The sequence below is a fragment of the Streptococcus sp. 27098_8_69 genome (assembly GCF_041432445.1).
Taxonomy (GTDB): Bacteria; Bacillota; Bacilli; order Lactobacillales; family Streptococcaceae; genus Streptococcus.
This window is the reverse complement of record NZ_JAPVZO010000015.1, coordinates 1-52,001: the sequence shown is the minus strand read 5'-3', so window position 1 is coordinate 52,001 and position 52,001 is coordinate 1. Positions and strand designations below refer to the sequence as shown.

General features: G+C 41.4%; 45 protein-coding genes. 6 read left to right on the top strand and 39 right to left on the bottom strand.

Going from position 1 to position 52,001, the window contains the following annotated elements:
- Positions 1–274 precede the first annotated feature (274 nt).
- From O3658_RS06615 to O3658_RS06590, 6 genes are all read right to left on the bottom strand, one after another.
- Positions 275–1,534: a TRZ/ATZ family protein gene (locus O3658_RS06615; protein ID WP_371560217.1), complete on the bottom strand. Its 1,260-nt coding sequence runs from the start codon at positions 1,532–1,534 to the stop codon at positions 275–277.
- A 240-nt stretch (positions 1,535–1,774) separates the two neighbouring features.
- A complete protein-coding gene (locus O3658_RS06610) occupies positions 1,775–3,523 on the bottom strand; it encodes an ABC transporter ATP-binding protein (protein WP_371560215.1) in 1,749 nt (582 codons plus the stop codon).
- Position 3,524: 1 nt separating this feature from the next.
- On the bottom strand, positions 3,525–5,249 hold the full coding sequence (locus O3658_RS06605; protein ID WP_371560213.1) for an ABC transporter ATP-binding protein: 1,725 nt from the start codon (positions 5,247–5,249) through the stop codon (positions 3,525–3,527).
- A gap of 49 nt (positions 5,250–5,298) precedes the next feature.
- Complete coding sequence (msrB, locus tag O3658_RS06600) at positions 5,299–6,237, bottom strand: peptide-methionine (R)-S-oxide reductase MsrB (RefSeq protein ID WP_371560211.1); 939 nt, start codon at positions 6,235–6,237, stop codon at positions 5,299–5,301.
- Positions 6,238–6,361: 124 nt separating this feature from the next.
- Positions 6,362–7,231, bottom strand: coding sequence for a homoserine kinase (gene thrB, locus O3658_RS06595; RefSeq protein ID WP_371560209.1), 870 nt, complete (start codon positions 7,229–7,231; stop codon positions 6,362–6,364).
- Position 7,232: 1 nt separating this feature from the next.
- Positions 7,233–8,519, bottom strand: a complete 1,287-nt coding sequence (locus O3658_RS06590) for a homoserine dehydrogenase (RefSeq protein ID WP_371560207.1) — start codon at positions 8,517–8,519, stop codon at positions 7,233–7,235.
- A 364-nt stretch (positions 8,520–8,883) separates the two neighbouring features.
- Between O3658_RS06590 and O3658_RS06585 the strand changes: the two genes are divergently transcribed.
- Complete coding sequence (locus tag O3658_RS06585; protein WP_371560204.1) at positions 8,884–9,837, top strand: IS30 family transposase; 954 nt, start codon at positions 8,884–8,886, stop codon at positions 9,835–9,837.
- Between the two features lie 67 nt (positions 9,838–9,904).
- Here the strand turns inward: O3658_RS06585 and yaaA are convergent, their stop codons facing one another.
- The 4 genes from yaaA to O3658_RS06565 all read right to left on the bottom strand — a co-directional run bounded on the left by yaaA (position 9,905) and on the right by O3658_RS06565 (position 14,234).
- Positions 9,905–10,627: a peroxide stress protein YaaA gene (yaaA, locus tag O3658_RS06580; RefSeq protein WP_371560202.1), complete on the bottom strand. Its 723-nt coding sequence runs from the start codon at positions 10,625–10,627 to the stop codon at positions 9,905–9,907.
- Positions 10,628–10,706: 79 nt separating this feature from the next.
- Positions 10,707–10,871: a DUF3953 domain-containing protein gene (locus O3658_RS06575; RefSeq protein WP_371560221.1), complete on the bottom strand. Its 165-nt coding sequence runs from the start codon at positions 10,869–10,871 to the stop codon at positions 10,707–10,709.
- Positions 10,872–11,029: 158 nt separating this feature from the next.
- Positions 11,030–11,440 (bottom strand): peptide deformylase, encoded by a 411-nt coding sequence (locus O3658_RS06570; RefSeq protein ID WP_371560219.1) that lies wholly within the window; start codon positions 11,438–11,440, stop codon positions 11,030–11,032.
- Between the two features lie 109 nt (positions 11,441–11,549).
- Positions 11,550–14,234, bottom strand: coding sequence for a cation-translocating P-type ATPase (locus O3658_RS06565; protein ID WP_371560200.1), 2,685 nt, complete (start codon positions 14,232–14,234; stop codon positions 11,550–11,552).
- 266 nt (positions 14,235–14,500) lie between these two features.
- Here O3658_RS06565 and O3658_RS06560 point away from each other — a divergent pair, with 266 nt between their 5' ends.
- Positions 14,501–15,691, top strand: coding sequence for a cation diffusion facilitator family transporter (locus O3658_RS06560; protein ID WP_371560198.1), 1,191 nt, complete (start codon positions 14,501–14,503; stop codon positions 15,689–15,691).
- Positions 15,692–15,731: 40 nt separating this feature from the next.
- On the opposite strand, the gene scrK is transcribed toward O3658_RS06560, so the two are convergent.
- Positions 15,732–16,619, bottom strand: a complete 888-nt coding sequence (scrK, locus tag O3658_RS06555; protein WP_371560196.1) for a fructokinase ScrK — start codon at positions 16,617–16,619, stop codon at positions 15,732–15,734.
- A 140-nt stretch (positions 16,620–16,759) separates the two neighbouring features.
- Positions 16,760–18,643 carry a sucrose-specific PTS transporter subunit IIBC gene (locus O3658_RS06550; RefSeq protein ID WP_371560194.1) on the bottom strand — a complete coding sequence of 628 codons (1,884 nt, stop codon included), beginning with the start codon at positions 18,641–18,643 and terminating at the stop codon, positions 16,760–16,762.
- Between the two features lie 364 nt (positions 18,644–19,007).
- Here O3658_RS06550 and O3658_RS06545 point away from each other — a divergent pair, with 364 nt between their 5' ends.
- Together O3658_RS06545 and O3658_RS06540 are read left to right on the top strand one after the other, a co-directional pair.
- Complete coding sequence (locus O3658_RS06545; protein ID WP_371560192.1) at positions 19,008–20,462, top strand: sucrose-6-phosphate hydrolase; 1,455 nt, start codon at positions 19,008–19,010, stop codon at positions 20,460–20,462.
- Complete coding sequence (locus O3658_RS06540; protein WP_371560190.1) at positions 20,443–21,408, top strand: LacI family DNA-binding transcriptional regulator; 966 nt, start codon at positions 20,443–20,445, stop codon at positions 21,406–21,408. The genes O3658_RS06545 and O3658_RS06540 overlap by 20 nt, the downstream gene beginning before the upstream one ends.
- A gap of 244 nt (positions 21,409–21,652) precedes the next feature.
- On the opposite strand, the gene O3658_RS06535 is transcribed toward O3658_RS06540, so the two are convergent.
- The 26 genes from O3658_RS06535 to O3658_RS06410 form a co-directional block, all read right to left on the bottom strand.
- Complete coding sequence (locus tag O3658_RS06535; protein ID WP_075231433.1) at positions 21,653–22,186, bottom strand: hypothetical protein; 534 nt, start codon at positions 22,184–22,186, stop codon at positions 21,653–21,655.
- A 237-nt stretch (positions 22,187–22,423) separates the two neighbouring features.
- Entirely contained in the window at positions 22,424–23,698 is a 1,275-nt protein-coding gene (locus O3658_RS06530; protein WP_371560187.1) for a hydroxymethylglutaryl-CoA reductase, degradative, read from the bottom strand.
- On the bottom strand, positions 23,698–24,870 hold the full coding sequence (locus O3658_RS06525) for a hydroxymethylglutaryl-CoA synthase (RefSeq protein WP_371560185.1): 1,173 nt from the start codon (positions 24,868–24,870) through the stop codon (positions 23,698–23,700). The genes O3658_RS06530 and O3658_RS06525 overlap by 1 nt, the downstream gene beginning before the upstream one ends.
- A gap of 176 nt (positions 24,871–25,046) precedes the next feature.
- A complete protein-coding gene (locus tag O3658_RS06520; RefSeq protein ID WP_049503410.1) occupies positions 25,047–25,496 on the bottom strand; it encodes a threonine/serine exporter family protein in 450 nt (149 codons plus the stop codon).
- Between the two features lies 1 nt (position 25,497).
- Positions 25,498–26,256, bottom strand: coding sequence for a threonine/serine exporter family protein (locus O3658_RS06515; protein WP_371560183.1), 759 nt, complete (start codon positions 26,254–26,256; stop codon positions 25,498–25,500).
- A gap of 87 nt (positions 26,257–26,343) precedes the next feature.
- Positions 26,344–28,227, bottom strand: a complete 1,884-nt coding sequence (gene pknB / locus O3658_RS06510) for a Stk1 family PASTA domain-containing Ser/Thr kinase (RefSeq protein ID WP_371560181.1) — start codon at positions 28,225–28,227, stop codon at positions 26,344–26,346.
- Positions 28,224–28,964: a Stp1/IreP family PP2C-type Ser/Thr phosphatase gene (locus tag O3658_RS06505; protein WP_371560179.1), complete on the bottom strand. Its 741-nt coding sequence runs from the start codon at positions 28,962–28,964 to the stop codon at positions 28,224–28,226. Before O3658_RS06505 ends, pknB begins: the two co-directional genes overlap by 4 nt.
- Positions 28,965–28,979: 15 nt before the next feature.
- Positions 28,980–30,293, bottom strand: a complete 1,314-nt coding sequence (gene rsmB, locus O3658_RS06500; protein ID WP_371560177.1) for a 16S rRNA (cytosine(967)-C(5))-methyltransferase RsmB — start codon at positions 30,291–30,293, stop codon at positions 28,980–28,982.
- On the bottom strand, positions 30,286–31,221 hold the full coding sequence (fmt, locus tag O3658_RS06495) for a methionyl-tRNA formyltransferase (RefSeq protein ID WP_371560175.1): 936 nt from the start codon (positions 31,219–31,221) through the stop codon (positions 30,286–30,288). The genes rsmB and fmt overlap by 8 nt, the downstream gene beginning before the upstream one ends.
- A gap of 12 nt (positions 31,222–31,233) precedes the next feature.
- Positions 31,234–33,630: a primosomal protein N' gene (locus tag O3658_RS06490; RefSeq protein WP_371560174.1), complete on the bottom strand. Its 2,397-nt coding sequence runs from the start codon at positions 33,628–33,630 to the stop codon at positions 31,234–31,236.
- 84 nt (positions 33,631–33,714) lie between these two features.
- Positions 33,715–34,029, bottom strand: a complete 315-nt coding sequence (gene rpoZ / locus O3658_RS06485; protein WP_045763172.1) for a DNA-directed RNA polymerase subunit omega — start codon at positions 34,027–34,029, stop codon at positions 33,715–33,717.
- A gap of 24 nt (positions 34,030–34,053) precedes the next feature.
- On the bottom strand, positions 34,054–34,680 hold the full coding sequence (gmk, locus tag O3658_RS06480; protein ID WP_000775049.1) for a guanylate kinase: 627 nt from the start codon (positions 34,678–34,680) through the stop codon (positions 34,054–34,056).
- 136 nt (positions 34,681–34,816) lie between these two features.
- Entirely contained in the window at positions 34,817–36,430 is a 1,614-nt protein-coding gene (locus O3658_RS06475; protein WP_223140069.1) for a ribonuclease Y, read from the bottom strand.
- Positions 36,431–36,647: 217 nt separating this feature from the next.
- Positions 36,648–36,902 (bottom strand): Txe/YoeB family addiction module toxin, encoded by a 255-nt coding sequence (locus tag O3658_RS06470; protein WP_153225038.1) that lies wholly within the window; start codon positions 36,900–36,902, stop codon positions 36,648–36,650.
- A gap of 3 nt (positions 36,903–36,905) precedes the next feature.
- Positions 36,906–37,160 carry a type II toxin-antitoxin system Phd/YefM family antitoxin gene (locus O3658_RS06465; RefSeq protein WP_186822552.1) on the bottom strand — a complete coding sequence of 85 codons (255 nt, stop codon included), beginning with the start codon at positions 37,158–37,160 and terminating at the stop codon, positions 36,906–36,908.
- A 130-nt stretch (positions 37,161–37,290) separates the two neighbouring features.
- Complete coding sequence (locus O3658_RS06460; protein WP_153225039.1) at positions 37,291–38,388, bottom strand: nucleotidyltransferase; 1,098 nt, start codon at positions 38,386–38,388, stop codon at positions 37,291–37,293.
- Between the two features lie 9 nt (positions 38,389–38,397).
- A complete protein-coding gene (locus O3658_RS06455) occupies positions 38,398–39,138 on the bottom strand; it encodes a class I SAM-dependent methyltransferase (protein WP_322741478.1) in 741 nt (246 codons plus the stop codon).
- A 110-nt stretch (positions 39,139–39,248) separates the two neighbouring features.
- Positions 39,249–39,602 (bottom strand): ribosome silencing factor, encoded by a 354-nt coding sequence (rsfS, locus tag O3658_RS06450; protein WP_371560169.1) that lies wholly within the window; start codon positions 39,600–39,602, stop codon positions 39,249–39,251.
- Between the two features lie 12 nt (positions 39,603–39,614).
- On the bottom strand, positions 39,615–40,115 hold the full coding sequence (locus O3658_RS06445; RefSeq protein ID WP_371560168.1) for a cysteine hydrolase family protein: 501 nt from the start codon (positions 40,113–40,115) through the stop codon (positions 39,615–39,617).
- Positions 40,116–40,709, bottom strand: coding sequence for a bis(5'-nucleosyl)-tetraphosphatase (symmetrical) YqeK (yqeK, locus tag O3658_RS06440; protein ID WP_371560166.1), 594 nt, complete (start codon positions 40,707–40,709; stop codon positions 40,116–40,118).
- Positions 40,709–41,338 (bottom strand): nicotinate-nucleotide adenylyltransferase, encoded by a 630-nt coding sequence (locus tag O3658_RS06435; protein WP_004251404.1) that lies wholly within the window; start codon positions 41,336–41,338, stop codon positions 40,709–40,711. The genes yqeK and O3658_RS06435 overlap by 1 nt, the downstream gene beginning before the upstream one ends.
- 49 nt (positions 41,339–41,387) lie before the next feature.
- Positions 41,388–41,699: a ribosome assembly RNA-binding protein YhbY gene (gene yhbY / locus O3658_RS06430; RefSeq protein ID WP_000060171.1), complete on the bottom strand. Its 312-nt coding sequence runs from the start codon at positions 41,697–41,699 to the stop codon at positions 41,388–41,390.
- Positions 41,700–41,909: 210 nt separating this feature from the next.
- A complete protein-coding gene (gene yqeH / locus O3658_RS06425; protein WP_371560162.1) occupies positions 41,910–43,016 on the bottom strand; it encodes a ribosome biogenesis GTPase YqeH in 1,107 nt (368 codons plus the stop codon).
- A 2-nt stretch (positions 43,017–43,018) separates the two neighbouring features.
- Entirely contained in the window at positions 43,019–43,546 is a 528-nt protein-coding gene (locus O3658_RS06420; protein WP_049503426.1) for a YqeG family HAD IIIA-type phosphatase, read from the bottom strand.
- A gap of 24 nt (positions 43,547–43,570) precedes the next feature.
- Positions 43,571–44,476 (bottom strand): magnesium transporter CorA family protein, encoded by a 906-nt coding sequence (locus O3658_RS06415; protein ID WP_371560160.1) that lies wholly within the window; start codon positions 44,474–44,476, stop codon positions 43,571–43,573.
- Positions 44,477–44,527: 51 nt separating this feature from the next.
- Positions 44,528–45,094 carry a mechanosensitive ion channel family protein gene (locus tag O3658_RS06410; RefSeq protein ID WP_371560158.1) on the bottom strand — a complete coding sequence of 189 codons (567 nt, stop codon included), beginning with the start codon at positions 45,092–45,094 and terminating at the stop codon, positions 44,528–44,530.
- A gap of 150 nt (positions 45,095–45,244) precedes the next feature.
- Between O3658_RS06410 and sstT the strand changes: the two genes are divergently transcribed.
- Positions 45,245–46,450 carry a serine/threonine transporter SstT gene (sstT, locus tag O3658_RS06405; RefSeq protein ID WP_371560156.1) on the top strand — a complete coding sequence of 402 codons (1,206 nt, stop codon included), beginning with the start codon at positions 45,245–45,247 and terminating at the stop codon, positions 46,448–46,450.
- Between the two features lie 213 nt (positions 46,451–46,663).
- Positions 46,664–47,638 (top strand): aromatic acid exporter family protein, encoded by a 975-nt coding sequence (locus O3658_RS06400; RefSeq protein WP_371560154.1) that lies wholly within the window; start codon positions 46,664–46,666, stop codon positions 47,636–47,638.
- A gap of 145 nt (positions 47,639–47,783) precedes the next feature.
- On the opposite strand, the gene O3658_RS06395 is transcribed toward O3658_RS06400, so the two are convergent.
- On the bottom strand, positions 47,784–52,001 hold a 4,218-nt coding region (locus O3658_RS06395; protein ID WP_371560152.1), incomplete at its 5' end, for a ZmpA/ZmpB/ZmpC family metallo-endopeptidase.

The window sequence follows — 52,001 nt, the reverse complement described above, 5'->3', positions numbered from 1 at the left end:
TAGAATACTTATCACTCTATCACCCCCCTGTATCATCATGGACAAAAAACTATCTGATATACTTGACCTAGTTCGTGCAAGGATTAAAAGAGGATAAAGGTCTGTATCCCTCTCAAAAATGTTCAAATTAAATATTATGCAACAAAAAGAAGACTCGCAAAGTCTTCTTTTTTCTATACGGCCTACACAATAAATACTCACTCAATAAACTTGTTAGAGCTAATGAGGTCAAGACAACACCGACCTGGCTTTAAAAAATTAGAAAGAGTATCACTTACAAATCTACTGTTAGTACCTTCCCAGCTCTCACGACTTGCTCACCTGCAATGTAGACGTCATCAACATCACTCGATTTGACAGCATAAACTAAATGAGAAAGCATGTTTTCTTGAGGTTGGAGATGGATTTTTCCTTTGGGCTGGATGACGAGAAAATCGGCTTGCTTGCCAACTTCTAGACTACCAATCTCATCTTCCATTCCCAATACCTTAGCTCCTTCAATCGTCAGTGCCTTTAGGGCAGTTTCAATTGGAAATTGGCTAGCATCTCCACTCTTCATTTTCTGTAAAAGGGCTGCAGTGCGTCCTTCCTCAAACATATCAAGGTTGTTATTAGAAGCAACCGAGTCCGTCGCGATACCAACTGGCACTCCAGCCTTTTGAAGTTGGATAATCGGTGCAATCCCTGAAGCTAGTTTGAGGTTGCTGATAGGATTGTGGGCGATAGCGACTTGCGAATCTGCCAAGCGGGTAATTTCTGCTTCATTTAACTCCACACCGTGAGCAAATACAGCCTGATGATCTAAATACCCAAGTTCATCTAGAAAGGCTATTGGACGTTTGCCATAACGTTTCAGGATAATCCCTGACTCTTCTTTTGTTTCTGCCACATGAATATGAAGTGGAATATCTTCTTTTTTTGCTAGGTTCAAACTAGCCTCTAACAATTCTCGACTACAACTGTAGGGCGAATGAGGAGCCACCATAACCTTGAAATTGGGATCCTGATAGCCTTTGATTGTCCCGATGACAGCACGAGTTTTTGCTATAGTCTCATCTGTGGTCTCCATGTCTGAAGAAAAGAGAGTTGGAGAAAAATAGCAACGCATCTTGGATGCCTTGACTGCTTCATAAATCTTCTCTATCTCTACTCCATTCGGATTGTACATATCATTGAATGTTGTCGTTCCTGACTGGAGCATCTCTGTCAGCGCCTCTTTGACGGCTTTTGTAGTCATCTCTGGTGTGAATTCTGCTTCTGCTGGCCAGATATAGTCCTCCAGCCATTCGTGTAGATTGCTATCATCACGAATCCCCCTCAAGCCTGTCATGGCAGAGTGGGTATGGCAGTTAACCAAACCAGGCATAATCCAAGCACCCTGATAGTCTATGATTTGATCTGCTTGCTTGAAAATTTCTTGATTTTCCTGACCGACATAGACGATTTGAGAATTTTCAAGAGCTAAGATACCATCCACGTAAACATGGAAATCTTGGTCACAAGTCACGATATTTACATGCTGAAAGACTTTCATCAATAGGCTCCTTTTCTAAATTATACTCTTCGAAAATCAAATTCAAACCACGTCAGCTTTATCTGCAACCTCAAAGCCGTGCTTTGAGCAACCTGCGGCTAGCTTCCTAGTTTGCTCTTTAATTTTCATTGAGTATTAGCTTTCATACTAGATAATTTTTCTAGCTATTGTAACAAAAAAGTCACCCGAAGGCAACTTTTATTCTGTATTTGCTTATTTGCTTTATAAACGATTAAAAGTCTATTCTGGACTAAAAGCAGCTGCTTCTTGCATTTGATAGTATTTGCCTTTTCTAGCCATGAGTTCCTGATGATTGCCATACTCGACAATATCTCCATCCACCAAGACAAGAATCAAATCAGCATCCTGAATGGTTGACAAACGGTGGGCGATGATGAAACTTGTCCGCCCCTTCATGAGTTTGGCAAAGGCATCCTGAACCAAAACCTCTGTCCGGGTATCGATGGATGAAGTCGCCTCATCTAAGATAAGAATCTTAGGAATGGCTAGAAAGACACGGGCAATAGTTAAAAGCTGAGCCTGACCAACAGACAAGGATTCCCCTGCATTTTCAAGCTTGGTATCATATCCCTGTGGCAACTGTTGGATAAAGAAATCTGCGTTGGCTGCCTTAGCTGCTGCAATAACCTGCTCTCGGCTAGCATCAGGATTGCCAAAGGCAATATTGTCATGAATGCTTCCTTGCTTGAGCCAAGTTTCTTGAAGCACCATTCCAAACTGCTGTCGAAGAGAAGCTCGAGTATAGTCATAAATGGAATGACCATCTAGCAAAATATCTCCAGAGTTAATCGGGTAAAAACGCATGAGGAGATTAATGATGGTAGACTTCCCAGCACCCGTTGGTCCTACGATAGCAACCTTACTACCAGCTGGAATATCAATAGACAAGTCCTTAATCAAGATTTTTTCTGGAGTATAGCCAAAAGAAACATGCTTAAAGGAAATAGCTCCTTTGACTTGGTCGCTGTTCAAGACTTCAAGACCTGTTTCTCTAATCTCAGGGCTTTCTAAAACAGTATAAACACGTTCTGCACAAGCCAAGGCACTTTGCAACTCAGCTAAGACCGATGAAATATCATTAAAAGGCTTAGTGTACTGCTGCACATAGTTCAAAAAGGTCACTAAACGTCCAACTGTCAAAGTAGAGCCCATCATGATACGGAAAGCACCAACTCCAGCAAGAAGGGCATAAATAAGGGCATTTACAAAACGGGTTGAAGGATTGACTGTCGAAGAATAAAAGATAGCCGACTGAGAATATCCTGCATAAGTATCGTTTGCCTCATGGAGTTTTTGGATAAATTCTTCCTGGGCATTGAAGGATTGGATGATAGTCTGCTGGGTAAGCGACTCCTCAATCAACTGGGTTTGAATCCCTCTAGTCTCCGTCTTTTTTTGAAAGAGATGGTAGGATCTCTTGGCAATAAAGCGTGAAATGACCATAGACAGAGGTGTTAAGAGCAGAACTAATAAAGTCATCAAAAGATGAATTTGAAGCATAGCAAGGATACTGACCAAAATCATCAGAACTCCGATGAAAAATTGGTTGAAAATCATATTCAATCCTGCTGCCAACTGTTCAATATCTGTCGTTACACGGCTGACCATTTCTCCGCTCCCCTGTCTGTCTACAAGGGCAATCGGGAGACGATGGAGTTTTTGAATGATTTTTTCACGTAAATCTCTGGTATAGGAGAAAATAAGACGGTTATAGAGGAGAGGATTGGCCCATTGTACCAGTGTATTTCCTATGACCACCAATATCATCTGGAGGAAAATCTGCCAAAACACCTGAGATGATCCCGTCACTAGGACTTGGTCAATTACCTGTCCAATCAAGATTGGAAGATAGATTGATAGGGCCACTTGAGCAATGGTTCCTAAGAAAGCCAGGAAAAGAAGGACGGGATGACTTGCTAAATCTTTTGCTAATCGTTTAAGGGTTTGACTTGCATGTTTGCCTTTCATTCTAGTCCTCCTTTCCATGTTGGGATGCATTGATTTCACGATAGACTTGACTAGATTTCATCAATTCCTCATGATTTCCGAGTGCTAATTGCTGACCTTTCTCTAAAAGAAGAATCTGCTCTGCAATCTTCAAGGTTGAAGTCCGTTGGGAAATCAAGAGTAAGCTCGTATTTGGCAAGTTCTCCTGAATGGCCTTTAGAAGATTGGACTCGGTGATGGTATCAAGGGCTGAAGTCGCATCATCCAGGATGAGAAATGGTGCTCGATGCAAGACTGCTCGGGCAATAGACAAGCGTTGCTTTTGTCCACCTGAAAAATTACGACCGCCTGCTTGGACTTCTGCGTCCAACTGACCTTCCTTTTCACTGACAAAGTCCTTGGCCTGAGCAATTTCCAAAGCCTTCCAGAGTTCTTGGTCCGAGACAGGCTCTTCCATACCCAGAGTCAAATTAGAACGAATAGTCCCTTTAAAGAGTTCAACCTTTTGAGGGACATAGGCTATCCAAGACCGCCATTGGGCCAGATCCCGAGGACTATGTCTAGCCTGATAGAGTGCCACTGTACCATTATCTGGTTTGTACAAACCAAGTAAAACCTGTACCAAGGTTGACTTACCAGAACCAGTTCCCCCAATGATCCCAAGAATTTCTCCTTGCTGCATATCAAAAGAAATATCCCTTAGCGAAGGTTGAGCTGCATCTGGGTAGGTAAAGGTCAAGTGACTAACTTGTAAAACTCGATGTCCAGATACTTTTCCTACATGAATCTCAGAATGAATATCTTCAGGTTTTTCAGCGAAGACTTCCTCAATGCGCTTAGCTGATATATAAGACTGGTTGAGTGAATTAATCAGCATGGCTAGTTTAATTAACTCTACCAAGATCTGTAAGAGATAGTTGATTAGGGCAATCAAGGCACCCTGACTGAGCCAGCCTCCTTGGATAGAAATATAGCCATTCCAGATAATCACCAGCAGAGTTCCGTTGACGATCAAATAGGTCAAGGGTGTCAAGAGACTAGACCAGTAGCCTGTTTTCATTTGGATAGCCATATAGACTTGGTTTAGTACTTGAAAATGTTCAATTTCTCGTTTTTCTTGGCCAAAAGCATGAATCACACGCATGCCTTGTATCTGTTGGCGTGTCTCCTGAACCAGCTGGTCTGTTTTCTTTCTCAAACTACTGTAGAGAGGATTGACCAAACGTGATAAAACGACAATGACAAAGGTCAAAATGGCAACCATGACCAAAAACCAAAAGGTCAATTCAGGCGAGAGACGATATGCCATGAAAATGGCACCGAAAACAATAATAGGAGCCCTTAAAAATAAGCGCAAGAATTGATTGATTCCCGTTTGAATCTGGTAGGTATCTGAAGTCAAACGCGTCACCAAACTCGAAGTCGTCAAACGGTCTCGACTATCCTTTGGCAAGGAGAGAATATGACGATAGAGGTCATTGGTCAACTCCTTGGTAAATCCGACTGCTGCCTTGGCTGAGTAAAACTGGGCTACTAAAGCAACCAAAACACCAATAACTGCAAACACAAAGAGGAGGCCCATTTGCATCCACAGATGACCCTGATCTTTTTGAGGGATGGATTGGTCAACAATCCCAGCTATCACCATGGGGACCAAGAGTTCAAAAACAGCTTCTAGCAACTTAAACAGGGGCGCTAGTAAAGACTCCTTAATGTAGGGTTTAAAGTAAGAAAGTAAGTGTTTCATAAGTCCCTTCTATTTTCAAAATGAAGAAGGTGGAAAAACCACCATCTTTTTATTTGTTCAAATATGGAAGTAGGTAGCCATAACCAGCCTCTTCCATTTCATCCTTAGCAATGAATCGTAGAGAGGCAGAATTAATACAATAGCGTAAACCACCTAGTTCCTGAGGCCCGTCTGTAAAGACATGACCCAAGTGGGCATTACCCGAACGTGACCGAACTTCGATTCGCTCCATTCCATGACTCAAGTCTTTGTAGTAATGAATGAGTTCCTTGGAAATTGGTCGGCTAAAGCTTGGCCAACCACAGCCTGAGGCAAACTTATCCTTAGCAAAGAAAAGAGGCTCACCAGTCGTGATATCAACATAAATTCCTTCCTCAAAAGTTTGGTCGTAGGCATTTCTAAAGGGAGCTTCCGTCGCAGCTTCTTGAGTAACTCTATAAGACTCTTCTGACAAATTCTCTCGTAAAACTGCCTGACTAGGTTTTTCATAGTTGGCGGCATCTATCAGTGGTTTCTCAGCATCCCTCACATCAATGTGGCAATAGCCACCAGGATTTTTCTTGAGGTAGTCTTGGTGATAGTCCTCAGCCAGGATATAGTGACGGAGTTTCTCCACTTCTACCGCTATCTTGCGACCGAGCATGCGCTCCTGCTCTTGGACAAGAGCATAGATAGTCGGCAAATCCTCTTCATCTAGGTAATAAATCCCTGTGCGGTACTGACGACCACGGTCATTTCCTTGTTGATTGACAGACAGTGGATCAATGACTCGGAAATGATAGAGTAGAATCTCACGGAGGGACACCACCTTTTCATCATAGATAACTTGCACAGTCTCTGCATGATCTGTTTCTTTGATTAATTGATAATTAGTAGTTTCTACTTGACCATTAGCATAACCAACACTGGTTTGCAACACTCCAGAAATTCTGGAAAAATATTCTTCCAAACCCCAAAAACAACCGCCTGCTAGATATATTTCTGCCATTTCAAATCCTCCTTGACCATCTATCGGTCAGCAAAAGTGGGAAACATTTCATATCCCATCTTTCATTTTCAAAAAAAGGATAGGAAGCCCTCTAATAGAGAGTTTCCCCATCCTATCGCAATATTTATTTTTCTTCGACGCGCACGCCTTGTGTGTCTACTTGCAAATCATGAAGCTTGCCTTTGAACGGTTGTTTTTCAAGCTCTGCCTTAATCTTCGGCATCTTATCAGGATCAGCTAGAACCATGACAGTAGGCCCAGCGCCAGACAAGTAGGTCGCATAAGCACCGTTTCTCTTGGCAACTTTTTTAATTGTCGCAAATTCTCGAACCAAATCTTGACGATAACGCTCGTGGAAAAGGTCACTCTCGATAGCTTGACCAGCTTTGACCATATCTCCTGTCAATAGAGCTGCGATAGCCACATTGGCTATTGAACTTGCTGCAACAGCTTCCTTGTATGATAATTTCTTAGGCAAGACACCACGACTATCGCGAGTTCGCAATTCATAGTTTGGAATATAAGCTAGGAAAGCACACTCTGGGAAAGACGCCACAACAGCTGAAATCTGACCTTCGACTGAGCTTGCAATGACCAGATTTCCGTAGATGGCTGGGGCAACATTATCAGGATGCCCTTCAATCTTAGTCGCCAATTGCAATTTGTCATGATCGCTTAATTTAAGATTTCCTAATTGATTTGCCAGTTCAATCCCTGCAACGATGACAGAGCTCGATGAACCAAGTCCACGTGCAAGAGGAATATCACTAATCATTTTCAAACGTCGTGGTTGTAGGTCTGGAACAATTTGTAGAGCAATTTTCAGCAAAAGATTACGTTCATCACGCGGAATCCATTTGCCTAGTTGGTGCTCAATCATCCATTCTTCGCGTTCCTCACAAACCTGAATTTCTAGATACTTCGTTACAGCTACACCAACCGAGTCAAAACCTGGACCCACATTGGCACTTGTAGCAGGTACAATAATCTTCATCTTAGTCTCCTAAAACCTTGAAGGTATTGAGAAGTTCAAACTCAGCTACCGCCTTCAAAGCGTCTGTAATATTTTCAAGTTGCGCCTTGTTGATCTTATGGCTGATGATAACAACACGAGCCTTGCCTTCTTGCTTGCCATCTTGTAGGATTTGCTTGAAAGAAATATCTTCTGCATTAAAGAGTTCAGCCAATTTCAAGACTTGACCTTTTGAGTCTGGAGCCAAGATTGAGAAATAGTAGTTGGCTTTGACATCTTCTGGCTGAGCCAAAACAAGGTCACGATGGTATTCGTTGAAGGCTTTTCCAATGGTACCGTCATTCAAACGACGAACGATACGAACGATATCAGCTACGACACTCGTTGCAGTTGGTTTTTGTCCAGCACCTGGTCCATAGTACATCGATTCACCAATCCCTATAGACTCTACAAAGACTGCATTCATAACACCATTGACACTTGCAAGTGGGTGAGCCTTAGGAAGGAAGGTTGGAGTAACCTCAGCAGCGATTCCAGAAGCTGTTTCTTCGATAGAACCTACCAACTTAACCACATACCCAAGATCTTGGGCAACTGCCACATCCTCTGGAGTGATATTGCGGATTCCTTGATGGGCCACATCTTCAAATTTGACATTCATTCCAAATGCAAACTGGCTAAGGATGACCATCTTGTAGGCTGCATCAATCCCATCAACGTCATTTGTAGGATCACTTTCAGCAAAGCCAAGTCGTTGAGCTTCAGCAAGGGCGTCAGCGTAAGACCAGCCTTCTTCTACCATTTTGGTCATCATGAAGTTTGATGTGCCATTGACAACACCAAGAACACGTGTGATTTTGTCTGATGCTAGTGAGTTAACCAAGGTACGAAGGATTGGAATTCCTCCCGCAACAGCTGCTTCATAGTAAAGAGCAACATTATGAGCTTTGGCAATCTCAAGCAATTCTGCACCATGAACAGCCAAAAGGTCCTTGTTGGCTGTCACAACGTGCTTCCCTGCTTCTAAAGCACGAGTGATAAATGTTTTAGCAGGTTCGATACGTCCCATCAACTCAACAACGATCGTAATGTCTTTGTCTGACAAGATTTCATCGATATTTGTTACAAAATTAAAATCATTTCCTGCTTCAAGCAAGCGTGCTTTTTCTTGATCGTCTTTGACCAAAACTTTAGCTACTTCAATTTCTGACTGAGCCGCTTGAACGATTTTTTCTCTATTTTCCTTTAGCAAGAATGGCACACCACTGGCTACTGTACCAAATCCAAGTAAAGCAATCTTAACTGACATGTTTGTCTCCTCGAAATTTTCTAATAGTCCTATTATACCAAAATTGTGAGAAAATTCCTACCATTCTGAACTAAAAATAGAAGCGTCAAATCATAAAAAAGCCTGCTAAAAGTTCTATAATGAAGTTAGCCACCCAGCCTTCCTAAAAATTAGATACTTCAACTAGCTTATAGCTAGTCCTCGATTTCATTTGATAAGAGGCTTGATGCTGTTAGGCTGGCGAGCCAAGGCTAAGACTAGCCTTGGTTTAGCTGACGAAACAGCTTCAAGGGCCCCTATTGTCAAATGAAAGCTAATTATAGGCATAAGAAAACACCTCTGTGTTATACTTGTTGTTCACCACAAACACAAGAAAGGCACAGAGATGCAAGACAATTATACTACAAAAGGTAAACATTTGACAATCGATAGCCGTCGCTTAATCGAACGATGGAAAAAAGAAGGAAAATCAAATAGAGAAATTGCCTCTCTACTTGGAAAATCTCCTCAAACTATCCACACTGAAATCAAGCGTGGGACAGTCCTACAATGTCTTGAAAAAGGGCGCTTCAAAAAGGTTTATTCTGCCGACTATGCTCAACGATCTTATGAAAGCAATCGCAAGCGATCGGTCAAGAAATTAAGCTTAACCAAGGAACTAAAGGAAAAGATTCTCCACTATCATAAGCAAAAGTTTTCTCCTGAAATGATGGTCAAGGCTAAGGAGGTTAACGTGGGCATTTCTACCATCTACTACTGGATTCATCATGGAAAATTGGGGTTAACCAAACAGAATCTGCTTTATCCTAGAAAAGGAAAATCTGTTAAGAAACAAGCTAGCACCAATTTTAAACCCGCTGGTCAATCTATCGAACAGAGGCCTGAAGCTATTAATCTGCGATTGGAAAATGGGCATTATGAGATTGATACGGTTCTGCTTACAAGAGCGAAAAACTATTGTTTACTGGTCTTAACTGATCGAAAGACTAGGCATCAAATCATCCGATTAATTCCAAATAAAAGCGCTGAGTCGGTCAATCAGGCTCTAAAACTCATCTTAAAACAGCATCAAATTCTTTCCATCACGGCAGATAATGGAACGGAATTCAATCGCTTATCCGATGTGTTTTCTAAGGAACATATCTATTATGCACACCCCTATGCCTCTTGGGAAAGGGGAACTAATGAGAATCACAACAGGCTCATTCGTAGATGGTTACCTAAAGGAACTAAGAAAACGACTCCCAAAGAAGTCGCATTCATCGAAAAGTGGATTAATAACTATCCTAAAAAATGCTTGAACTACAAGTCCCCTAGAGAATTGCTTCTTGCTGGCTAACTTGAACTTGAAATTTAGCATAAAAAAGCCTGCCCTGATACAACCTAGGACAGACTCTATTTTCAATCTATTTCACAAAAGCCAATTCCTTGCCAGTAGACAGGTCTTCTCGATAGTGGAAACCTGCAAAGCTGAGCTTTTTGATTTCTTCTACCGAAGTCACCTGATTTTCCATCAAGGCTGTTAAGAAAGCACCCCTAGCTTTCTTTGAAATGGTTGAGTGGACTTTAAGTTTTCCATCTCTGTCTTCCATAAACTTGAAAGTCACCATTTGCTCGCGAACCTCTTTAGGGAAAACAGTTTCAAATTCCGAAGACAAGAGTGAAAAGATTAGTTCTTCACCCTTCACCGACTCTTCATAAGCTGACTGCCAGTGACTTTTCAGGCTTTTCCCAGCGATTTTAAGCTTCATCAAAAAGTCCAGTCTGTGAGGTGCAATCGGTGCATAGGCTGGAATCACACCGTAAAGAGCTGACGTTATCATGAGGTGTTTCTCCAGATAGGCTTGTTCAGCCTTGCTTAGATTGTCCCTTTTGATGTTGCGATACATAAGTCCATCAAAGAGGTACAAGGCTGGATAGTTTCTAGCCGTTCCATTTTTCAAGGCTTGGATATGGCCATACTCCTCTTGCGCTTTATCGGCAGAGATTTTGTAAAAACTCTCTAGTTCTTGGGCAGAATATCTAACTAATTCATCCAGAACAGCCTGACTCTCAGGACTCAAGGGATTTGCATCTAAACTAGGGATTTCAGTGTTCATTTCTTTTGCGGTTGGGATTAGAATTTTCATAGTTTTAGTGTAGCATATTTTTTTAGGACTACCAAGGATTTGAGCCTAAAAACCTCGGTTAATACCGAGGCTTCTTTGCTTATTTTGGCAATCCTAACCAGATTGCAAAGAGAACTAGTGCTTTCCCAAGGCAGCTTGTCAAGATAGATGACAGATTAAACTTTTTCTCCTTTAGATGAGAAAATCCTATCTTCAAAGCTAAAAGACCAAGCAACATCGAACCAATCATCAGATAAAATCCCATTTGACTGTCCTCCATTTATTATTCTTTCATCCATTATCACAAATTTTAAACAAGATTACAAGAAAAACGAGGTTGTTTCCTTAAACTTGAAGGTTTTGAGATAGTTAACCTTACCAACTTAACCTTCAAAGGATTGACACTTCTCTTGGAAAACAAGTCTATATGATAATCCCTTCCAAATGATCCAATTCATGTTGACAGATCTGAGCTGGAAAACCCGTCAGGGTAATGGTCTGTTCTTTCCAATGAACATCTCTATAGGATACGGTAATTTTTTCATACCTGGTTGTTGGTCTCACGCCTGTCAAAGACAAACAACCTTCCTCGGTCTCGTAAGGCCCTTCAAAAGACTTGAGAACCGGATTAAACATAACCATAGGAATCATGCCAATATTAAAAATAATCACGCGCTTTTGCACCCCAATCATATTGGCTGCTAGTCCTACACAGCTTTCACGATTAGCTAGCAGGGTGTCCTGCAAATCCTTTGCCAGGGGTAAATCTTCCTGACTAGCAGGCTGGGATACCTGAGACAAAAACATCATATCTTTTACAATTTTCTTTTCCAAGATTCTTTCCTCCATACCATATCAGTCTACTTGATTATATCACAAAATCTTTGTCAGTTTATCTTATATAAAAGCAAAAAAGCCATCCGAAGATGACTTTTCATAGTGCTTAAATAGCGTTTTTATCTTTTCCGAGTGCTCGTTGGATTGCCTTAACAATCTCAACAAGGACCACAATCATAAGTGCTCCTACAGCAACCACTATCCATTGAGTCAAGCTCAAATGTGAAACGTGGAAGAGGCTGTTAAATCCTGGAACCACAATCGTAGCCATCAAGAGGATGAAGGCAACTGGGATTGACCAGTTAAAGGTCTTATTCTTGAAGAGTCCAACCGTAAAGATTGATTGGTAAACAGACTTGACGTTAAAGGCATGGAGCAATTGGATCAAACCAAGAGTTGCAAAGGCCATTGTAAGGGCATCTGCGTGGATTTCACTTTGAACTTGATGCTCTGGGAAGAGAATTGCCCAACCATAAACACCAAGAACCAGCATGGTTTGGAAGATACCTTGATACATGATAGCTCCGAAGACACCACCATCAAAGAAGTTAGACTTACGTCCACGAGGTTTGTGGGTCATCACGCCTGGCTCAGCTGGTTCCACACCAAGAGCGATGGCTGGAAGAGTATCTGTTACCAAGTTAATCCAAAGAAGATGTACCGGTTGCAACACATCCCAACCAAAGAGGGTTGCAAAGAAGATGGTGAAGACTTCAGCCATATTGGCAGACAAGAGGTATTGGATAGATTTTTGGATATTTGAGAAGACCTTACGTCCTTCTTCAACCGCTACGATAATGGTTGCGAAGTTGTCATCTGCAAGGACCATATCAGAAGCTCCCTTAGAAACCTCTGTACCTGTAATCCCCATACCGATACCGATATCAGCTGTCTTAAGTGATGGTGCATCGTTAACCCCATCACCAGTCATAGCAACAACCTTGCCTTCTTTTTGCCATGCTTTCACGATACGAACTTTGTGTTCAGGAGACACACGAGCATAAACAGAGTATTGCTTGAAGACTTTTTGGAATTCTTCATCAGTGAGTTCATTCAACTCAGCACCCGTGAAAACATGGTCTTCTGTATCATTTGGATCGATGATTCCAAGACGTTTGGCAATGGCTTCTGCTGTATCTTGGTGGTCACCCGTGATCATGATTGGACGGATACCTGCTTCCTTAGCGACACGGACAGCTTCTGCTGCTTCTGGACGCTCAGGGTCAATCATGCCGACTAAACCAGAGAAGATAAGGTCAGACTCAACAATTTCAGATTCCAAGGTTGGAATTTCCTTGCTTGTCTTATAAGCCATCATCAAGACACGAAGGGCTTGTTTAGCCAAGTCTTTGTTGGTAGCAAGGATAGCTTGTTTGTCTTCTTCTGTGATTGGACGAACTTCACCATTGACTTCAATACGTGTCACACGTTTGAGCAATTGGTCAGGGGCACCCTTGACAGCGATAAAGTATGAACCATCTGCTTCTTTATGGATGGTAGACATAAGCTTACGGTCTGAGTCAAATGGCAATTCTGCCACACGTGGCTCATCCTTCAAGATTTCACGGACGTCAAAGTTGTGGTCTAAACCAAACTGTACAAGAGCTGTCTCCGTTGGGTCACCAATCAATTTACCAGATAGGTCCACCTTTGTATCATTGGCAAAGTTCATGATACGGAGGGTATTGTTGCTAGCAGCAATCTCAGCTGCTGAGCTTTGCAATTGACCGTTAGTATAGACTTTTTCAACAGTCATTTGGTTCATAGTCAAGGTACCTGTTTTATCAGATGCGATGATTTCTGTTGAACCAAGTGTTTCAACCGCTGGTAATTTACGAACAATTGAATTACGTTTAGCAAGGGTTGTTGTTCCCAAAGATAGAACGATGGTTACAATGGCAGGGAGTCCTTCTGGAATCGCAGCAACCGCAAGAGCAACCGCAACCATCAAGCCTTCTAACGGATGTTCACCACGAACGAATACACCAACTAAGAAAGTGATAATCGCAATCACAACGATTAAGTAAGTCAAGGCTTTAGATAATTGTTCCAAGCTTTGCTTCAATGGTGTTTCTGTCTCATCGGCATTGGCCAACATATCCGCAATCTTACCAACTTCAGTATACATACCAGTGTTAGTCACGACACCAAGACCACGACCGTAAGTTACGTTTGAGTTTTGATAACCCATGTTAACACGGTCCCCGATACCAGCATCCGCTTCAACAAGTCCTGTCACATCTTTTTCAACTGGGACAGACTCCCCTGTAAGAGCTGCTTCTTCGATTTTAAGAGACGCCGCTTCAAGCAAACGCATATCAGCAGGAACTACATCTCCAGATTCTAGCAAGACGATGTCCCCAGGCACCAATTCTTTTGAGTCGATCTCAATGACATGACCATCACGACGAACACGGGCCATTGGGCTAGACATATTTTTCAGAGCCTCAATCGCTGCTTCTGCTTGACCTTCTTGGTAAACACCAAAGGCTGCATTCAGGACAACTACGGCCAAGATGATAATGGCATCTGTTAAACCGTCCATTCCTTCTGTAATGACAGAAAGTGCCGCTGCCGCTAGCAAGATGATGATCATCAAATCCTTAAATTGATCAAGGAATTTAGCTAGTAGGCTACGTTTTTCGCCCTCTTCTAACTCATTTCGACCATAAGTCGCTAAGCGTTCTTGAGCCTGGGCAGTTGACAAACCTTCAACAGATGAGTCCAAATTCTTTAGGACTTCCTCAGAAGATTGTGTGTAAAACAAATCTTTATTTTGTTCTTTTGACAAAACAGTCTCCTCCTTTTTGGTCTCTTTTTACAAAAAAAGAGACCTGTTTTTTAAAAAAACAAGTCTCGCTGTTTAATATAGTGCCGGAAATAATTCGTAATGACGACACTATCGCGGTTAACCGCCAGCTACTCCCTTGAGTAGTTCTATTATAACAGATTTTCAAAAGTTTTCAAGTACTGGAGTGGAGTGAGTCACCTCCATTTGAATTTTCCTTACAAAACCAGTATAATGATAGAATACAAAAATTCTAGGAAGAGAGTCAGATGAATCAATCAGTTTCAAACTTGAAATTAGCTGAGCGAGGTGCTATTATTAGCATCTTGACCTACCTTTTCTTGTCAGCAGCTAAGTTAGCAGCGGGCCACCTCCTTCACTCGTCCAGTTTGGTGGCGGATGGTTTCAACAACGTTTCTGATATCATCGGAAATGTTGCCCTCCTCATAGGGATTCGATTGGCCCGACAGCCAGCAGATAGAGACCATCGTTTCGGTCACTGGAAAATCGAGGACTTGGCAAGTCTTATCACCTCTATCATCATGTTCTATGTTGGTTTTGATGTCTTGCGAGATACCATTCAAAAGATTATCAGTCGCGAAGAAACTGTGATTGACCCACTTGGAGCGATTTTGGGAGTGATTTCTGCAGTGATTATGTTTGGAGTCTATCTCTACAACACTCACCTCAGCAAGCAATCCAAGTCTAAGGCACTGAAAGCAGCTGCCAAGGACAATCTATCAGATGCCGTCACCTCACTTGGAACCACCATCGCCATCCTAGCCAGCAGTTTTAACTTCCCTCTCGTGGATAAATTGGTTGCCATCGTTATCACCTTCTTTATCCTCAAGACTGCTTATGATATCTTTATTGAGTCATCCTTCAGTCTTTCAGATGGTTTTGATGAACATTTGTTGGAAGATTACCAAAAGGCTATCATGGAAATTCCTAAGATTAGCAAGGTCAAATCACAACGGGGTCGTACTTATGGAAGTAATATTTATCTAGACATTACTCTCGAGATGAATCCAGACCTCTCCGTTTTCGAAAGTCACGAAATTGCAGATCAGGTTGAATCCATGTTATCAGAACGCTTTGGCGTCTTTGATACCGATATTCATATCGAACCAGCACCGATTCCTGAGGATGAAATTCTTGATAATGTCTATAAAAAATTGCTCATGAGAGAGCAACTAATTGACCAAGGAAATCAATTGGAAGAATTACTGGCTGAAGATTTCATTTATATTCGCCAAGACGGACTAGAACTAGACAAGGAAGCCTATAAGGAGGAAAAAGAATTAACCACTGCTATCAAGGAGCTTCACTTAACGTCCATTAGTCAGAAGACAAAACTCATCCGCTATCAGATAGGTGATACTATTCATACAAGTATCTGGCGCAGACATGAAACTTGGCAAAATATATTCCATCAGGAAACGAAAATTGAAAAAGACTAAAGAAAGAGGCCGGGACAAATCTCGACCTCATTTTTTATACTTATTTTGCTACGCTCTTAGCAAGAACGAAGTTTCCAAGTGTAGCTGAACCATTACCTGCAACAGCTGGTGTTACGATATAGTCACGCACATCCGGAACTGGTAGGTAACCATTGAGCAAGGATGTGAATTTTTCACGTACACGGTCAAGCATGTGTTGTTGGGCCATAACACCACCACCAAAGACGATGACATCTGGACGGAAGGTTACAGTTGCATTTACAGCTGCTTGAGCGATATAGTAGGCTTGAACATCCCAAACAGAACTGTTGAGTTCGATGTTTTCACCACGAATTCCTGTACGAGCTTCTAAGCTTGGACCAGCCGCAAAACCTTCCAAACATCCTTTGTGGAAAGGACAAACACCGTTGAATTCTTTTTCAATATCCATTGGGTGTTTAGCCACATAATAGTGACCCATTTCAGGGTGACCCACACCACCGATAAACTCACCACGTTGGATAACACCTGCACCGATACCTGTACCGATTGTGTAGTAAACCAAGTTTTCGATACGACCACCAGCATTGTTACGGGCAACCACTTCACCGTAAGCCGAGCTGTTTACGTCTGTTGTGAAGTACATTGGCACGTTAAGGGCGCGACGAAGGGCACCAAGCAAGTCTACATTTGCCCAGTGAGGTTTTGGAGTTGTTGTGATAAAGCCATAAGTTTTTGAGTTTTTGTCAATATCAATGGGACCAAATGAACCAACTGCAAGACCAGCAAGGTTGTCGAATTTTGAAAAGAACTCAATAGTTTTATCGATTGTCTCGATAGGAGTTGTTGTTGGAAATTGTGTTTTTTCTACAATGTTAAAGTTTTCATCACCGACAGCACAGACAAATTTTGTACCGCCCGCTTCCAAGCTTCCATATAATTTTGTCATGATAAACCTCTAGTTTTTATTTTCTCTATTATAGCATAATTCCAGAAGGAAAGTTGCTCTATATTTTAGTTTTTCCTCTGTAAATTTTACGATTCAATCAAAAACGAACAAACATGACATTTGTTCGTTTTTTTGATTTATTAAGCTTTAACTTCGATGATTGCATCACCTTTAGCAACTGATCCAGAAGCAACTGGATTTACTGAAGCAAAGTCTGCAGTGTTTGTCACGATAACCATTGTTGTATTATCAAGGCCTGCAGCAGCAATCTTAGCTGAGTCAAATGTTCCAAGAACATCTCCAGCTTTAACCTTGTCACCTTGAGCAACTTTTTGGTCAAATCCTTCACCGTTCATTGAAACAGTATCGATACCAACGTGGATCAAGATTTCAGCTCCGTTTGCAGTTTTCAAACCATAAGCATGTCCTGTTGGGAAGACGATTGTCACTTCAGCATCAGCTGGGGCGTAAACAACATCTTGACTAGGTTTTACAGCGATACCTTGTCCCATAGCTCCACTTGAGAAGACTGGGTCATTAACATCTGAAAGGGCAACTACGTCACCAACGATTGGTGTTTGGATGACACCTTCGCTAGGTGCAACAACAGTACCAGTTACTGCTTCGTCAGCCAAACGTTCAGTTGTAGCTTCTGAAGCCACTTCTGCTTCATCTTCATAACCAAACATGTAAGTAAGAGCAAAACCAAGAGCGAATGATACAGCTACCATAAGAAGGTATTGTGGAAGTTGTCCGTTACCAATGTAAAGCATTGTACCTGGGATGATTGTGATACCATTACCAGTACCAGCAAGACCAAGGATAGATGCCAATCCACCACCGATTGCACCAGCGATCAATGAAAGGAAGAATGGTTTACGGAAACGCAAGTTAACCCCGAAGATAGCAGGCTCAGTAATACCTAGGAAGGCAGAAAGAGCAGCTGGGAAAGCAAGTGTTTTAAGTTTAGGATTTTTAGTTTTCACACCAACGGCTACAGTTGCAGCACCTTGAGCAGTCATGGCAGCTGTGATAATAGCGTTGAATGGGTTGACATGGTCAGCAGCAAGCAATTGAACTTCAAGCAAGTTGAAGATGTGGTGAACACCTGATACGACGATAACTTGGTGAACTCCACCAATCAAGAAACCACCAAGACCAAATGGCAAGTTAAGGATAGCTTTTGTTCCAAGAAGAATGTAGTTTTCAACAACGTGGAAGACTGGTCCGATGATAAACAAACCAAGAATTGACATTACGAGAAGTGTTACGAATGGTGTTACCAAGAGATCAAGTACATCTGGAACCACTTTACGAACAGCTTTTTCAAATTTAGCTCCGACAACCCCGATGATGAAGGCTGGAAGAACTGAACCTTGCAAACCAACAACTGGGATAAATCCAAAGAAATTCATAGCAGTTACTTCACCGCCAGAAGCAACAGCCCAGGCATTTGGAAGTGAACCAGATACGAGCATCATACCAAGAACGATACCAACGGCTGGGTTACCACCGAATACACGGAAGGTTGACCAAACAACCAAACCTGGCAAGATGATAAAGGCTGTGTCAGTCAAGATTTGAGTGTAAGTTGTCACATCTTCTGGAAGTGTCATTCCAAGAGCATTCAAGAGCCCACGAACACCCATGAAGAGACCAGTTGCTACGATAACTGGAATGATTGGAACAAAGACGTCACCAAAAGTACGGATGGCACGTTGGAACCAATTTCCTTGTTTAGCAGCTTCTGCCTTCATCTCATCCTTAGATGTCGTTGGCAAACCAAGAGCTACGACTTCATCGTACATCTTGTTAACTGTACCTGTACCAAAGATGATTTGGTATTGACCTGAGTTAAAGAAAGCACCTTGAACTTTTTCCAAGTTCTCAATAGCATCTTTGTTAATCTTCGCTTCATCTTTCACCATAACACGAAGGCGAGTAGCACAGTGAGCTACACTGTTAACATTCTCACGTCCGCCCAAGGCTTCGATGACTTTTTTTGCAATTTCTGTATTGGTCATTTGCAAAAATCTCCTTATAAAAAAATTTGTTCTTGTTTGAAAGCGATTTTACTCGCCCCACGAATATTATTCTATCACGTTTAAAAAATATGTCAAGCGTTTTGCAGAAAAAATTTTGCTATTTTTTATTTTTTGATTGTTTTTGCTATTTTTTTCATCAACACACCCATAACACCCTCTAAAATCAAGGTTTTTACTTTAAAGTTTTTCAAAAACTTTCATATTTTCATCATTTTCCATAAAATTACGTTCCCAAACTCTGTCAATCGTTTGACATTTTTTTCTTTAATTTAGTGTAAAAGACTTGCTTTTTTATAAGGAAACGTTTACTATTAAGATAGTAGAATTTATGGAGGAAATAGAAATGGAATGGACTACTGAACGTCGTTACAGACGTTATGAAGATTGGACACAAGAAGAAAAAAAAGAAATCCAAGAAAAGATGGCTCAATCCCCATGGCATGTCAGCTATCACATCGAACCAAAGGAAGGACTCCTCAACGACCCAAACGGTTTTTCTTATTTTGATGGTAAGTGGATTGTCTTTTACCAAAACTTCCCCTTTGGAGCAGCCCACGGCTTGAAATCTTGGGTTCAACTTGAGAGTGACGATTTGGTGCACTTTACTGAAACAGGTGTTAAAATCTTGCCTGATACTCCACTGGATAGCCACGGTGCTTACTCAGGATCTGCTATGCAGTTTGGTGATCAATTGTTCCTATTCTATACAGGAAATGTCCGTGATGAAAATTGGGTTCGCCACCCTTATCAGATTGGTGCCTTGATGGATAAGGATGGAAATATTAAAAAGATTGATAAGATCTTGATTGATCAACCCGCTGATGTAACTGACCACTTCCGCGATCCACAGATTTTTAACTTTAAAGGACAATACTACGCAATCGTTGGTGGTCAAGACTTGGAGAAAAAAGGTTTTGTCCGTCTCTACAAAGCTGTCGATAATGATTATACAAACTGGCAAGAAGTTGGTGAGTTGGACTTCAACAACGACCGTACTGCCTATATGATGGAGTGCCCGAATCTTGTCTTTGTCGGAGAACAACCTGTCCTTCTCTACTGTCCACAAGGTTTGGATAAAAAAGTTCTTGACTATGACAATATCTATCCAAATATGTATAAAATTGGTGCTTCCTTCGATCCTGAAAATGCACGTATGGTAGATGTATCTGAACTACACAACCTCGATTATGGGTTTGAAGCATACGCTACTCAAGCCTTCAATGCGCCTGATGGACGTGCACTTGCTGTTAGTTGGCTTGGTCTACCAGATGTGTCTTATCCATCTGACCGTTTTGATCACCAAGGAACTTTCTCATTGGTCAAGGAACTTACCATTAAAGATGGCAAACTCTATCAGTATCCTGTAACTGCTATCAAAGAACTCCGTGCTTCACAAGAGGAATTTTCAAATCGTTCTGAAACTAAAAATACCTATGAACTCGAACTTAACTTAGCAGCTAATAGCCAAAGTGAAATCATCCTTCTTGCTGATAAAGAAGGGAAGGGACTCTCTATCAATTTCGACCTTGTCAAGGGTCAAGTTACTGTTGACCGCAGTCAAGCAGGTGAGCAATATGCTCAAGAATTTGGAACTACTCGCTCATGTTCAATCGACAACCAAGCTACTACTGTAAATATCTTCATCGATAATTCAGTCTTTGAAATTTTCATCAATAAAGGAGAAAAAGTATTTTCTGGTCGTGTATTCCCACATGAAGATCAAAATGGAATCCTCATTAAATCTGGAAACCCAACTGGAACATACTACGAATTAGAATATGGTCGCAAAACTAACTGATGTCGCAGAACTAGCAGGCGTCAGCCCAACTACTGTCTCACGTGTTATCAATAAAAAGGGCTACCTGTCAGAAAAAACTATTCAAAAGGTTAATGATGCTATGCGTGAGCTGGGCTATAAACCCAACAACCTAGCTCGAAGTCTTCAAGGAAAATCAGCCAAGTTAATCGGTTTGATCTTCCCTAAAATCAGCCATGTTTTCTATGCTGAATTGATTGACAAATTGGAACACGAACTCTTCAAAAAAGGTTACAAGACCATCATCTGTAATAGTGAACACGATTCGGAAAAAGAACGCGAATACATCGAAATGTTAGAAGCCAACCAGGTGGACGGCATCATTTCGGGAAGTCACAACCTTGGGATTGAGGATTACAATCGCGTGACGGCTCCAATCATTTCATTTGACCGCAACCTATCACCAGACATACCTGTCGTTTCCTCTGATAACTATGCTGGTGGAGTCCTTGCAGCTCAAACTTTAGCGAAAACTGGAGCTAAGTCTGTCATTATGATTACAGGTAATGATAACTCCAATTCACCAACTGGACTTCGCCATGCTGGTTTTGCTTCAATCTTACCCAAGGCTCCCATTATCAATGTTTCCAGTGACTTTTCACCCCTTCGAAAAGAAATGGAAATCAAAACTATCCTAACCAAACAAAAACCAGATGCTATTTTCGCATCAGACGATTTAACAGCCATCTTGGTTATGAAGATTGCTCAGGAACTTGGTATCTCTGTTCCAGAACAACTCAAGGTTATTGGTTACGATGGAACTTATTTTATCGAGAATTTCTATCCTCACCTTACTACCATTAAACAACCCTTGGAAGAAATTGCTCGCCTGACAGTTGATTTACTACTTCAAAAAATCGAAGGAAAAGAAGTTGCCACAACCGGTTATTTCTTACCAGTTTCCCTCCTACCAGGAAAAAGTATTTAAACAAAAAGAGTCTGAGACAAAATAGTTCTCAGACTCTTAATTTAGTATACTATCAATAAATAATATTATAGAAGCAATAATAACTATAATTTTACCTATTTGGATAAGCTTATTTTGAGATTTAAATATATTTTCTAACAAAAATATTTGGATCACACACATTATAGGAATTAAATTTTTTGAAATTGAGAAGTACCCAAACAAATAGACTATAAATAATAAAAATAAAACTATATTGTATTTCTTATTCAAAACAGTTATCACTAATTGCCTTAATTCCCAAAATAGTAGATCCCATGTCAACTACAGCATATCCGAATTTTGTAATATTGTCGTAATTAGCTCCAGATTCAGCAATGGATATTAAAGCAGAAGCGGCTGCCTTGATACCTCCTACTGCTGCTATAAATTGTTTAATTTTAACAAGCATACCAATACCAACAGCAGCAGATCCTACTGCCCAAGCAACTGCACCGACACATCCCCAAAAGTCTCTGAACTGTACTTCATTATCAAATTTTAAATCTATACCTTTACTAAGCATATATTTATCAATTTCTTCCTGATTCCCTCTTTCCAACATTCCTTGTGGCATTTCATCTACTGCTTTTAAAATTAATAAAATAGATTCTTCCGATAAATCTTTAAAAGTATTTCCAAGTTTTGTCGCTGAAACCACCTCATTAGCATGAACAACTGAAACACCTTCTGTAAGTGCTATATTCAATATTACTGTACTAAGTAATGCAACACTCACCATTTTTATTTTTTTATTCATAATCAAAAATCCTCCTCTCTATATTTTTTGATTAAGAATCTTAATAATTTACAACTATGTTATAACAAAAAAATGAAAGCGTTGTCAATACATACGTCTTGTTTTTTTGAACAAAAACAGAAAAACTGGCAAATAATGTCATTGAATTAAGAAACTCAAATACGATTCTGTATTTGAGTTTCTTTTATTTGAAAAAACAGTAAAAAGCGCTAAAAATCAAACCAGTCTAAATTTTTCTTATGATCTTAAATGTTTCAATAGCGTTTGCGCTTTTTCTAGATTAAAGGTTTTTTCAGCAATCAAGTTTTCTACTAACTTGGGTACTTCTGCCTCAGTCGCACCTGCTAAAAGCGCTAAAGATTTCGCTTGAAGCTTCATGTGTCCATGCTGAATCCCTGTACTGACAAGAGCTTTAAGTGCTGCAAAGTTTTGAGCGATACCAATCGAAACGATAATTTGAGCCAATTCTTTGGCAGATGGTTGACCTAGCAACTCATGACTGAGTACAACTCGAGGATTGAGACCAATCGAACCGCCCTTAGTGGCAACTGGCATCGGCATGGTCATCTCTCCAATAAGCTCTTCGTTTCCCAAATCTATAGTCCAACGACTGAGTCCTCGATAGGCGCCATCATGACTTGCATAGGCATGCGCTCCTGCTTCGATGGCACGCCAATCATTTCCTGTCGCAATCAAGAGAGCATCAATTCCGTTAAAGATTCCCTTATTGTGAGTAGCAGCTCTGTAAGGGTCTGCTTGGGCAAACTGGCTGGCTAAAACCATTTTTTCTGCCAACTCACGCGCCTCATCCTTCTGTCGGCTCAAATAACGAAAAGCAATCCGACAAGTTGCTGTTACTAACGAATCAGTTGCGTAGTTGGATAGGATCCCCATTAAACTTTGCCCTTGACTGAGAGCCTCTAGACCAGGTTTTAAAGCTTCAAGCATGGTATTGAGCATATTAGCTCCCATGGCTTCCTGAGTATCGACATGGAGATAAACCACTAAAAAGTCAGCCTCACCAGAAATTTTTTCAACTGTTAGCTCTCTAGCTCCACCACCACGTTTGACAATAGAAGGATAGGCTTGGTTTGCTTGTTCCAGCAATTCCGCCTTTTGACTCAAAATAGCCTGGCAAGCTAAGTCCCTATCTGGAACCTGATAAAGAGCCACTTGACCGATCATTTGGCGTTGGTGAACCTGAGCAGTAAAACCTCCGGCACGCTTGATAATCTTGCTAGCAAAACTGGCTGCAGCAACTACAGATGGTTCTTCGGTCACATAGGGAACTGTGTATTCTTGACCATTTACCAGAACTTCTGGAACGATTGAGTATGGAAGTGAGAAGGTTCCTACCACATTTTCACTCAATTGGTCCGCTACTGCTAGACTGAGATTTTCATTCTGCTCAAGACTTTCTTGGGCTTCAATAGTAGGAAGCGCCTGAGACTTAACGAACTCTAGGCGCTCTTGAATTGATTTTTTAGCAAATCCATTCCAATTTTTTTTCATTATTTTTCAACCTTGCTGTAGCGACGTTGGTGGTCTACAATCTCAACCAGAGCATAGTCTTGTCCTTCATAGCCTGACAAAGTTGCAGAACCAGACTCATCTAAGTTGGCTTCTTCAAAGAAGATTCGTTCATAGTCAGCAACACTCAAAGCTTGACGTTGATCTAGCAAGTCTAAGCGATTTTTCCGCAATTGCTTTTCAAAATCTTCAACCAATTCCACACTAAAGAACTCAGATACAGCCCCACTACCATAGCTGTAGAGGGCAATCTTATCCCCAGCTTTTAGGCTGTCAGAATTTTCAAGAAGAGACAAGAGACCTAAGAAGAGTGAACCTGTATAGATATTTCCAACTTTTTGACTATAAATAATGGATTCATCAAAGTGCTTTTGAAGCAAATCCTTCTTCTCTTGAGGTAGAGATTTATCGAGGATTTTTTTCAAACCTTTGAGAGCTAACTTGGGATAAGGCAAGTGGAAACAGATAGCCTCAAAATCATCAAGAGTCCACTCAAAACGCTTTTGGTACTCTTCCCAAGTCGTTTTTAAACTATCAAGATATTGTTGCGTTGAATAGACTCCATTTACAAATGGTGTTGTCGAGTAATTTGGACGCCAAAAATCCATAATATCACGAGTTTGCGCAACGTTATCATCGTTGAAAATCATAACACGTGGATCTTGGCTAATCAACATAGCAACACAGCCTGCACCTTGAGTTGGTTCTCCAGGAGTTTCAACACCATACCTTGCAATATCACTGGCTAGTACCAAAACTTTTGATTTTGGAGAATTTTCTACGTGTAACTTAGCATAGTGAAGGGCCGCAGTTGCACCATAGCAAGCTTCCTTGATTTCAAAACTACGAGCAAACGGTTGAATCCCAAGCAAACCGTGTACAAAGACAGCTGCAGCTTTACTCTGGTCAATCCCAGACTCTGTCGCTACGATAACCATGTCAATCTCTTGCTTCTCTTCTTCAGTCAGGATAGAATTACCTGCACTGGCAGCCAAGGTAACAATATCCTCTGTCAAAGGAGCAATACTCAATTCTTTTAAAAGGAGTCCTTTACTCAATTTTTCAGGATCAATTCCTCGGATTTCTGCTAAATCTTGTAATTTCAAAACGTATTGACTGGTCGCAAAACCAATCTTATCAATACCGATTGTCATATTTACCTCTATTTTTATCATTCATTGTAAAAAATCGTTCACCTCTATTTTATCACAATTGAGGTCAAATGAGCGAAAAAAGACTTGATTCACCAAATCAAGTTCATTTTAAAAACCTTATTTCATTTTTAGAATGATCCAACAAACAGAACTTTAGAGCTACAAAAAATCGAGTCTTAGCTAGCTCGATTCTTTTTGAGATAATGATACAATTTCAACAAAACCGTCCCACTGGCCATTCCAATGGAGATAACAAGGGCCAACATCATGACTAACATGGCACTAGAAATGGCATGGCCGTAGTCACCTGTAACGAAGAAGGAAGTGGTTCGATAGGACAGATAACCTGGCACTAGTGGCGCCAATATTGCCAGAGCAAAAACAACTGCTGGTGTCTTATAGAGGATACTCATAATTTGGCTGACACAAGAACCAATCACCGCAGCAATAAAGGTTGCCAAAATAACATTGGTTGGTTCCTTGAGTATCAGATAGAGTAGCCAGATAGACATTCCTAAAACTCCACCAGGGATAAGCATGGAACGCTGGACATTTAAAACGATTAAAAAGGTAATAATGGCAAGCAAACTTGCCAGAGCTTGCAATAAAAATGTTGTTAGTGTCATATTAGTTCATGAGTAAGAGGGCGACTGATGTTCCAGCCCCTAAGGCAAGGGTAATCAGCAAGGATTCAAACATCTTGCTCATACCAGAGTTGATATGGTTGGTCATAATATCTCGAACAGCATTGGTAAGGGCAATTCCAGGTACAAAAGGCATAACCGCACCCGCAATCACCAGATCAGCTGTCGACGGCAAACCAGAATAGCGCGCCCAAAATTGAGCAATCAAGCCAAAGACAAGTGCTCCTGCGAAAGCAGTCATAAAAGGGATACGAATAAACTTTTCTACATAGAGAGAGCAAGTAAAGGCAAACAAGGTCGCCACTCCTGCTCCGATGGCATCGTAGACATTCCCACCAAACATGATTGAAAAGAAAGGAGCACTGAGGGTCGCTGCAGCAGTTAGTTGAACATTGGTATAGGGAGACGCCTTGGCATTCAATTCCTTTAGTTGAATAAAGGCTGTTTCCAAATCAAGCTGTCCTGATACAAGCTGCCGTGAAATCTGGTTGACATCACACACCTTCTCAATATTATAAGCAGAGGAGGTCACTCGCTTCATACGAGAGATATTTGTATTTTCAATGGAGAAAAAAATGGCGGCAGGCATGGCTAAAACATTACAATCCATAATGCCCTGTGAATGAGCAATCCGAATCATGGTATCTTCAACACGATAAATCTCAGATCCATTTCGAAGTAGAATCGTTCCTGCTAGCATAATGACATCGATCACTGCATTCAGTTGTTTGACTTCGTCCATGTTTTCCTCCTTCTAAAACTCCTTTTTATTTTATCATAAATTTGAAGGAAAAAAAATCTTTGTCACAAAAACTGTGACAAAGATTGATTAATTATCTGTGTTATGTTCGTCTGTTTGATTATGTGTTGACGAAGATGGAGTCGATTGACTTTGTGATGGCACTGTACTATCTACTCTGTTAGTGTTACGCTGGCTCGAAGACGGAACCGAAGAAGATGATGGTGGGGTTTTTGGTTTATAAATAGAAATCTTTATACGTGTCGTACTTAGATCAATTTTCTCACCTAGTTTTGGACTTTGATCCACAACAGTTCCTTCAGCAGTGCCCTCAGGTGCTGTCGAAACCTCTACGACTTCGATATTAGCTTCCTTGACACCAACAATTTGAATTAAGTTATTCTTTGTAAATTCAAGACTTGAGCCAATATAACTTGGCATGGTCACGGTTGTCACCTTTTTAGCAACAGTCAAAACGATAGAAGTTGCCTTGGTAAGATCATAAGTCGTACCTTCTGCTAAGCTCTGTTTTAAAACCACACCTGGTTCTGATTCACTGGACTCTTCTTCTTCAATCTTAATCAGATTTTCAGGAACTTTTTTCCCTTTCAGCTCAGCAATGACATCAGTCGATTTCCGACCGATGTAATTACCAATCTTGAAGGATTGTTGACCTGAAGAAATAATGAGATTAACCTTAGTTCCTTCTTTGCGAGCTGAGCCAGCATCTGGATCTGTTCGGATGACCCGACCTTCCTCTACGGTATCACTAGCTTCCGTTTTTTCCTCACCAATTTCAAAATTCGCTTTTTTCAAGTTTTCCTTAGCTTCAGCGACAGTTTGACCTGCAACTTTTGGAATCTCAACAGTAGCTGGTGTTCTGGATAAAATCCACACCAGAGAAGCGGCAACCAGTACGAAACTTGCTAGTAGAACTAGATAACGTGCTTTAAAACGACGTTTTTTCACTGGTTTTTCCACAGATTTTTTAGCACTTACTTCTGGGCTAGCTTTAGTTGCCTGATGGCTTTCTGTCTGTGGTTGAACCTTAGGAATAGAGGTCAAGGTTGTCTGAGAAACTTTTGGCAATGTCTTTGTGTCCGCCTTAGTAGCATCATCAAAAACAAGTTTTGGTTCATTTCTGCGGTTATAAGATAGACTGCTAGACAAATCAACATACATCTCTGAAACCGACTGGTATCGATCCGTAAGCTTTTTAGCAGTTGCTTTGATGACCACATTCTCCAAAGCTTGGGGAACAGATGGATTTTCAGCTATAACCGAAGGGAGAGGTTTTTGGAAATGCTGGAGGGCTATAGTTACTGCACTATCTCCATCATAAGGGATATGCCCTGTCAGCATCTCATAGAAAATAATCCCCATGGCATAGATGTCACTCTGGACAGTTGCCTTAGAGCCACGAGCCTGCTCAGGTGACAAGTAGTGAACAGAACCCAGCATAGAGTTGGTCTGAGTCAAACTGGTCTCTGCAAAGGCTACGGCAATCCCAAAATCCGTCACCTTAGCCGTTCCATCAGGAGTTAAAAGAATATTTTGAGGCTTTAAGTCACGATGGACAATACCTTTAGTGTGCGCCAAGCGCATCGCTAAGAGAATCTGTCCCATGATACGGACAGCTTCTTCATTTGAGAGGGGATAGTGTTCTTTGATATAGCGCTTAAGATCAAGACCAGCTACATATTCCATAGCTAGGTACTGTTGACCGTCCTCTTCGCCGATATCCGTTATCCGAACGATATGGGGATGATCTAAGTCAGCCATTGCACGCGCTTCACGCTGAAAACGAGCAACAGCAATCGGGTCAGTCTGGTAGTTAGTCCTCAAGACCTTTACAGCTACCTCTTCCCCATCTAAAATCAAATCCTTGGCCAGGTAGACATCTGCCATACCTCCACGGCCAATTTGTTTGATAATCCGATACCGCCCGGCAAAAATCTTGCCGATTTGGATCATTCTGCCGCCTCCTCCTTAATCGAAACAAGGGCAACTGTAATATTATCAAGCCCTCCGGCATTGTTGGCAAAGCGTACCAAAGTGGCTGCCTTATCATCAAGCGAAATATCGCTTGTCACAATATCATAGATCTCACTGCCTGAGATCATATTGGTTAGACCGTCACTATTCATGACCAGATAGTCACCTGGTTCCAAGCTGACAATTCCAAAATCAGGTTGAATTTCGTCTTTTTGTCCGATAGATTGGGTGATGATATTCTTTTGTGGATGTGCTTCTGCCTCTTCTGGTGTCAATTGACCCGCCTTAAGCAATTCGTTAACCAAAGAATGATCACTTGTCAGTTGACGGTACTCTTCCCCTCGAATGAGACCGATTCTAGAATCTCCGATATGGGCATAAATTGCCTGATTTCCGATAACTGCAAGAGCTTCGAGGGTTGTCCCCATTCCCTTGTAGGCTTCATCTCGTCCTAGTTGATAAATCTTTTGATTTTCAACTTCTAGATGGTGAGCAAACCATTCGCGAACTTCATTGACCGTGTCAATCTGGGTATCTACCCATGACACACCCAAGTCAGTCACAGCCATTTCGCTAGCAATATTTCCTGCGCGATGACCTCCCATTCCGTCAGCCAAGAGAATCATTGTACAACCTGCTCGGTTGACAAAAAGATTGACATAGTCTTGATTATTTGTACGTTTCTGACCCACATCTGTTAATAATGAAATCTCCATTGTGTCAGTTCCTCCCTAATTGGATATCTTGCGAAATTGGCTGATAAAGAATCCATCACTTCCATACAATTCTGGAGTAATGAGGATGCAACCATCTTTTAGGATATCCTTGCATTCGTGTTCTAGTTTAACCTGCTCGAACTCTGGATGACTTTCTAAAAACGCTTGAACAACTTGAAAGTTCTCTTCCGAGACAATAGTGCAGGTACTATAAGTTATTATACCACCTTTACGTAGCGTTTGACAAACACTACCTAATATTTCCAACTGAATTTCCTGTAATGACGAGAAATCAGCAGTGTCTTTGTTGTATTTGATATCTGGTTTCCGACGTAAGAGTCCAATACCAGAACAAGGGGCATCAACAAGAATCTTATCAAATTGATCCTTGCCAAAAAACTCATGCACTTTTCGTGCATCCAGTTTTTGCGTTTGAACACGGTCCGCTACACCTAGGCGCTCCGCATTTTCTTTTATCAAAGTGAGTTTATGGTCGTAGAGATCCAGAGCTGTTACCTGACCTGTCGTTAGGTAAGAGGCAATATGGGCTGTTTTCCCACCTGGAGCTGCACAGGCATCCAAAACCTGCTCCTCTCCTTGTAAATGAAGAGTTGGCGCAACCAGTTGACTAGACTCGTCCTGAATAGTAATAGCACCTTCAGCAAACAAGTCATGACTAGCAAAATGCCCCTGCTCCTTGACCAGACCAGCAGTAGATAAAAGAGAATCACTTGCATCAAGCAGTGCTTTAATTTCCTCTTTTCGGCTCAAATCGGTCACACGGATACTAGCTTTATTACGTTGCAAAAGACTTTCAAAAATAGCTTGAGCTCGCTCTTCTCCGTACTCCTCTTTGAGCTTTGAAACTAACCAAACTGGTAAAGAGTAGGCGATAGAATCACGCTTGTTCTTACGCTTGATACTGGCAATATCTGGCAAACCTTCTCGCAAGATACGGCGAAGGACTGCATTGACCAATTTTTCGCTACCCTTTTTACGAAGTTTTGCAATTTCTACCGCTTCATTGACCACTGCATGATCAGGAAGTTTATCTAGATACTGGAGTTGATAAACGCTCATAAGAAGCAGAACGTAGAGCCAACTATCTAGCTTATCTCTATCCTCAATAAAGTGGGAAATGTACCACTCTAGTGTGAGTTTTCGAGCTACAGTTCCATACACAAGCTCTGTCACCAAACCTTTGTCAGCTACCGAAAGTTGACTGCCCTTGAGATGCTTATTTAAGGCGATATTGGAGTATGCTTGATTGACAAAGACGTCTTCTAGCACCTCTAAGGCTAAACTTCTAGCCGTTTCTACTTTAGTCACCAAATCGTTCTCCTACTGCTAAAGTTCGTCCCACACCGTTGAGGAAGGAAGCAATGTCCATCTTAGGTTTTCCTGCTGGTTGAACTTGTTTAAGAGACAGTGCTCCTTCTCCCGTTGCGACAATCAATTCTTTCTTACCGATGGAGAGAATCTCACCTGGAGTTCCATGACCTTCTACAGGGAGTGCTTCATAGATTTTGAAACGTTCTCCTTTGAGGAAGGTGTGGGCAACTGGCCATGGATTCATCCCACGGATTTGGTTGAAGAGTTGACGATTGCTTTTAGTCCAGTCTAGTTTTTCTTCCTCTGGCTTAATATTTGGCGAGAAAGTTACTTGGCTTGGATCTTGCGGTTGAGGCTGAATTTCACCAGCTATATAAGCAGGAAGGGTCTCTAAAAGTAAATCACGACCCACTATAGCCAATTTCTCAAACAAGGTTCCTACATTGTCCTCATCTGTAATTGGAATGCTACGACGAGAAATCATATCTCCTGCATCCATCTCTTTGACCATCTCCATAATGGTTACTCCTGCCTCCTCATCACCCTGAATCAAGGCATAATGGATCGGAGCACCCCCACGGTGTTTAGGAAGGAGCGAAGCATGAACGTTTACCGCAAAATCCATGCTATCAAGGAGTTTACTTGGGAGAAATTGCCCAAAGGCGGCTGTTACAATCCCATCAGCTCCCAAATTCATGATGGCTTCCATTTCTGGACTACCCGATAATTTTTCAGGTTGGTAAATAGGAAGTCCTGCCTCTTTGGCTGCTTGTTTCACTGGGGTTTCTTGGATGACTTTTTTACGTCCAACCGCACGGTCTGGCTGAGTTACAACTGCAACAATCTCGTAGCGGTCATCTGTCAAAAGTCCCTTTAAAACAGTCGCTGAAAATTCAGGCGTTCCCATAAATATTAGTTTTGTCATATCTTCTCCTTCTTATAAAAATTGTTGCGGTTCGTGGTCAATACTGAGACGAAGTTCGCTATTTTCACGTTCTTGTGTCAAGGCCAAGACCTGGTTAAGGGTTGGACCCAGCTCATCTTCTAAACGGTATTTAATCAAAATTTGGTAATGATAGAGGTTATGAGTGCGAGCGATAGGTTTTGGTGTTGGTCCAAGGATAATACTAGCATCCGATAAACCTGACCGCAATATTTCCATGACTTCATAAGCACGTCTAAGAACCTCTTCTTCTTTTTTATGAGATAAGGTGATTCCAATAGTGAAATAATAAGGTGGATAACCCAACTGACGTCTGATGCCCATTTCATAGGCATAAAATCCTTCATAGTCCTGATTCTTGGCAAAGCGAATAGCATAGTGCTGAGGATTGTAAGACTGGATCAAAACCTGCCCAGCTTTTTCAGCCCTTCCTGCTCGTCCTGCCACCTGGGTCAAGAGTTGGAAAGTTCTCTCAGAAGAACGGAAATCAGGCAGATTCAAGGCTGTATCCGCATTGAGAACACCAACCAAGGTCACATTTGGAAAATCCAAGCCCTTGGCAATCATCTGGGTTCCCAGAAGAATATCCGCTTCACCCTTGCCAAACTGCTCAAGAAGTGCTTGGTGACTACCTTTTTTGCGAGTTGTATCCACATCCATGCGCAGAATACGTGCCTCTGGAAAGAGTTCAGCTAGCTCATCGTAGGCTTTCTGAGTTCCTGTTCCATAGTAACGAATACTGCGACTCTGACAGTTTGGACAAACATGAGGAATTTCCTTAGAAAATCCACAATAATGGCAGTTCATGGTTTTAGTATCCATGTGTAGCGTCAAGGAAATATCGCAGTTAGGACAGGTGTCAACAGTCCCACATTCCCGACACATAACAAAGCTAGAATAACCACGGCGATTGAGCATGAGAACGACCTGCTCTTTTTTATCCAATCGATCTTGAATGGCCTTAATCAGTGGTGGTGTAAAGTTTGATGTTTCATTCTGCCCGATGTAATCACGGAAGTCAATCAGTTGAACTTCAGGAATGCTTGCTAAAGGATTGGCCCTTTGGGTCAGACGTAAGTGTTGATAGACGCCTTTTCCAGCACGCGCACGACTTTCTAGACTCGGTGTTGCAGAACCAAGAACTAAGGCAGCTTGATTGTACTGAGCTCGTAAAATAGCCACATCTCTAGCATGATAACGCGGATTGCTGTCTTGCTTGTAGCTGGCCTCATGCTCTTCATCGATAATGATAACACCTAAATTTTTCAAAGGTGCAAAAATGGCAGACCGAGCCCCAACAACTACTTGAGCTTCTCCACGCTCCACCTTGCGCCATTCATCATACTTTTCACCATTGGACAAGCCAGAGTGGAGAATGGCAACTTTATCACCAAAACGACCAATAAAACGCTCGGTCATTTGAGGTGTTAGAGAGATTTCCGGAACTAGAACAATCGCTGTTTTTTCCATATCCAAGGCCCCTTGGATAATCTGCAAGTAAACCTCCGTTTTACCACTTCCAGTGATTCCTTGTAAAAGAAATGGAGGATGTTTTTTTCCAATCGCTCCAACAACCGCCTCACAGGCTTCTTTTTGTTCTGGATTTAACTCTAAGGATTGGCTAGCCTCAATGCCTTCAAAATAAGCCGCTGAACGTTGGACTTCCTTTTGCACCATGGTGATAGCACCATGTTCCACAAAGAAGTTAACTTGTTCGCGTGAGTAATGTTCTAACAAATCAGCCAAAGGAACTGTTTCAGGATGTACTAATAAGTATTCTCGCAGTTCCAATTTCTTCTTGGCACGATTTGAAATTTCTAGCTTTTCTAACTGTTCAAGATGAACTTCAACCCAAGACTGAGTCTTAACTTTCTTCTGATCCACAGCCTGATACTCTAGTTTTAAAAGCCCTTTTCGAGTCAATCGCATCATCTCAGCCTGCTTTTCTAGGTCAAGTGATGAAAATGCTAGAGACTCCTGTGAACCGAACAAACGGTCTCTTTCCTCCTGACTCAAGGCTTCCAGAGGATAGAGGATCTTATCATAGCTAGAGTTCAAAAATCCAGGGAGCATAGCTTTTAGAATGGAAATCTTGTATGAAAAAACTGACTTACGTAGTTCTTCAGCTAGCCAGAGTTGTTCCTCCGTTAAAACAGGAGAAAAGTCCAGCACCTCAGCAATCTCTTTCAAGTCCTCGTCTGCCACATCTGCATCAGATTGAGACTCCATTCCAAGAACAATTCCCTGAATCAAGCGATTGGCCTTCCCAAAGGGTACATGAACCCGCATGCCGACTTCCAACATTTCCTCAAATTCTTCTGGAATCTTGTAGCTATAGGGCTGGTCTGTCTGCATCAAGGGAACATCTACAATGATTTTTGCAATAGTCATATCCTCACCTCCTTCTCTTCTTAAATCCTTTTAATTGATTGAGTATTCTTGCAATAGAAAAAATAAGATTGAGTCCCCCCAACCTTAAATTTTTTCACCTTCTTCTTTTTCTTTCGCGATTTGCTCTTTGATTTTCTTTTCTTCTTCTTCTTTCAATCGTCTTTCTTCTTCGATACGACGACGAACAGCTTCGCGTTTTCCTTCTGGATCTGGATGGATGGTTACATTCCCTGATTCAATTTCTTCCAAGGCACGAAGAGTAGATTTCTCAGATTTAAATTCTTGAGTTGGAGGTGCTCCAGCTTCTAATTCGTGAGCACGTTTTGCTTCCAAGATTACGAGTGAATATTTTGATGGTACCTTATCAAGCAAGGTATCGATAGAGGGTTTAAGCATCATTTGTTTGTACCTGTTTTCTATAGTTTATCGAATAGTCGGAGACTTTGGTAGCATATCCTGATAATGACCAATCACGCGGTCCACACGGAAATGTTCAGCTTCAATCACACGTTTGACACGTTCTGCGGCAAGAGGAACATGGTCATTTACAATAGCGTAGTCATACTCACGCATCAAAGCAATTTCTTCCTTGGCTTTTTCGATACGCTGAGCAATTACTTCTGCGCTATCTGTACCTCGGCCTACGAGACGGTCTTGCAATTCTTCCAAATCTGGTGGTGTCAAAAAGATAAAGACAGCATCTGGAACTTTTTTCTTGACCTGAAGAGCTCCCTGCACTTCAATTTCAAGAAAGACATCGATTCCCTTATCAAGCGTTTCATTGACATAAGTCAGAGGAGTTCCATAGTAGTTACCCACATACTCTGCATACTCTAACATTTGCCCTTGACGGATCAATTCTTCAAATTCTTCCCGTGTACGGAAGAAATAATCAACACCATCTACTTCACCTGGACGTTGTGCCCGCGTTGTCATAGATACAGAATATTGAAATTGATTTTCAGAACTCTCAAAAATTTCTCGTCTAACCGTTCCTTTTCCAACTCCTGAAGGACCTGAAAAAACGATTAGTAAGCCTCGGTCTGCCATTATATCTCCTTTGGATAGTTTGTGAAATGACTTGAAAATTTCTGTAAGATTATATATCTAAAGCCATTTCTGCTCGCTACAATCTTTCTATCTAGTGTAACAAAAAAGCAGTAATTTTTCAACTGCTCTTTCTTATTTATTTTGCATAATCAACTGCACGAAGTTCACGAATCACGGTTACCTTGATATTTCCTGGGTAATCGAGATTACTTTCAATTTTCTCACGAACTTTATGAGCCAAGATTGTAACCTTGTCATCCTTGATTTGACCTGGATTTACCATAATGCGGATTTCACGACCTGCTTGAAGGGCAAAGCTATTTTGAACACCTTCAAAGCTATTCGCAATTTCCTCTAAATCATGGAGACGTTTGATGTAGCTTTCGAGTGACTCACTACGAGCTCCTGGACGGGCTGCGCTTAAGGCATCCGCTGCAGCAACAATGACTGCGATCACACTTTCAGGTTCTACATCTCCGTGGTGACTGGCAATAGTATTCACCACAACTGGGTGTTCCTTGTACTTGCGCGCCAATTCAGTACCAATCTCAACGTGACTACCTTCTACTTCACGGTCAATGGCTTTACCAATATCGTGGAGGAATCCCGCACGACGAGCAAGGGTAGCATTTTCACCAAGTTCGCTGGCCATGATACCAGCCAACTTAGCAACCTCAATCGAATGACGCAAGACATTTTGTCCATAAGAAGTACGGAACTGCAAGCGTCCCATAATCTTCATCAAGTCTGGATGGAGGTTCGGTGCACCAATTTCATAGGCTGCGGCTTCACCATATTCACGAATCTTGTTATCAATCTCTTGACGATTTTTCTCAACCAACTCTTCGATACGAGCTGGGTGGATACGTCCATCCTTAAGCAAGGTTTCCATCGTCATACGGGCAATCTCGCGACGGATAGGATCAAAACCTGACAAGGTTACCACTTCTGGCGTATCATCAATGATAACATCAACCCCTGTCAAACTTTCAAAAGTACGGATATTACGCCCTTCACGACCAATGATACGACCTTTCATGGTATCATCAGGCAGATGAACTGTAGAGTTTGTAGACTCAGCTACATACTCACCAGCAATTCTCTGCATAGCTTGGGACAAGATGTCCTTAGCCAATTTGTCTGAACGTTCCTTAACTTCTTGCTCAGCCTCACGAATGCGACTAGCAATTTCCTTAGTCAAGTTTTCCTCTGTCTGGGCCAAGATAATGTCTTTTGCTTCCGACTGAGTCAGAGTTCCAATACGCTCTAGTTCAGCTTGCTTTTGTTTCTCAATTTCTTCTAGTTGCTCTTCACGTACATCAAGGTTTTTTGCTCTATCAGAAATACTTTGTTCTTTTTGTTCAAGTGTTTTTTCTTTGTTCGTCAAATTGTCATCTTTACGATCAAGACTGCTAGCACGTTCGGTCAAACGACTTTCGATTTGCTTGAGTTCTTGACGTTCTGATTTAAATTCAGCGTCCACTTCTTCACGGTATTTTCTGGCTTCTTCTTTGGCCTCCAATAGTGCTTCTTTTTTAAGAGACTTGCTTTCGCTCTTAGCTTCATTGAGTAATAAATCCGCTTCGCGCTCAGCTTGTCCTCGTAAATTAGTTGCTTCTTGTTCAGCATTTAAAAGCATCAGCTCTGCAGCCTCTTGTGATGATTTCATCTTGACTGAGATGCTGACATATCCAATGACTAAACCAATGATGACGGCAAAAACAACGATAACAATCGCCATAATTTCCATGTTTTTACCTCAATTTATTTGTTTATCCGAATGATATGCATTCTTATACATTCTACCATAAAAAATCATTTTTAACAAACCTTAATTTGAAGTTGTTTTGGTCATTTCAAGGTTAAAAATCCTTATTTTCCCTAATAAAATAGGCTATTCTCCCTAAGTAAATTTTTAAAGATTTTTTTAGAAAAAAATAAGTTAAAAAGCCTACCTTTCAGTAGACTTAATAATGATCTTTAAAGGATAAGAAAGCGACGCTATCTGCATCCATCATGTAAATCAAGCAATTTTCTGCTTCAATACGACGTGACCAAGCTCCTTGGTAATCATACTTGAGCGGTTCTGGTTTACCAATTCCTGTAAAAGGGTCGCGTTGAATATCCTTGATTAGTTTATTGATTCTTTTCAATGTTTTCTTATCTTGGTTTTGCCAGTAGCAATAATCCGCCCAGGCATCTTCTGTAAACTTGAGTAGCATCCATCACTCCTCTATCACATGCACCTGAGTATGTCCTGCACGAACTTGGGACATTCCTCGCAAGACCTTGTCAGAAAGCTCCTTATTCTGAGCAATTCTCAAGGTTTCTTGAATACTATCCCACTCACTCTTTGAAAGAACTACAATGTCTTCATCAGGATTTTTATTAACTACTGTCAAAGGCTCAAACTCATCGTTTACCTTCTTCATATAGTCCTTTAAATGATTTCGGAATGTTGAGTAAAGAACTGCTTCCATAACCATACCTCGTTTTACCTCTATTCCATTATTATACACGAAAAGAAAAAATTGTCAGGAACTTGTACAAGATTTTTTCCTTTCTTTCTATTTATTCGAAAAAAACAAAAAAGCCTACCTCAAAGTAGACTCAGTTTGATTCGATTTTAATTGGCACTCGACCAAAATTCTGCTCTAAGAGATTGGGATTTCCTAGTTGGTAGACTTGATCTGCCTTTTGAGTCATAGCATCCCAGGGTTCTTTACCGATGCGACTAACTAGCTGGACTTGGTCTTTCAGAGATTTGAGATGTTGTCTGCCTTTTTCTGTAAAGCCAAAGACATGTATGCCTTCTGGTAAGTCGCTTTCTCTAGCCTGGACCAAGATATAGGTCAAAAGTCGTCGTACACGAGCCTTGGTGTATCGTTTGGTGGCAACTGCCTCTACCAACTCTTCCACAGACTGAGCTATCTTTATAGCATCCTTGATGCGCACCGCCATTTCTTGATTGACCTGATAAATGTTAGTTAGGTCAGGATTTGACAAAATTTGATAGCAGAGCAAGGGAAAATAGTTATCCCAGCTCACCTTACCAGCATTTTTAAAGATTTCAACCGAAGGCATAAAACGTTCTAAGAAATTTTGATCATTTTGATGTTGACGAAGAGCTGTCGCTGAGGCAAAGTCCACATCCTTGTCCACAGAATGATAACCTGCTCCCTGACGTTGAATTGGATGAAGTTTGATGTTGCGCCCCGCGACTGCCTTGGCATAGGCGAGAGCAAGGACATGATTGGGCGTATCACCAGAAAAATCAAGACCTGCAAACTCCTTCCACATAGCTTGGTTTTTCTGGGGATAAGAAAGAGAATCAGGTAAGTTTTCCATGAAAAGTTCCATCTCTTGACCACGTTCTGAGTATAGGGCAGTAATTTTCTGATAATCCAGAACTTCCTCTGTCCCAAAGGCTAAGGTATCAATTCCCAAACGAGCCAAGATAGCCACTGCACCTTGGCCGAAAAAATCCGCCGCTTGGACACTGACTAAAAAGGGCAATTCCACGACCAAATCCGCGCCATGTTCCAGCGCCATCTGCGCCCGTGTCCACTTATCCACGATAGCAGGCTCTCCACGCTGCATGAAATTCCCAGACATGGCAACGATTTTCAGTCCCTCTGCCTGTTCCAGCAGGTATTTATGTCCATTATGAAAGGGATTGAACTCCGCGATAATACCTGTAATGGTCATGGTAATCTCCTACTTCTGTGCGACGAAAAACCAACGGGTACTGGTTTCTGTTGGCTCCTTGTCTTCAAAGTCCGCAAAGAGTTTAAAGGATTTAAAGCCAGCCTGCTCCAGCAAAATATCATAGGTCAAGACCTCATAAGTACGCTCTTCATGGACTTCATCATGACGACTAAAGGAACCGTCTGTCTCCTTGACAAAGAAGGTCAGTTCATGCACGATAGAATGTGGTGCTGCATCCTCATAGGTATCCCAAAGCATGGCAAAATCTTCCGCATTTTCATGATAAGAATAACCTGGAAAGACCTCATCAGTCTGGTAGGTCGAATGCACATCAAAGATAAAGACACCATCTTCATTGAGGGCATTATAGACTTCTTTAAAGACATCCCCTACTTCCACTTCATCCTGCATATAGCAGATAGAATCGGAATAGCAGGTCACAAAGTCGTATTTACCTGCCTTGGACAAATCCAGCATATTACCTTCAATGAAATCAATCTTTTGCTTGGCTGAAGCCGCTCTCTTTTCGGCAATCTTCAACATATCCGCACTCAAATCAAGTCCAGTCACATCAAAACCAGCTTGAGAAAAGCGCACAGACTGGATCCCTGTCCCGCAAGCAAGCTCCAATAGTTTCTTTCTGTCCTTGGTTTTAGGTAAATGACGCAGAGAAAAGTCCGTCCATTTGTCGTATAAACTATCATCCATAACCGCATCATAGACCGCCGCAAAAGTTTCATAAGTTGCCATAATCATGATACCAAGAGCCCCATGGTAAACACCACTAGCCCTTACCTTTCTAACAATTTTCTTCTAACATAAGCAAATAAAACCCAGTTGATTACAACTGAGTTCATCTTCTATGCTAAGGCTTCTGAAATATCTACAGAATTTGCCTCATGCCATAGTTTTTCGAGGTTATAGTGGACACGCATTTCTTCTGAGAAGATATGCACTACGACACCACCGAGGTCTAATAGGACCCAGCCTCCAGCTGCATCGCCTTCAATATGGCTACCTTTAAAGCCAGCTTGGGCTACTTTTTCACGGATATTGTCAGCGATAGCATCCAACTGACGGCTATTCATAGAGCTAGTGATGACAAAGTAATCTGTCACACTGGTCAATTCTTGTACATCAAGTGCGAGAATGTCCTCGGCACGTTTCTCATCAGCCGCTTTCACGACTAGTTCTAGTAATTCTTTTTCGTTCATTTATTCCTCTTTCTAGAAAATATGTTTGTAATCTAGGACATCTGCAAAGCGCCCCTCCCAAATGCCCTCATAAAATTCATTTATCGTTTCTGCTGGAATGTCATCCCCATCAAACGTTGTGCAAGTTTCTTCTGGAATAATAAGCTTATAGCCATATTCAAAAGCAACCTTGACAGAGGTATCCACACAATATTCTGTCTGCATACCACATAAAACTAATTTTTCAATCCCCTGTTTATCCAAGTATTCTTTTAAGCCAGTTTCTTTGAAAATACTATTATACTTCTTCTGAAAGACCTTTTCATCAGGTTTTCGATTTAAAAGCGTAGATAACTGCCAATCTTCTGATGTTTGGGCTTCAGGGTTCTCAATATGTTGAACATAGATAATTTCGATATTCTTACTTCTAGCTTGGTTTTGTAAATAAGAAATTTTTTCCAATAGACCTTTTGTCTGAAACCCCGTTTTCACTAAAATATTTTGTACATCAATAATGATAAAAGCCGTCTTCATTTAATCCTCTTTCAAATAGTGCACATAGGCGTTATAGGTTTCAAGGGTTTGGGGATAGATGGGAAATCCCTGGTGAGCTAAATGCTCCACAGTACGAGCTGTTTCGTAGGCCACAGCCTTATTGAGCGATTGCTCAGCAATCTCACGTGCCTGGTCCACACCTGGAAAGGCACGATTGTGCTCGATATAGTCTGCGACGTAGATGACCTTGTCTAGGTCCGTCATCTGGCCAGCTCCAACTGTATGGATTTCTATTGCACGCAAAATTTCAGGATCTTTCAAATCTAAATCTTCCTGAATCTTGTAGATTCCTACCATGCCATGCCAGACATTATTGCCCCAGTTTTTAAGGTCTGAATCTAGTTGATATCGATCAATCAAGTCTAGAAACTCTTGATCTGATAGCTTTTTAGCATAATCATGAAGTAGCCCTGCTAGACCTGCCTTCTCAACATCCACACCAAAGTGCTGAGCCAATTCCATTGCTGCACGCTCCACACCCAGACAATGGGTTAGGCGTTTTTCAGGTAGGAGCTCTGCCATTCTTTCCAACAATTCTTCACGCGAACAGTTGATATAGTCTTGGTATGCCATCAGTAAAGCCCTTCTTTCTCAATATAGTCTAGTACAGGCTTAGGTAGGAGAAAGTTAGGGGTGCGTCCTTGAGCAATGAAATCACGCACCATACTGGATGAAATATCCATGAGAGGCACATCCACCCAGATAACGGGATAGGAAGTCCCTGCCTTGTATCGTGGTCGCTGAACTCCTACAAACTGAACTAGGTCTACCAGTTCATCAATTCTATACCATTTGGGTAAATAGTCTACCATGTCAGCACCGATGATAAAGTAATAATCGGTATCTGGATTCTTCTCTGTCAAAATCTTCATGGTGTCGTAGGTGTAGGAAATCCCCTTACGCTCTAGCTCGATTGTCTCAATAGCTAAACCTTCGATTCCATCGATAGCCAATTCAAGCATCTTGAGGCGGTGGTGTTCAGAAATGGTTTCCTTTTTGTCTACGTGAGGTGGTTGGTATTCAGGCATAAGCAGAACTTGATCCAATCCCAACTGTTGGCGCACTTGGTCTGCCACGATAAGGTGGGCATTGTGAACAGGGTTAAAATTTCCCCCTAAGATTCCAACTTGCTTACGTTTTTTATCCTTGATTTCTGGCTCTAACTCCACTTTTGTAAAGGGAGTTAATAGTTCGATTGCCATAGGCTAATCTCCTTTAGTCTTCTGTAAAAACAGTATTGGGAGTATATTTTTAGATTTCTTTAACTTTTTTAGAAATCTTACGATTTTCTTTCTTGCTTGATTGCTTATACAAAATCAAGATACGACCGATTTTTTGGACTGTATCCACACCAATTTCTTCTTCCAAGATTTCAGCTACTTCGTGGATGTTTTCATCTGTATTTTGCAAGAGTGTAACCTTGATCAATTCACGGGCATCAAGTGCCTGACGAACGCTGGTTTTGATTTGGTCGTTGAGTCCATTTTTCCCGATTTGGATGATAGGTTTGAGGGTGTGTGCCTGGCTGTTGAGGAAGGCACGTTGTTTCGATGTTAATGACATATTCTTTCTTCCTTTTTGATAGTTATTTTAGGTGGTGGGGGACGGTCGGAACTAATTTTTCAATGATTTCATCTTTGAAAAATGGATTTCCTGACCTCACAATTGAGCCTAGGTCTCAATTGTGCCCCTTGCCAATCTATGGATTGGCAATCACACCACAACAATAACTATCTTTTTATGAGCTCACTTTGTTCGCTCAGTGATTTTATTTTAAATAATTGCTTTTCGTGTGACGACGGCGACGCCTTCTGGGGCCCAGACGGCGACTTTGGCGGTGCCTGTTACGCGGATCCAGCCTAGACCTGAGATGACTAGATCTGTCTTCTCCTTAATGGTAAATACATGTTGGACTAGTTTTGGAAAGTCTTCTTTTTCCTTGCTATTTGGTGGTGTTAGAAGGGTTCCAAGGTGCTTGTCGTAGAAAGCACTAGCCCCTTCAAGCTTGGTACGATGAAGTTTGAGTTCATTGTCAAAGAAAGCTGTAAATCCTTGCTTTTCTCCTGCAATGAAGTCAAAGCGTCCCAAGCCACCTAAGAATAGGGTTTGCTCTGGATTGAGCTGGTAGGTTTTAGGTTTGATTTCCTTTTTAGGACTGACATACTTGAGGTTTTTGGCCGTCAAGTAGTGGGCCATCTGGTGGCGGTGGATAATCCCCGGTGTATCGTAGATATAAGATCCGTCGTCAAGCGGAATCTCAATCTTGTCCAAGGTTGTCCCTGGGAAGCGTGACGTCGTAATGACATTCTGGTCACCCGTGATTTCCTGGATGATGGCATTGATCAGAGTTGATTTCCCAACATTGGTCACACCAACTACGTAAACATCACGTCCCTTGCGGTAGTGCTCGATCTTGTCAATGACTTCCTTAATGGCATGCTTATTTTGCGCTGAAGTCAGGACGACATCGACAGGACGAAGTCCCTCTTCGTGGGCACGTTCCATGAGCCACTGGCTAATCTTACCAGGCTTAACAGACTTAGGAAGGATGTCTTTTTTATTTCCAACCAAGAGCACATCATTACCTGACACAAAGCGTGGCAATCCTGGGATAACAGAGCCATTGAAATCAAAGATATCAATCACATTGACCACCAAGGCATCGCTATCTCCAACCTCGTGCAAGAGTTTGAGGAAATCATCATCTGTCAACTGAACATCTGTGATTTCATTGTAGTGGCGCAGACGGAAACAGCGTTGACAATAGACTTCACCTGTCTCCAAACCTTTTTCGAGTGCCGACTGGGGGGTGAAACCAAGCCCAGTCTTATCTGTAGTCTGAATAGTTGCTCCACAACCAATACAGAGAATTTCTTCCATAATTAGATTCCTTTTTTATATGTAATCGGTCCGTACTTTTCAGCGATTTTTCTCATAACACGACGCTCACGCGCTCGGTTAATCTGAGTCTTAATAGAGTCATGCTGGACCAAGGGTTTGACCAAAATCGAGCGAATGCCGGCTCGATGGGCTGCTCGAATATCCGTCATGAGCTGGTCGCCAACCATAACCACTTGGTCTTTTTCATAGTGGAAATGTTTCATGGCACGGTTAATTCCTAAAGTAAAGGGCTTCAGTGCCCAGTAAACATAGTCAATGTCAAATTTTTCAACTGCTCTTTTGACACGTTTGGGTGTGTTATTGGATACTACAATGATACGAATCCCAGCATCACGAAGGTCATGTAACCATTGCTTCATCTCTACTGTTCCATCTGGATTATTCCAAGCAATCAGGGTATTATCCAAATCAACCAAAACAGCCTTGATCCCCTGCTCCTGCAGGCTTTGGACTGTCAGATCATAAACTGCTTCCACAGCAAAATCTGGCATATAATTTTCAATCGCCATTCTGGCTCCTTTTCTTTCTATTTTTTAGTTTCTAGCAATTTTCTTTAGATACTGAGCCAAGATTGCCCATAAAATTAAACTAGCAATCAAAATATATATCCAGGCATTAGGCTCTTCTGTAAATGGCAGAGGAACATTCATTCCGAAAAATCCTGTAATGACTGCAAGAATGGCTAGCAAAACTGAGATAATGGTCAAGGTTGTCAAATTATCATTCAGATTGTTGTTTAGGATATTATTGTAAGATCCTGAGAGTTGTTGTAAAACCTGGGAAATCAAATCTGTCATGGACACCAACTGATGAGCTTCAATCATAGCATCATCAAACTGCTCTCTTTCCACTTCGTTAAAGTTCCGATAAAGCGCATGTCCCTGGATATGCTCTAAGAGGAGGCGATTTTGTTTAGCCGCAGCTGTCAAGTAAACCATACCAGTTTCCAAGTCAGAGAGGGCAAAGAGATTTTTTTTAGTGGTTGTTTGACGCAACAAGGCACTGATTTCATCCTTACTTTTATCCATCTGTTCAATGACAGGATAATAAGCATTGCTGATAAGCTCTAAACCGGCAAATAGAAACTTGTAGATTGAAATGATTTCATGACTTTCTAGATAGCCTAACATCTGATCAATGACATAAGCATTCTTATGATTGCTGATGGTAATCATTCGTTGCTTTTCCACGATAAAGGTCATGGGAATAGCTTCATAGTATTCCTTGTCCCTTTCTAAGTCAAGAACGTTGTAGATAAAGGTCACTGTCCCGTTTTCACGGTTATAATCCATGTGGGCTCGTTCGTTTCTATCCAGCGCATACTCGATGGTTTCTTTATCCAATCCATAGATTTCAGATAAATCTTCAAGATTTTTGATGATTTCCACATCTAGATTAATCCAGGTGCAACCATTCCCTAACTGCTTATCTAAAAACATCGTTTCTCCTTTACCAAACTCTTTCTATTGTACCATAAATCAAGGAAAATTTCAGTTCTCTTCTTTTCTTGAAAAATTGCTAACCACAGTAATATTGCGGTTAGGAACAAAGTGAAGGGCTTGGTCGTCACTTCTCAGTTGAGTCGTCCGAATTCCAACACTGACAACTTTACCTGATACGGTAATAGGCCCATTGGTCAAAATAACTTCATCTCCTACATCCAACTGACGTTCAAAGAGAATAAAGAAGCCGTTGATGACGTCTGATAGAAAACCTTGTGCCCCCATACCGATAGCCACCCCAGCAATTCCTGCACCTGCAAGCAAGCTAGAAACAGGTAACCCTAAGATAGACAAGATACAGTAAATCAAGAAGAAATAAAGGATATAGTTAAAAATATTTTCAAGCAAACGAGAGATAGTCTTTTGTCTACCAGCATCTCGATTTGAAAACTTAAGTGACGGTTTAACAATCTTTCCTACAGCAACATGGAGGAACTTTTTAGCTAAATAAAAGACAAGAATGAGAAGCAAAAGAGAAATCACCTTAGTCAAGAGATTCTCTAAAACAGTTGTTAGATCTAATTTATCCAGATAACGTTGAAAAAATTCTTGCATATAAAACTCCTTTTCTATCCATTATACCATAAATCCTTCCCAGCCATCCTTTTCATAAATATTCATTTATTCTAATAAAATCTATGAGACACTTGCTTTTCAAGTATATTTATACTATAATCATAAACAATACACAAAAAGGAGACATTTATGAAAAGAATTATTCGTGCTTGGAACAAAACAAATCTGATCAAACGGATCGGAATCGGAATGACCTTGGGAGCAATTCTAGGTCTACTCGTTCCTAATCTAACTGGTATTGGTTTATTGGGAGATCTATTTGTAGGAGGACTAAAAGCTATCGCTCCTATCCTGGTTCTTGCTTTAGTCGCTAACGCCCTTTCCCAACACCAAAAAGGCCAAGATAGCAATATGAAAAAAGTCATTTTCCTCTATTTGCTGGGGACTTTTGCTGCGGCTCTTGTAGCAGTTTTGGCTAGTTTTCTCTTCCCTGTTCAGATGGTCTTGAGTAGCGCTAGCACAGAAGTTACTCCTCCAGACGGTATCGGACAAGTGCTCAGCAATCTTCTGCTAAAAATAGTAGATAATCCTGTCAATGCCATCATCGAAGCTAACTATATCGGAATTTTGTCTTGGGCTATCGTCTTTGGGATTGCCATGCGAGAAGCTAGCAAAAATAGCAAGGAGCTACTCAAAACAATGGCCAGTGTGACTTCAAAAATCGTCGAATGGATCATCAACCTTGCGCCCTTTGGTATCCTGGGCTTGGTCTTCAAAACCATCTCAGACCAAGGTATCGCTAGTTTAGCAAATTACGGAATCCTACTCGGACTTTTGATTGCTACTATGGTTTTCGTTGCCCTAGTGATCAATCCTCTGATTGCTTTTCTCTTTATCAAGAAAAATCCATATCCACTTGTTTGGAAATGTTTGCGTATCAGCGGCGTTACAGCCTTTTTCACTCGAAGTTCCGCTGCTAATATCCCTGTTAATATGAAACTCTGTGAGGATCTAGGTCTTAATCCAGATACCTATTCTGTCTCTATCCCACTTGGATCAACTATCAATATGGCTGGAGCTGCTGTTACCATCAACATCTTAACCCTAGCAGCTGTCAATACTCTAGGAATCTCAGTTGATTTTGCAACAGCCTTTGTACTCAGTATCGTTGCAGCCATCTCTGCCTGCGGTGCTTCAGGAATTGCTGGAGGTTCTCTCCTACTTATCCCAGTTGCTTGCAGTCTCTTTGGGATTACCAATGATATCGCTATGCAGGTTGTGGGTGTCGGATTTGTCATCGGTGTTATCCAAGACTCTTGCGAAACAGCCCTCAACTCCTCAACAGATGTCCTCTTTACAGCAGTAGCAGAATTTTCCTCTGCTCGCAAAAAATAATCAAGGGCGGTGGGACAGAAATCGATAGACAAAGTCTCGATTTCGTAGTCCCAGCCCCGCGAGGATGATTAGGAGCTTTTTGGAGTCTAAAAGACGAACAAAAAGTTCAATCAGCTACCGCGTCAAAGTTTGATTGCTAATAAAAAGTGAGGTCGGGATCTTTTGTTCCAACCTCTTTGTCTGGTTTCTATCATTCATTTTAGGAAATGTCTCATGTCTATCACCCAACGTACTTTTAAACTCGTTCTGGCAACCTGTTTGGCCTGTGTTCTAGCCTACTTTCTAGATTTATCCTCAGCAGTGTCCGCTGGTATCATTGCTCTATTGAGCTTATCGGATACCCGTAGAAGCACGATCAAATTGGCTAAAAACCGATTATTCTCAACCCTGCTAGCTCTGTCTATCGGCGTCTTGTCCTTTCAACTGACTGGCTACCATATTTGGAGTTTTGGTCTCTATCTAGCCCTCTATGTTCCTCTTGCCTACAAATTCGGCTGGGAAATTGGGATTACCCCTAGTAGTGTCTTGGTCAGTCATCTCTTGGTTCAAGAGTCTACATCACCAGAACTACTAGCGAATGAACTCCTCCTATTTCTCATCGGTACTAGCTTTGCCTTGACTGTCAATCTTTACATGCCTTCTCGGCAAGAAGAAATCCATCTCTATCATCTCAAGGTAGAAGAAAAACTCAAACACATTTTACAACGTTTTGAATATTACCTTGGAAAAGGTGATGGTCGTAACCGTGCTCAACTCGTTGAAGAACTGGATCAGCTTCTTGAAGAAGCTCTCAAACTGGTCTATCTTGATCACTCTGACCACCTCTTCCACCAAACCGATTACCATATCCACTATTTTGAAATGAGACAGAGACAGAGTCGCATTCTTCGCAATATGGCCCAGCAAATCAACACCTGTAATCTAGCCGCAAGCGAAAGCCTAATCCTTTCCCAGCTATTCGCTAAAATTGCAGATCAACTCAGCCAGACCAATCCTGCCAACGATTTATTAAATGATATTGAAAGCTACCTGCAGGTATTTCGAAATCGCAATCTCCCTAAAACAAGGGAAGAATTTGAAACGCGCGCAACCTTGCTCCAACTCCTACGCGAATTGGAAAACTTTATCCAACTGAAAGTTGATTTCTATCAACGCTATTCTGAAGAAAAAAGCAATCTATCATCATAAACAAAACACCTTTTAAACTGCGAGAACTTGCAATTCAAAAGGTGTTTTTCTGTCTCGAACCTAGCTAACTAGTAAATCATGCTTACAGAATATCAAAATTGGCATGAACTCCTATGAAAGTTTAAAAGATAGACTGATCTTGCTCTTAAGCAGAATAAATAGAATTTCTAAACTCATTTGATTCTTTGAGGTAGGCTTTATATATAGCTTTTTTCAACTTCTGAACAGGAGTTTCAATGAAACGGTATTGTTTTTGGCTGATATTTCCTGCTTTAATTTGAGTAAGTTCTTCTTTTACCGCTTCTTCCATCAATTGCTTCATTCGTTCAGGACTTGAAATCACTTCTTGCTTACCTTTATAGTCAATGGTAATCGGTTTTAACTTACTGATATTCGCGATCCGTCCATCCATTTGTTCCTTCTTGAATTGGGCATAGGTCTTACCAGCTAAGATCTTTTCAAAGATGTATTGGTCTGACAAGGGACGATTCTCTTTTTCAGCATCTTGCTTGTACTGATTAGAGACATAAGGAACGAAACCTTCGTAATAGCCAAGACCTGCCATGAGTTCAAAGGCTTGTTTTCTAAAGCTGATATCGCCACTCATCCCCTTGTCATTTTCGTTGACGCCATAAATCGTATCAAACATATCGACGGTATAATAGCCATTGGCATCTACTTTTCCTGTAGCCGTGAATCCCTTGATAATATAGCGATTTACTACGATGTGGTTGTCAATCAAACTATGAACATCACCTAGCTTGCTAGCATCTGCCTCGGTTAAAGCCTTGATTTCCTCGCTCTGGTGGCTTGGTTTGACAGATGGATTTGGATAAGAAACAGGTGTTCTTGAACCACTTGTCGCACTTGGTAAGAGTTGCTTGAAGTAGACTGCCTTATCCGCAGCTGACAATCCTCGACTTGCCTCAGCTTCTAGATAATCTAAAGTATAGAGAACATCGAAACTACCGTGCATATATTCTTTCAAATCTGTAGCTGATTTAAAGCGCTCTGGTGTCTTGTTGTAGAAACTTTCTTTGTCACTCTCATCATAAACAAAGTTCAAGTTAAAGTAGCTATCCGTTCCCGGAGTGTAGGAATTTTCAAAGATTCCACGTGCATAGAATTCTGCTCCTGTACCATCCCGTCGACCATAATTATTAAAGAGAACTGTACGATCCAACAAGTGAGTCATTTCATGAGAATAGGTTGCTGACCCTCGATCGTCCAAGACCCTATCAATAAAGTAGCGCACACCAGCCCCATTAGCCTCAGCACCTACTGATTGGGACGAAGAATACATGCCTAGCGGAGACATGAAGTCCTTGACTCCCTTATCCGCCTCTGGACCAAACTCCTTAGACCAGGTTTCCTTGATGCCTGCATTTTGCTTGCTAGTATACTTTTTCATAGTATCCACAATCAAACGGTTGGTTACTAGTTTTGATTGATTGTCTTTTTTAGTGATTCTATAAAGCGTATCAACATAAGCTGCCTGACGCTCAGCTGTCAATTCAACCAGAGCCTTCACTTTTTCCAATTCAGTCTTATATTGAGCAGGATTGCTTTGAGCCAGTGAGCTATCCATATAAGTTCCGATATTCCCGTAAGAAACGGTTGCCATATTTGTAATGGCATAGATGCTTGGTTCCTTGATATTCACTAGGCCTAGAAGGGTTGACATGTTATATTGTTTGCGATTATCAATCTGTTGAGGTTCTGCCCCATACTTGGCAGGATCAGAGGTCAACTTCGTGTATAGACTGACATTTTCATCTGTTTTTTCTTTAGATTTCTTCTCAACAACGATGGCTTTTGTAGCATCCTTCAACCAAGTATCGCCATCCATATTTGTAAAGGTAGTTCGGTTATAGTCAAGAAAGTCTAATAGGGTTGACTTATCGGTTACCTTTCCAAAGTATTTTTCAAATGTTCGTGGACTATTGACCAGCTTCATCTCATCATAGCTCATTGAACCCAGAGATGTTAGCCATTCTAGTGATGTCACCTTCTTGCCAAAGGAGCTTGGATTGTAGGCAAGAATATCACGGATGTTGGTCTTGCCAAAGTCAATATTATAAAAACGATTGATATAGGTTAAACCTAAGAGAATTTTTTCCTTATTAGCTTCTAAATCTGCCTGAACCTTAGCTCTGCTTTCCGCTGTGTTTTCGAGCACACTCAAGGTATGGGCTACAACTTTTTTAAGGTCTGTATCTAGGGTCTTTTTCGTTTCTTCAAGCGCGTCTTTAATAGATAATCTCTCTAGATATTCTTTACGAAGGACTTCTCTAACCTCATCATCTGTAATAGTAGGATTTGTCTTTTTGAGTTCAATCTTCTTACTAATCACATCTCGACCCAGAATATTTGGTCTGAGAGCATTTGTCACGTAAGGATTGGAAAGCAAATCTACAGCCTTCATTCCTTGGCTAGCAGGTCGTACATCGATAGCATTTTCTAACTCCGTATTCACTGGAAGAAGATGTGGTTTGTTTTCTTTGGTTCCCACCAAGATGATTTTTGGCTTCATTGCTTTTGTCACCGTACTTGTTTCCGTGTGTGATAGCATTTCACCTGTTTGAGAATTTACTTCATAGACTCTGGTAGTGGTGGTCTCGCCAGGCTCACCCTGGCTTTCTACTTTTTCAAGATCCTTATCAAGTCTTGGATCCTGACGGCGTTCCTCCTTGATTGGAATTGGGGTCACAATAGTTTGGACATTTCCGACCTTCACTACCTTATCAATCGGAGCTGTTACTTCTTTTTGGTGATCTCTTTCTGTAACCTGACCTGTCTGAGCATCTACTTGGTAGGTGATAGTCGTTTTTTCACTTCCTTCCTTACCTGAAACAACAACTTTTTCTGTTTGATAAAGAAGTGTCGGGTCCGCTTCATATATCGTATTATTTGCGATAACCTTTGTTTCTACACTTGGTTTGGTCCCAACTAGAACAACCTCATCTACTTTTTCCACCAGAGTTTTTGATGTACTAGCCTCTGTAATTTGTCCACTTGTTTGATCTCTTGTATATCGGGTAGTGGTTTCTACTTGTCCATTGACCCCATGTGTTTTCGTTTTTCTAGAACCGACTTCTTGGCTGTCATCTGCTTGATAGATTGTTTTATATGGGATTGTTTGGGTTTCAACTTTTGGTTGTGGTAAAGGCAGAGGCTCTTTTTTAGTCCCTACAAGGATGATTTCTGAAACCGGGGCTCTTGTTATTTCATTAGAAACCAGTTTGCGACTTTCCTTGCCGTTAGGTGTCATCACCTCGGTTAAGATGGTACGTTCACCATCGACTCCAGCTTGAACAAGTCTAACTTGGTCGTCAGATAAAGTTGGATCTTCCTTTCGAATAGTCTCATAAGGAACTGACTCTCTTGTTACTTCCAATTCTGGTTTTTCTTCAACAAGACTTGGTGCACCTTCACTTGGGATTGAGGTGGACTCTACCTTAGTGCCTACTGCAATGATTTCTGATACAGGGGCAGTGGTGACTTCATTAGAGACCTGCTTGCGATTTTCCTTGCCATCCACAGTCGTCACTTCCTTTAAGATAGTACGCTCACCTGCTACTCCTGCTTGAATGACACGGGTTTGACCCTTGAGCAAGTCCGGATCGTCCTGATGAATAGTATCATAGGCAACGGCTTCTGTCGTAACCTCAAGTTCTGGCTTCACCTCTTCTACACTTGGAGTACCTTCGCTTGGAATTGAGGTGGATTCTACCTTAGTGCCTACTGCTATGATTTCGGAAACTGGCTCTAAAGTTACAGTATTGGATTTGACCTGGCGGTCTTCCTTACCATCTACAGTCGTCACTTCCGTTAAGATAGTGCGCTCGCCTGCGACGCCTGCTCGGATAAGGCGAGTTTGACCCTTAAGTAGGTCTGGATCATCCTGATAAACAGTATCATAGGCAACGGCTTCTGTCGTAACCTCAAGTTCTGGCTTCACCTCTACCAAGCTTGGAGTTCCTTCACTTGGAGTTGAGGTGGACTCTACCTTAGTGCCTACTGCGATGATTTCGGAAATTGGCTCCAAGGTTACAGTATTGGATTTGACTTGGCGGTCTTCCTTGCCATCCACAGTCGTCACTTCCGTTAAAATAGTACGCTCACCCGCAACCCCTGCTCGGATAAGGCGGGTTTCACCCTTAAGCAAGTCCGAATCATCCTGATGAATAGTATCATAAGCAATGGCTTCTGTCGTAACTTCAAGCTCTGGTTTCTCTTGGACCAAGCTCGGAGTACCTTCACTTGGAGTTGAGGTGGACTCTACCTTAGTGCCTACTGCTATGATTTCAGAAACTGGTTCTAAGGTTACAGTGTTGGATTTGACTTGGCGGTCTTCCTTGCC

What these genes read in the sequence shown, in the direction of transcription:
- O3658_RS06615 (WP_371560217.1), bottom strand. Translation starts at nt 1,534, where the DNA reads ATGAAAGTCTTTCAGCATGTAAATATCGTGACTTGTGACCAAGATTTC.
- O3658_RS06610 (WP_371560215.1), bottom strand. Translation starts at nt 3,523, where the DNA reads ATGAAAGGCAAACATGCAAGTCAAACCCTTAAACGATTAGCAAAAGAT.
- O3658_RS06605 (WP_371560213.1), bottom strand. Translation starts at nt 5,249, where the DNA reads ATGAAACACTTACTTTCTTACTTTAAACCCTACATTAAGGAGTCTTTA.
- msrB (WP_371560211.1), bottom strand. Translation starts at nt 6,237, where the DNA reads ATGGCAGAAATATATCTAGCAGGCGGTTGTTTTTGGGGTTTGGAAGAA.
- thrB (WP_371560209.1), bottom strand. Translation starts at nt 7,231, where the DNA reads ATGAAGATTATTGTACCTGCTACAAGTGCCAATGTGGGTCCAGGTTTT.
- O3658_RS06590 (WP_371560207.1), bottom strand. Translation starts at nt 8,519, where the DNA reads ATGTCAGTTAAGATTGCTTTACTTGGATTTGGTACAGTAGCCAGTGGT.
- O3658_RS06585 (WP_371560204.1), top strand. Translation starts at nt 8,884, where the DNA reads ATGCAAGACAATTATACTACAAAAGGTAAACATTTGACAATCGATAGC.
- yaaA (WP_371560202.1), bottom strand. Translation starts at nt 10,627, where the DNA reads ATGAAAATTCTAATCCCAACCGCAAAAGAAATGAACACTGAAATCCCT.
- O3658_RS06575 (WP_371560221.1), bottom strand. Translation starts at nt 10,871, where the DNA reads ATGGGATTTTATCTGATGATTGGTTCGATGTTGCTTGGTCTTTTAGCT.
- O3658_RS06560 (WP_371560198.1), top strand. Translation starts at nt 14,501, where the DNA reads ATGAATCAATCAGTTTCAAACTTGAAATTAGCTGAGCGAGGTGCTATT.
- scrK (WP_371560196.1), bottom strand. Translation starts at nt 16,619, where the DNA reads ATGACAAAATTATATGGAAGCTTGGAAGCGGGCGGTACAAAATTTGTC.
- O3658_RS06550 (WP_371560194.1), bottom strand. Translation starts at nt 18,643, where the DNA reads ATGACCAATACAGAAATTGCAAAAAAAGTCATCGAAGCCTTGGGCGGA.
- O3658_RS06545 (WP_371560192.1), top strand. Translation starts at nt 19,008, where the DNA reads ATGGAATGGACTACTGAACGTCGTTACAGACGTTATGAAGATTGGACA.
- O3658_RS06540 (WP_371560190.1), top strand. Translation starts at nt 20,443, where the DNA reads ATGGTCGCAAAACTAACTGATGTCGCAGAACTAGCAGGCGTCAGCCCA.
- O3658_RS06535 (WP_075231433.1), bottom strand. Translation starts at nt 22,186, where the DNA reads ATGAATAAAAAAATAAAAATGGTGAGTGTTGCATTACTTAGTACAGTA.
- O3658_RS06530 (WP_371560187.1), bottom strand. Translation starts at nt 23,698, where the DNA reads ATGAAAAAAAATTGGAATGGATTTGCTAAAAAATCAATTCAAGAGCGC.
- O3658_RS06525 (WP_371560185.1), bottom strand. Translation starts at nt 24,870, where the DNA reads ATGACAATCGGTATTGATAAGATTGGTTTTGCGACCAGTCAATACGTT.
- O3658_RS06520 (WP_049503410.1), bottom strand. Translation starts at nt 25,496, where the DNA reads ATGACACTAACAACATTTTTATTGCAAGCTCTGGCAAGTTTGCTTGCC.
- O3658_RS06515 (WP_371560183.1), bottom strand. Translation starts at nt 26,256, where the DNA reads ATGGACGAAGTCAAACAACTGAATGCAGTGATCGATGTCATTATGCTA.
- pknB (WP_371560181.1), bottom strand. Translation starts at nt 28,227, where the DNA reads ATGATCCAAATCGGCAAGATTTTTGCCGGGCGGTATCGGATTATCAAA.
- O3658_RS06505 (WP_371560179.1), bottom strand. Translation starts at nt 28,964, where the DNA reads ATGGAGATTTCATTATTAACAGATGTGGGTCAGAAACGTACAAATAAT.
- fmt (WP_371560175.1), bottom strand. Translation starts at nt 31,221, where the DNA reads ATGACAAAACTAATATTTATGGGAACGCCTGAATTTTCAGCGACTGTT.
- O3658_RS06490 (WP_371560174.1), bottom strand. Translation starts at nt 33,630, where the DNA reads ATGACTATTGCAAAAATCATTGTAGATGTTCCCTTGATGCAGACAGAC.
- rpoZ (WP_045763172.1), bottom strand. Translation starts at nt 34,029, where the DNA reads ATGATGCTTAAACCCTCTATCGATACCTTGCTTGATAAGGTACCATCA.
- gmk (WP_000775049.1), bottom strand. Translation starts at nt 34,680, where the DNA reads ATGGCAGACCGAGGCTTACTAATCGTTTTTTCAGGTCCTTCAGGAGTT.
- O3658_RS06475 (WP_223140069.1), bottom strand. Translation starts at nt 36,430, where the DNA reads ATGGAAATTATGGCGATTGTTATCGTTGTTTTTGCCGTCATCATTGGT.
- O3658_RS06470 (WP_153225038.1), bottom strand. Translation starts at nt 36,902, where the DNA reads ATGCTACTCAAGTTTACAGAAGATGCCTGGGCGGATTATTGCTACTGG.
- O3658_RS06465 (WP_186822552.1), bottom strand. Translation starts at nt 37,160, where the DNA reads ATGGAAGCAGTTCTTTACTCAACATTCCGAAATCATTTAAAGGACTAT.
- O3658_RS06460 (WP_153225039.1), bottom strand. Translation starts at nt 38,388, where the DNA reads ATGACCATTACAGGTATTATCGCGGAGTTCAATCCCTTTCATAATGGA.
- O3658_RS06455 (WP_322741478.1), bottom strand. Translation starts at nt 39,138, where the DNA reads ATGGCAACTTATGAAACTTTTGCGGCGGTCTATGATGCGGTTATGGAT.
- rsfS (WP_371560169.1), bottom strand. Translation starts at nt 39,602, where the DNA reads ATGAACGAAAAAGAATTACTAGAACTAGTCGTGAAAGCGGCTGATGAG.
- O3658_RS06445 (WP_371560168.1), bottom strand. Translation starts at nt 40,115, where the DNA reads ATGAAGACGGCTTTTATCATTATTGATGTACAAAATATTTTAGTGAAA.
- yqeK (WP_371560166.1), bottom strand. Translation starts at nt 40,709, where the DNA reads ATGGCATACCAAGACTATATCAACTGTTCGCGTGAAGAATTGTTGGAA.
- O3658_RS06435 (WP_004251404.1), bottom strand. Translation starts at nt 41,338, where the DNA reads ATGGCAATCGAACTATTAACTCCCTTTACAAAAGTGGAGTTAGAGCCA.
- yhbY (WP_000060171.1), bottom strand. Translation starts at nt 41,699, where the DNA reads ATGTCATTAACATCGAAACAACGTGCCTTCCTCAACAGCCAGGCACAC.
- yqeH (WP_371560162.1), bottom strand. Translation starts at nt 43,016, where the DNA reads ATGGAAGAAATTCTCTGTATTGGTTGTGGAGCAACTATTCAGACTACA.
- O3658_RS06420 (WP_049503426.1), bottom strand. Translation starts at nt 43,546, where the DNA reads ATGGCGATTGAAAATTATATGCCAGATTTTGCTGTGGAAGCAGTTTAT.
- O3658_RS06415 (WP_371560160.1), bottom strand. Translation starts at nt 44,476, where the DNA reads ATGTTTTTAGATAAGCAGTTAGGGAATGGTTGCACCTGGATTAATCTA.
- O3658_RS06410 (WP_371560158.1), bottom strand. Translation starts at nt 45,094, where the DNA reads ATGCAAGAATTTTTTCAACGTTATCTGGATAAATTAGATCTAACAACT.
- sstT (WP_371560156.1), top strand. Translation starts at nt 45,245, where the DNA reads ATGAAAAGAATTATTCGTGCTTGGAACAAAACAAATCTGATCAAACGG.
- O3658_RS06400 (WP_371560154.1), top strand. Translation starts at nt 46,664, where the DNA reads ATGTCTATCACCCAACGTACTTTTAAACTCGTTCTGGCAACCTGTTTG.